Annotated in this window: 47 protein-coding genes, 1 tRNA gene and 1 pseudogene; 20 read left to right on the plus strand and 29 right to left on the minus strand. The window is 66.1% G+C overall.

The genetic code is table 11. The features are described from left to right. A partial coding sequence (locus tag A5773_RS26805) for a hypothetical protein (protein ID WP_156744920.1) occupies positions 1–219 on the minus strand: 219 nt, incomplete at its 3' end. A 51-nt stretch (positions 220–270) separates the two neighbouring features. Between A5773_RS26805 and A5773_RS21820 the strand changes: the two genes are divergently transcribed. The 5 genes from A5773_RS21820 (at position 271) to A5773_RS21840 (ending at position 4889) form a co-directional block, all read left to right on the plus strand. Next, positions 271–444: a CsbD family protein gene (locus A5773_RS21820; protein WP_066954818.1), complete on the plus strand. Its 174-nt coding sequence runs from the start codon at positions 271–273 to the stop codon at positions 442–444. 23 nt (positions 445–467) lie between these two features. Then, positions 468–1148, plus strand: a complete 681-nt coding sequence (locus A5773_RS21825; RefSeq protein WP_082948342.1) for a cutinase family protein — start codon at positions 468–470, stop codon at positions 1146–1148. Positions 1149–1175: 27 nt separating this feature from the next. Beyond that, the gene (locus A5773_RS21830) at positions 1176–2159 is read left to right on the plus strand and encodes an NAD-dependent epimerase/dehydratase family protein (RefSeq protein ID WP_066954819.1); all 984 of its coding nucleotides are present in this window, start codon (positions 1176–1178) and stop codon (positions 2157–2159) included. 150 nt (positions 2160–2309) lie between these two features. Then, a complete protein-coding gene (locus tag A5773_RS21835) occupies positions 2310–3713 on the plus strand; it encodes a wax ester/triacylglycerol synthase family O-acyltransferase (RefSeq protein ID WP_067792529.1) in 1404 nt (467 codons plus the stop codon). A gap of 12 nt (positions 3714–3725) precedes the next feature. Beyond that, the gene (locus A5773_RS21840; RefSeq protein WP_067792533.1) at positions 3726–4889 is read left to right on the plus strand and encodes a zinc-binding dehydrogenase; all 1164 of its coding nucleotides are present in this window, start codon (positions 3726–3728) and stop codon (positions 4887–4889) included. Here A5773_RS21840 and A5773_RS21845 read toward each other — a convergent pair. Next, entirely contained in the window at positions 4873–5259 is a 387-nt protein-coding gene (locus A5773_RS21845) for a PPOX class F420-dependent oxidoreductase (protein ID WP_066954828.1), read from the minus strand. The genes A5773_RS21840 and A5773_RS21845 overlap by 17 nt on opposite strands. Positions 5260–5413: 154 nt before the next feature. On the opposite strand from A5773_RS21845, the gene A5773_RS21850 reads away from it, so the two are divergent. Then, complete coding sequence (locus A5773_RS21850) at positions 5414–5950, plus strand: TetR/AcrR family transcriptional regulator (RefSeq protein WP_066954972.1); 537 nt, start codon at positions 5414–5416, stop codon at positions 5948–5950. Between the two features lie 6 nt (positions 5951–5956). Here A5773_RS21850 and A5773_RS21855 read toward each other — a convergent pair whose 3' ends face one another. Continuing rightward, complete coding sequence (locus A5773_RS21855; protein ID WP_067792536.1) at positions 5957–7159, minus strand: cytochrome P450; 1203 nt, start codon at positions 7157–7159, stop codon at positions 5957–5959. Between the two features lie 109 nt (positions 7160–7268). On the opposite strand from A5773_RS21855, the gene A5773_RS21860 reads away from it, so the two are divergent. From A5773_RS21860 to A5773_RS21870, 3 genes are all read left to right on the plus strand, one after another. Continuing rightward, positions 7269–7898 (plus strand): cysteine hydrolase family protein, encoded by a 630-nt coding sequence (locus A5773_RS21860; protein WP_066954833.1) that lies wholly within the window; start codon positions 7269–7271, stop codon positions 7896–7898. A 73-nt stretch (positions 7899–7971) separates the two neighbouring features. Further along, a complete protein-coding gene (locus A5773_RS21865) occupies positions 7972–9276 on the plus strand; it encodes a diaminopimelate decarboxylase (RefSeq protein ID WP_067792539.1) in 1305 nt (434 codons plus the stop codon). Beyond that, positions 9273–10031, plus strand: a complete 759-nt coding sequence (locus A5773_RS21870) for a rhomboid-like protein (protein WP_066954838.1) — start codon at positions 9273–9275, stop codon at positions 10029–10031. Before A5773_RS21865 ends, A5773_RS21870 begins: the two co-directional genes overlap by 4 nt. Here A5773_RS21870 and A5773_RS21875 read toward each other — a convergent pair. Together A5773_RS21875 and ligD are read right to left on the minus strand one after the other, a co-directional pair. After that, positions 10028–12070 carry a glycoside hydrolase family 172 protein gene (locus A5773_RS21875; protein WP_066954841.1) on the minus strand — a complete coding sequence of 681 codons (2043 nt, stop codon included), beginning with the start codon at positions 12068–12070 and terminating at the stop codon, positions 10028–10030. The two genes, A5773_RS21870 and A5773_RS21875, sit on opposite strands and share 4 nt — an antisense overlap. A 1580-nt stretch (positions 12071–13650) precedes the next feature. Beyond that, entirely contained in the window at positions 13651–14691 is a 1041-nt protein-coding gene (gene ligD / locus A5773_RS21880; protein ID WP_066954844.1) for a non-homologous end-joining DNA ligase, read from the minus strand. Positions 14692–14717: 26 nt separating this feature from the next. Here ligD and A5773_RS21885 point away from each other — a divergent pair, with 26 nt between their 5' ends. Beyond that, positions 14718–15788: an ATP-dependent DNA ligase gene (locus A5773_RS21885; RefSeq protein ID WP_066954847.1), complete on the plus strand. Its 1071-nt coding sequence runs from the start codon at positions 14718–14720 to the stop codon at positions 15786–15788. An 88-nt stretch (positions 15789–15876) separates the two neighbouring features. On the opposite strand, the gene usfY is transcribed toward A5773_RS21885, so the two are convergent. Next, positions 15877–16257: a protein UsfY gene (usfY, locus tag A5773_RS25730; protein ID WP_232001936.1), complete on the minus strand. Its 381-nt coding sequence runs from the start codon at positions 16255–16257 to the stop codon at positions 15877–15879. Between the two features lie 227 nt (positions 16258–16484). Here usfY and A5773_RS21890 point away from each other — a divergent pair, with 227 nt between their 5' ends. Continuing rightward, positions 16485–16853 carry a hypothetical protein gene (locus A5773_RS21890; protein ID WP_067792542.1) on the plus strand — a complete coding sequence of 123 codons (369 nt, stop codon included), beginning with the start codon at positions 16485–16487 and terminating at the stop codon, positions 16851–16853. A gap of 1 nt (position 16854) precedes the next feature. Here A5773_RS21890 and A5773_RS21895 read toward each other — a convergent pair whose 3' ends face one another. The 4 genes from A5773_RS21895 to A5773_RS21910 are packed head-to-tail and all read right to left on the minus strand — an operon-like array spanning position 16855 to position 20870. After that, entirely contained in the window at positions 16855–18081 is a 1227-nt protein-coding gene (locus A5773_RS21895; RefSeq protein ID WP_066954853.1) for a cytochrome P450, read from the minus strand. A 36-nt stretch (positions 18082–18117) separates the two neighbouring features. Further along, positions 18118–19023: a haloalkane dehalogenase gene (locus A5773_RS21900; protein WP_066954856.1), complete on the minus strand. Its 906-nt coding sequence runs from the start codon at positions 19021–19023 to the stop codon at positions 18118–18120. A 1-nt stretch (position 19024) separates the two neighbouring features. Beyond that, complete coding sequence (locus A5773_RS21905; protein WP_066954860.1) at positions 19025–19510, minus strand: NUDIX domain-containing protein; 486 nt, start codon at positions 19508–19510, stop codon at positions 19025–19027. 4 nt (positions 19511–19514) lie between these two features. Beyond that, on the minus strand, positions 19515–20870 hold the full coding sequence (locus A5773_RS21910; protein WP_067261695.1) for a wax ester/triacylglycerol synthase family O-acyltransferase: 1356 nt from the start codon (positions 20868–20870) through the stop codon (positions 19515–19517). 123 nt (positions 20871–20993) lie between these two features. Here A5773_RS21910 and A5773_RS21915 point away from each other — a divergent pair, with 123 nt between their 5' ends. Further along, complete coding sequence (locus A5773_RS21915) at positions 20994–21491, plus strand: adenosine-specific kinase (RefSeq protein WP_066954866.1); 498 nt, start codon at positions 20994–20996, stop codon at positions 21489–21491. Here the strand turns inward: A5773_RS21915 and A5773_RS21920 are convergent. After that, complete coding sequence (locus A5773_RS21920) at positions 21488–21877, minus strand: DUF1330 domain-containing protein (RefSeq protein WP_067792545.1); 390 nt, start codon at positions 21875–21877, stop codon at positions 21488–21490. The two genes, A5773_RS21915 and A5773_RS21920, sit on opposite strands and share 4 nt — an antisense overlap. 8 nt (positions 21878–21885) lie before the next feature. Next, positions 21886–22743, minus strand: a complete 858-nt coding sequence (locus A5773_RS21925) for an SDR family NAD(P)-dependent oxidoreductase (RefSeq protein WP_067792548.1) — start codon at positions 22741–22743, stop codon at positions 21886–21888. Between the two features lie 106 nt (positions 22744–22849). On the opposite strand from A5773_RS21925, the gene A5773_RS21930 reads away from it, so the two are divergent. The 4 genes from A5773_RS21930 to A5773_RS21945 are packed head-to-tail and all read left to right on the plus strand — an operon-like array spanning position 22850 to position 25807. Continuing rightward, on the plus strand, positions 22850–23929 hold the full coding sequence (locus A5773_RS21930; RefSeq protein ID WP_066954975.1) for a dihydrodipicolinate reductase: 1080 nt from the start codon (positions 22850–22852) through the stop codon (positions 23927–23929). Further along, positions 23926–24426: a VOC family protein gene (locus A5773_RS21935; RefSeq protein ID WP_066954875.1), complete on the plus strand. Its 501-nt coding sequence runs from the start codon at positions 23926–23928 to the stop codon at positions 24424–24426. The genes A5773_RS21930 and A5773_RS21935 overlap by 4 nt, the downstream gene beginning before the upstream one ends. Further along, the gene (locus tag A5773_RS21940) at positions 24423–25196 is read left to right on the plus strand and encodes an SDR family NAD(P)-dependent oxidoreductase (RefSeq protein ID WP_066954878.1); all 774 of its coding nucleotides are present in this window, start codon (positions 24423–24425) and stop codon (positions 25194–25196) included. Before A5773_RS21935 ends, A5773_RS21940 begins: the two co-directional genes overlap by 4 nt. Continuing rightward, complete coding sequence (locus A5773_RS21945; protein WP_066954880.1) at positions 25193–25807, plus strand: TetR family transcriptional regulator; 615 nt, start codon at positions 25193–25195, stop codon at positions 25805–25807. Before A5773_RS21940 ends, A5773_RS21945 begins: the two co-directional genes overlap by 4 nt. Here the strand turns inward: A5773_RS21945 and A5773_RS21950 are convergent, their stop codons facing one another. The 8 genes from A5773_RS21950 to A5773_RS21980 form a co-directional block, all read right to left on the minus strand. Beyond that, positions 25808–26806, minus strand: a complete 999-nt coding sequence (locus A5773_RS21950) for a D-2-hydroxyacid dehydrogenase family protein (RefSeq protein ID WP_066954883.1) — start codon at positions 26804–26806, stop codon at positions 25808–25810. A 42-nt stretch (positions 26807–26848) separates the two neighbouring features. Continuing rightward, positions 26849–26995 carry a hypothetical protein gene (locus tag A5773_RS26150; RefSeq protein ID WP_156659606.1) on the minus strand — a complete coding sequence of 49 codons (147 nt, stop codon included), beginning with the start codon at positions 26993–26995 and terminating at the stop codon, positions 26849–26851. Between the two features lie 221 nt (positions 26996–27216). Beyond that, a complete protein-coding gene (locus A5773_RS21955) occupies positions 27217–28188 on the minus strand; it encodes an LLM class flavin-dependent oxidoreductase (RefSeq protein ID WP_067792551.1) in 972 nt (323 codons plus the stop codon). A 1-nt stretch (position 28189) separates the two neighbouring features. Continuing rightward, on the minus strand, positions 28190–28669 hold the full coding sequence (locus A5773_RS21960; protein WP_067261710.1) for a VOC family protein: 480 nt from the start codon (positions 28667–28669) through the stop codon (positions 28190–28192). Positions 28670–28684: 15 nt separating this feature from the next. Beyond that, on the minus strand, positions 28685–29434 hold the full coding sequence (locus tag A5773_RS21965) for an SDR family NAD(P)-dependent oxidoreductase (protein WP_067792554.1): 750 nt from the start codon (positions 29432–29434) through the stop codon (positions 28685–28687). Then, positions 29431–30672 (minus strand): MBL fold metallo-hydrolase, encoded by a 1242-nt coding sequence (locus A5773_RS21970; protein WP_067792557.1) that lies wholly within the window; start codon positions 30670–30672, stop codon positions 29431–29433. The genes A5773_RS21965 and A5773_RS21970 overlap by 4 nt, the downstream gene beginning before the upstream one ends. 18 nt (positions 30673–30690) lie before the next feature. Then, positions 30691–31953 carry a sulfotransferase gene (locus A5773_RS21975; RefSeq protein WP_067261717.1) on the minus strand — a complete coding sequence of 421 codons (1263 nt, stop codon included), beginning with the start codon at positions 31951–31953 and terminating at the stop codon, positions 30691–30693. Positions 31954–32023: 70 nt separating this feature from the next. Continuing rightward, positions 32024–32410 (minus strand): DUF2237 family protein, encoded by a 387-nt coding sequence (locus tag A5773_RS21980; RefSeq protein ID WP_066954901.1) that lies wholly within the window; start codon positions 32408–32410, stop codon positions 32024–32026. Positions 32411–32610: 200 nt separating this feature from the next. Between A5773_RS21980 and A5773_RS21985 the strand changes: the two genes are divergently transcribed. The 3 genes from A5773_RS21985 to A5773_RS26810 all read left to right on the plus strand — a co-directional run bounded on the left by A5773_RS21985 (position 32611) and on the right by A5773_RS26810 (position 36023). Continuing rightward, entirely contained in the window at positions 32611–33744 is a 1134-nt protein-coding gene (locus A5773_RS21985; protein WP_067261719.1) for a 1,4-beta-xylanase, read from the plus strand. A gap of 80 nt (positions 33745–33824) precedes the next feature. Continuing rightward, positions 33825–35462, plus strand: a complete 1638-nt coding sequence (locus A5773_RS21990; RefSeq protein ID WP_067792560.1) for a DUF4185 domain-containing protein — start codon at positions 33825–33827, stop codon at positions 35460–35462. A gap of 33 nt (positions 35463–35495) precedes the next feature. Next, a complete protein-coding gene (locus A5773_RS26810; protein WP_369817389.1) occupies positions 35496–36023 on the plus strand; it encodes a hypothetical protein in 528 nt (175 codons plus the stop codon). 111 nt (positions 36024–36134) lie between these two features. Here the strand turns inward: A5773_RS26810 and A5773_RS21995 are convergent, their stop codons facing one another. The 4 genes from A5773_RS21995 to A5773_RS22010 all read right to left on the minus strand — a co-directional run bounded on the left by A5773_RS21995 (position 36135) and on the right by A5773_RS22010 (position 37887). Further along, positions 36135–36614: a CAP domain-containing protein gene (locus A5773_RS21995; protein WP_197505372.1), complete on the minus strand. Its 480-nt coding sequence runs from the start codon at positions 36612–36614 to the stop codon at positions 36135–36137. Between the two features lie 153 nt (positions 36615–36767). Next, positions 36768–36857 (minus strand) — tRNA-Ser (locus A5773_RS22000). Positions 36858–36886: 29 nt separating this feature from the next. Continuing rightward, positions 36887–37345, minus strand: coding sequence for a nucleoside deaminase (locus tag A5773_RS22005; RefSeq protein WP_066954981.1), 459 nt, complete (start codon positions 37343–37345; stop codon positions 36887–36889). Between the two features lie 20 nt (positions 37346–37365). Continuing rightward, a complete protein-coding gene (locus A5773_RS22010) occupies positions 37366–37887 on the minus strand; it encodes a tRNA adenosine deaminase-associated protein (protein ID WP_066954912.1) in 522 nt (173 codons plus the stop codon). A gap of 131 nt (positions 37888–38018) precedes the next feature. On the opposite strand from A5773_RS22010, the gene A5773_RS22015 reads away from it, so the two are divergent. Further along, positions 38019–38963: a prephenate dehydrogenase gene (locus A5773_RS22015; protein ID WP_082948341.1), complete on the plus strand. Its 945-nt coding sequence runs from the start codon at positions 38019–38021 to the stop codon at positions 38961–38963. Here A5773_RS22015 and A5773_RS22020 read toward each other — a convergent pair. From A5773_RS22020 to A5773_RS22040, 5 genes and pseudogenes are all read right to left on the minus strand, one after another. Continuing rightward, complete coding sequence (locus A5773_RS22020) at positions 38926–39522, minus strand: putative glycolipid-binding domain-containing protein (protein WP_156744924.1); 597 nt, start codon at positions 39520–39522, stop codon at positions 38926–38928. The genes A5773_RS22015 and A5773_RS22020 overlap by 38 nt on opposite strands. A gap of 4 nt (positions 39523–39526) precedes the next feature. Then, positions 39527–40236 (minus strand): annotated as a pseudogene (locus A5773_RS22025) (ABC transporter permease). After that, positions 40233–40919, minus strand: a complete 687-nt coding sequence (locus A5773_RS22030) for an ABC transporter permease (RefSeq protein WP_067792567.1) — start codon at positions 40917–40919, stop codon at positions 40233–40235. The pseudogene A5773_RS22025 and the gene A5773_RS22030 overlap by 4 nt, the downstream one beginning before the upstream one ends. Positions 40920–40933: 14 nt before the next feature. Next, positions 40934–42025 carry an ABC transporter ATP-binding protein gene (locus A5773_RS22035; protein ID WP_067792570.1) on the minus strand — a complete coding sequence of 364 codons (1092 nt, stop codon included), beginning with the start codon at positions 42023–42025 and terminating at the stop codon, positions 40934–40936. Next, positions 42022–42969, minus strand: a complete 948-nt coding sequence (locus A5773_RS22040) for an ABC transporter substrate-binding protein (RefSeq protein WP_067792573.1) — start codon at positions 42967–42969, stop codon at positions 42022–42024. Before A5773_RS22040 ends, A5773_RS22035 begins: the two co-directional genes overlap by 4 nt. Between the last annotated feature and the right edge of the window lie 172 nt (positions 42970–43141).

A 43141-nucleotide genomic window follows, 5' to 3' on the forward strand; every position in this document is an offset into this window, starting at 1 on the left:
CCCGGCGGGGGGGGGGGGGGGGGGGTAGACGCCCGCGGGGAGGTGGGGGGGGGGGGGGTGGGGGGGGGGGGGGGGGGGGTGTGGGGTGGGGGGGGGGGCCGTCGGCGAATCGTTCAGATACCTGCGCAGCCGAAGCAACTGGTTGACCACCATGCCGACGCCCAGCAGCATCAGCCCCACCACTATTGCGACCACGATTGCGGCGCTCACGCCCTCCATGATGGCAGGACGGGGTTTTAACCTCGCCCATTGCTGGGTAGCCACACCGGCATGAGTAACGAGGACAAGCTGAAGAACAAGATCGAAGACCTGGGCGGGCGGGCCAAAGAGGCCGTCGGCAAGGCGACCGGAGACCACGACACCAGGGACGAGGGCCGGGCCGACCAGGCGAAGTCCAGCCTCAAGGACGCGGGCGAGAAGGTGAAAGACGCGTTCAAGAAGTGAGCGGGCTTTCCGCGCTGCGCCGGCTGCCAGCGCTCGTTGGACTGGCGGCGCTGGTAGCCGGCGCCCTGGTGTCCAGCGCGCCCAGCCCATCGGCGTCCGCGGAACCGTGTCCCGATGTCGAGGTGGTGTTCGCCCGCGGGTCGGGCGAGCCGCCCGGCATCGGCGGCATCGGCGGGTCGTTCGTGGACGCGCTGCGCTCGCAGATCGGCTCGCGGTCGCTCGGGGTGTATGCAGTGAATTACCCCGCCAGCACGGACTTTTCGGCTCCCGACTTCCCGCAGACGGTGGTCGACGGCATCCGTGACGCCAGTTCGCACGTCGAAGCCACCGCCAAGAACTGCCCCAACACCCGCGAGGTGCTCGGCGGGTACTCGCAGGGCGCCGCCCTGGCCGGGTATGTCACCTCGGCGGCCGTGCCGCCGGGGGTGCCCGCGTCGGCCGTGCCCCCGCCCATGCCGACCGATGTCGCCAACCATGTCGCCGCGGTCACCCTATTCGGAACGCCGTCGGGCGACTTCCTGCAGAAGTACCACGCTCCGCCGCTGGCCATCGGCCCCCTGTATCAGCCGAAGACCATCCAGCTGTGCGCCCAGGGCGACCCGGTGTGCGGCAGCGGCAACGGCGACGACTTCGCCGCGCACACTTCCTACGGGATGAACGGCATGACTTGCCAGGCCGCCAACTTCGCCTCCAGTCACCTGTAGCCCGGAAGGCCCTGCAAAGATCGCAGCATGCGCGTTCTGATCACAGGCGGTACGGGATTCGTCGGCGGCTGGACGGCTAAAGCCATCGCGGACGCGGGGCACTCGATCCGATTTCTGGTGCGCAACCCCGGCAAGCTGGAGACTACGGTGGCCAAGCTGGGCGTCGACGTGTCCGACTTCGCCGTCGCCGACATCACCGATCGGATAGCGGTGCGCAAGGCGCTGGACGGTTGTGAAGCCGTCGTGCACAGCGCCGCCCTGGTCGCCACCGACCCGCGCCAGACGACGGAAATGCTCACCACCAACATGCAGGGCGCCCAGAACGTCCTCGGCCAGTCGGTCGAGCTGGGCCTGGACCCGATCGTCCACGTGTCCAGTTTCAGCGCGCTCTTTCACGCCGGCCTCGAAGAGCTGTCGGCGGACCTGCCGGTCGTCGGCGGGGCGGACGGCTACGGGACTTCCAAGGCGCAGGTCGAGATCTATGCCCGCGGTCTGCAGGATGCCGGCGCGCCGGTGGACATCACCTACCCGGGCATGGTCATCGGTCCGCCGGTGGGTGACCAGTTCGGCGAGGCCGGCGAAGGCGTCAAGGCCGCCCTGCAGATGCATGTGATCCCGGGGCGGAGCGGGGCCTGGTTGATCGTCGATGTGCGCGATTTGGCCGCGTTGCATGCGGCCCTGCTGGAGCCCGGCCGCGGGCCGCGCCGGTACATGGCTGGCGGCCACCGCGTTCCGGCGGCGGAGTTGGCAAAGATGCTCGGCGAGGTGTCCGGGTCTGCGATGGTCTCGGTTCCGATTCCCGACACCGCGCTGCGCGTCGCTGGGGCGGTAATGGATCGCGCCAGCCGGTTCGTACCCTTCGATACGCCCTTCACATGGGCCGGGATGCAATACTACACGCAGATGCCGGCGTCCGATGATTCCCCCAGCGAGCGCGAACTCGGCATCACCTACCGCGATCCGCAAGAGACTCTGGCTGACACGTTCGAAGCCCTTCGCGCCGTGAGCTGAGCGGGGCGCGGCGCTCAGCTGAAGGACTAACGACTGCCGTAAACGGGGTCCTAATGCCCTCGCCGGCCGTGGTCGGCGGAGAGACCATCGCCGTATCGATTCGAGTCATGCGCGCCCGGGCAGGGTCGGACTGCGGATTGGAGGTACGGCATGACCAAACCCATTCCACCCCTGGATCTTTCATGGCTGTTGATCGAGTCGCCAGCCGGTACTACGCACGTCGGCGCCATGCTGTTGTTCAAGAAGCCGGCCGGCCGCGCGCCGATAGTGCGCGAGATCGTGAAGGCGTATCGAGCGTACGCGCCGGCACCGCCCTTCAACTACGTTCCGGAGTTGCTCGGTCGGGGTGCGCCCCATTTCCGAGAGGTGACGCAGTGGGACCCCAACTACCACGTCGGACACCTGGCCCTGCCCGCACGCTCCTCCTACGACGATCTGCTGCGGCTCGTCGCGGATCTGCACGAGCCACAACTCGACCGTAACCGGCCGCTATTTCGGTGCTGGGTGATCGATGGAGTGCCGGACGGTATGTTCGCGATCTACACGAAGACCCATCACTCGATCATCGACGGCGAATCCGGCCTCAAGCTGCTTTACGCCGGGCTGAGCACGACCGGGGAGCGCACCGTCCCGACGCCCGCCTTCGCGCTGGGCGCGCCGGAACCCACACCACACCCTCCGACACCCCTCACGTCGCGGATCGCCGATTCGATTCGCGCTACCCTCACGCAGGTCGAGGCGCTCAGCCAGATTTCGGTCGGCGCGCTGCGCAAGCTCTTCGCGACTATGGTCCGATCACATCTGGAGGGCAGTCTGCCGTTCGGGGCGCAACACGCCCCGACCAACGCCCCGCTGCAGATTGGGCGAAGCTTCGCGACGCTTTCCTTGCCGCTCGAAGAGATGCATGAGGTCGGGCGGCGCCTCGGGGCGACCCTGAATGACGTGGCTGTCACGGTCATCGATGCCGGACTGCACGCCTACCTACGCGAGACGGGCCAAGCCTTCGCGCACCCTTTCATTGCGATGTGTCCGGTGTCGTTGCGCGGCGGCCGGGACACGACGATCGGAACGCGAGTATCGGCCGTGTTTCCGCGACTCGGAGAGCCCGGAGCGAGCATGCCGGAACGGATCCACCAAGTGGTGGACTCGGTCGCCGCGTGCAAAAAGGAGCTCAGCCGCATGTCCAGCGAGGCGGCACTCACCTATGCGGCCGGGCTCGTGGCGCTCGCCGGCCTGGGTTCATCCACGCACCTGGACCGGGTCGCGCACCCGGCGTGCAACCTCGTAATTTCCAACGTGGCGGGCGCAGCGGAGATCAAATACCTCAACGGTGCGCGCCTCCTCGGCATCTACCCGGTTTCCGCCCTCGCGGCCTCGATCGGACTCAACGCCACCTTCGCGTCCTACCACGACAGCATGGACTTCGGTTTCATCGCCAACGCCGCGGCGCTCGGTGACCTACCGCGCCTCGCCCGGTGCACCCGACGGGCCTACGGAGAGCTGAAAGAGGCGGCGGGACTGCAACCGGAGGGTTCCAAGTCGGCCACCGTGTAGGAGGATCGACGGATGAAGAGCGTCACGTGCACCAACGCAAAACTCGAAGTGGTGGACCTGCCCGCACCGACACCGGGCAAAGGCCAGTTGCTGATCGACGTCCTCCGATGTGGCATCTGCGGATCGGACCTGCACGCGCGCCGGCACTGCGACGAACTCGCCGACGTGATGGCCGAGTCGGGATATGACGCGTTCATGCGATCGGATCAGCAGGTGGTGTTCGGTCATGAATTCTGCGGCGAGGTAATCGATTACGGTCCCGGCACCCGCAAGGCCCCGCGGCCCGGCACCCCGGTCGTCGCCCTGCCGCTGCTGCGGCGCGGCAAGGAGGTGCACGGGATCGGGTTGTCGACCATGGCGCCGGGCGCCTACGCCGAGCAGCTTCTGGTCGAGCAGTCGCTGACGTTCGCCGTTCCGAACGGACTGTCCCCCGACGTCGCCGCGTTGACCGAGCCGATGGCCGTCGGGTGGCACGCCGTTCGGCGCGGCGAGGTGGGCAAGGGGGACGTCGCCATCGTCATCGGCTGCGGGCCAATCGGTCTCGCGATTATTTGCATGCTCAAGGCGCATGGGGTGCGCACCGTCGTCGCGAGCGACTTCTGGGCGGGCCGCGGGGCGCGCGCGACGGCCTGCGGTGCCGATATCGTCGTCGACCCCGCACAGGACTCGCCCTACGAGACCGAGGCCGGCCGTAAGCATCTGCAAGGCATCCTCGAGGCGTTCGACCTCGCGGTCGGCACGATCGAGAAGCTACAAAGGCTGCGGCTGCCGTGGTGGCACGTGTGGCGCGCCGCGGAAGCGGCCGGCGCGGCCACCCCCAAGCATCCCGTCATCTTCGAATGCGTCGGCGTCCCGGGCATCATCGACGACATCATCTCCAGCGCGCCGCTGTTCTCGCGCGTCGTCGTCGTCGGAGTCTGCATGGGTGCCGACCGCATTCGGCCGGCCATGGCGATCAACAAAGAAATCGACCTGCGGTTCGTGCTCGGCTACACGCCACTGGAGTTCCGCGACACCCTGCATATGCTCGCCGACGGCAAGGTCGACGTCGCACCGCTGATCACCGGGACGGTCGGGTTGTCCGGCGTTGACGCCGCTTTCGAGGCACTCGGTCACCCCGAGGCGCACGCGAAGATCCTGATCGACCCGAAGAGCGACGCTAAGCGGCCGGCGTGATCTCTAGCCCCACGTGCACCTTGTCGACGCCGCCGCGCACGATCGAGTGCGCATAAAACCACCACGCGTGGTACCAGTATCGCTTGAGCACGGCGTTGTACACCCGCCGCGTCTCCGACTTCGGCAGGACCCGCGCGATCGCTTCGACCGGCTCGCTCTTCGGCTTGCCCAGGGATCCGCTCCTCGCGATCGTCACCCGCGGCGTGTTGTTGATCCGCCTGACCTTCCACGACCCGTCGTCGGTGATGACCAGGAGCTTCTCCCCCTCGGGCACACCCCAGATCGCCGTCGGTTTCGGGCGACCGTCCCTGGTAAAGGTGGTCAGCAGCAGGTATTTGGATGCGATGACGTCTTTGAAGCTTGGAGCCACGATTTTTCCTTCACTTTTTGAACTGTCCGGATGACAATTCCCCGGCCGCCGATTCCCTAATCATGGACTTGGCCTGCGCTCGCCCGCCGTGTTGATTTTTGGCGATCGCCCAAATTAGGGTCCGTTGATGGCCAGGGACTCCACGACGCGCGACATGTTGATCGACGCGACGGTCCGGATCATGGTCGACGAGGGTTACGCCGCGGCGACGTCGCGCCGGGTGGCGGCCGAAGCCGGCGTCAAACCCGCCCTGGTGCACTACTACTTCCCGACCATGGACGATCTCTACCTCAACGTCTTCCGGCGCGGCGCTGCCGCCTATCTGGAACGCCAACGGCGGGCGCTGGCATCCGACCGCCCCCTGCATGCCTTCTGGGACACGCTCATCGAGCCGAAGGACACCCGCCTGCTGCTGGAGTTCATGGGTCTCGCCAACCACCGCAAGGAAATCAGGGCCGAGATCGCGGCCTGGTTCCAGCGCTGGCGCGAGATGCAGACCACCGCCCTGAATTTCATCGTCCGCGAACACGGCCTGGACACAGGCGATTTCCCGCCCGCCGGCCTCGCGGTAATCATCGCCGCGGTCGGCCGCATGCTCATCCTGGAGCAGGCGCTGGGCGCCACGACCGGCCACTCGGAGGCCGTCGCGCTGGTGAGCCGGATCGTCGACCGGTTCGAAATGCCGAGTTAATCCGTTTCAGGGCAATGTGACCCGCAGCCGCTCCCAGCCACGCACGGTCGATGTCGAGGCCAGTTGCGCCGTGTCGTAGTCGATGCCCCATTCCGGCCAGCGGTTGAGAATCTCGTCCAGCGCAACGCGACCCTCAAGGCGGGCCAGGTTGGCGCCAAGGCAGTAGTGCACACCCTTCCCGAACGTGATGTGCGAGATGTTGTCGCGGCGGACGTTGTAGGTGTCGGGATCGGTGTAGCGGCGGTGGTCGCGGTTGGCGGCGCCGAACAGCAGCAGCATGGCGCTGCCGGCGGGAACCGTCGTGCCGTAACACTCGAAATCCCTTGCCATCCAACGCGCGACGTGCGGCCCCGTCGGCTCGAATCGCAATGTCTCGTCGACGGTACGGGTCAACAGTGACCGATTGTCATAGACGACGCGCCGCTGTTCGGGATGCTCGGCGAGCACCTTGGCCAGCCAGCCGATCAGCCGGCCGGTCGTCTCATTGCCCGCCCCGGCCACCACCTGCGTGTAGTGCAGCACCTCCTTGCGCGTCAGCTTTCGGTGCACCCCGTGCTCATCGTCGAACTCGACGTTGAGCAGCGTCGTCATCAGGTCATCGGAAGGGTTCTTGGACCGCCATTCCACGTAGTCGGCGTAGATCCGGCCGTCGGCGATCGAATCGGCGTCGGCAACCTTCAGCGGTGCGCCCGGCTTGGTGCGCAGGTTGGCGTCATTGGCGTCGCGCACCGAGACTTGTTCGGATTCAGGGATTCCCAACAGCATCCCGATCACCCGCATCGGCATCATCGAGGCCAGCTCCGCGATGATGTCGAAGCCTTGCGAGCCGACGAGCGGGTCCAGGCACCGCACGCAGTATTGCCGAATCTGGTCCTCGAGGGCGGCCATCCGGCGCGGCGTGAACACGCGCGCCATCAGGCCGCGCAGCCTGGTGTGCTCGGGCGGATCCTGGAACATCATGACGCCGCCGGGCATGTCGAATTTCGACTGGATGAGCTCCAAAATGTCACTGCGCTTGTTGGAGAACGTCTCCCAGTTGGCCAGCGCCCGCTCGACGTCGGAATGCCGGGACAGCGCCCAGAAGTCATAGCGCTCGTTGTAGTAGATCGGTGCCTCGTCGCGCAGCCGCGCGTAGGTCGGATACGGGTCGGCGTTGATGTCCACGTCGTAGGGGTCGTAGTAGACGTCCGTGTCGCTGGCGACGGTCATCGATGCTTCACCTCCACACCGTTTGGGCGATCGCCCAAATTTGCGGCGAACCCATGTCTAGCAGCAGGTAGACCGGGCAGTCAAGACGCCGGAGAGGGATGATGTCCGCGTGACATTTGGCCAGGACACCACCGGGCTGGTGGTGATCGATCCGTACAACGACTTCATCTCCCCCGGCGGCAAGGTGTGGGACCGCCTGAAGAACGTCATCGAGAGCAACGACTGCGTCACGCACATGAGGCAGGTGCTCGACGCCGCGCGGACCGCGAACATCCGCGTGTTCTACGCGCTGCATCGCCGATACCGCCCCGGCGACTACGAGACGTGGAAATACATCGCCCCCGTCCAGAAGGCGGCGTGGTCGCGCAGGACCTTCGAGTTCGGCACCTGGGGTGGTGAGCTTCGCGACGGGTTCGAACCGCAACCCGGCGATATCGTCGCCCATGAGCATTGGTGTTCAAGTGGTTTCGCCAATACCGATTTGGACCTGCAGCTCAAACGGCACGGCATTCATCGGCTCATCGTCATGGGGCTGATCGCCCACACCTGCCTCGAGGCCACGGTGCGGTACGGCGCGGAGCTTGGTTACGAGGTCACCGTGGTGCGCGACGCAACCGCGGACTATTCGGACGTCGAGATGCGCGCCGCGCTCGAGGTGAACATCCCGAACTACGCGACCGCGATCCTGCCGGCGAGCGAGGTGATCGCCTCGATCACGGCCAGTGTTCCGGATCTGTGAAGATTTACCGCCCGGGTGTGAAGGCTTCGTTAAGAAGGCGGCACGCCCGCGGCCGGACCGGCACCGTGGATGTATGACGCTCTTCGAGCTGCTTCCGTCGGTGAGGCACGGGCTGAACCCGCACCTCGACCGCGCGGTCTGGCCGCTCAGCGCGTACGTCGACGACCTGGGCCGATTGTGCGTCGGGGACGTCTCCGCCGACGATATCGCCGCCGAGTACGGCACCCCCACCTACGTGGTGGACGAGGAGGATTTTCGCGCCCGCATCCGCTGCTATCGCGCGACGCTCCCCGATGCCGAGCTGATTTACGGCGGCAAGGCGCTGTTGAGCGTGGACGTGGCCCGCTGGGCCGCCGACGAAGGGGCCGGCGTGAAGGTGTGCTCGGCCGCCGAGCTGGCCACCGCGCTGGCTGCCGACGTCCCGCCCTCGCGGATCGTGCTGGCCGGCGCGAAGACCGCGACTGAACTCGGTGACGCGATCGCGGCCGGCGTCGGGCGGATCGTGATCGACTCACCCAGCGAGATCTCGCTGCTCGCCTGCCGGGCGCGGCACCGTCAGCGCGTCCTGGTGCGGGTCATTCCCGACGTCGGGACGCCCGACCAAAAATTCGGCTTCGCCCTGGCGGGGGGCCAGGCTGCGCTCAGGCGTGTCGTGGACCAGCCGTCGCTCGACTTGGTGGGGCTGCACTGCCAACTCGGGGCGCACATCACCGACGCCTCGCTGTACGGTGCGGCTATCCGGCAGACGATCGGCGTGATGGCCGCGGTCCGCGAGCACCATCAGGTCGTCCTCACTGAGCTCAATCTCGGCGGCGGTCACGCGATCCCATACCGTTCGGGCGACCCGGAACTCAACCTGCGGTCACTCGGGGCCACCGTGGATGCCGCGTTGGAATCCGCTTGCGCGGAGCACGGATTCCCGCGGCCGAAGATCGCGATCGAGCCCGGCCGGGCGATCGCCGCACGCGCCGGGGTGACCCTGTGCCGGGTCACCGCTGTGAAGCGGCAGCCGGGCGGGCATACCTTCATCGCGGTGGACGACGGCCCGGCCGACAACCCGCGGAGTTTGGGCCTGAAATACACGGTGGCACTGGCGAACCGCCACCGCCCGACCGCCAGCGCACCCGTCACCGTGGTGGGCCGGAATGGACACGGTGACGAGATCGCCCGCGACGTCGAGCTGCCCGCGGACATCCACCCCGGCGATCTGCTGGCGGTGGCCTGCACCGGCGCCTATCAGCACTCGACGGTATCGAGCCCCAGTCTGGTGGGCCGGCCGCCGCTGGTCGCGGTCTCCGGCGGCCGCTCTCGCGAGCTGGTGCGCCGGGAGACCGTGGCCGACCTGCTGGCCCGCGACCGCGGTTGGAACGGCCAATGACGTCGCCCGGCACGAACGTTCGCGCACGCGCCGACCGCTTGCGTGTCACGGTGGCGTACGCCGTCCTGTTGCTCGCGGTCTCCGTCACCCTGACGGCCATGGGTGCGCGCACCCGCGCCTCGGTCGTGAGCGAAATGAGCACCAACCTGCACAACCTGGCGCACGGCCACCTGGCCGCCCTGGTCGGTAGCGCATTCGTCAGCGACGGGGGCGACGTCTATCTCTGGTTGCCGGGGCTGGTGTGCCTCCTGGCGCTGGGCGAACTCATCTGGCGCGGTCGGGGCTTGCTGATCACCTTTGCCGTCGGCCACATCGGCGCCACCTTGATCCTCGCGGTAGGGCTGGTCGCCGCGGTGGAGACGGGATGGTTGCCGTTCTCGGTCGCGCGAGCCACCGATGTCGGGATCAGCTACGGCGCGGTGTGCGTGCTGGGCGCCCTGACCGCATCGATACCGTTGCGCTGGCGTCCGGCCTGGATCGGTTGGTGGCTCGGCATCGGGTTGGTGGCCACGTTTAATGCGGACTTCACCGCGTTCGGTCACGTTCTGGCGCTACTCCTTGGCATGGGCTTGTCGTTCCGGTTGCCGTCGATGGCGCGCTGGACGCCCGTGCACGCGGCCTTGCTGACCGTCGGCGCCGCGTTCGGGTTCTTCGTGCTGTCGGGATGCTCGTCGTTGATGGCTCCCGTCGGCGGGTTGACGGGTGTCGTGATGGCCCTGCTCGCCAACCGGGTGGTGCGGTCGGCCGCGGTCTAATCGGTTGAGCCGGTCAGCGTCTCGATCTGATAGCGGCTGGCCGTCCACGGCGGGGAGTCTTGTGTGGGCGTGAGGGTGATCGCCAGCTGCGCTTTGCCCGCGGTTATCGATTGCGGCAAGAGGTACGTGTCGTCGAGCCAGCGATGAAAGCCGTTGCTGCGCGGCTGCAGCCAATTCCCGACGGGAACGCCATCGATGGTGACGTCCGCCGACTGGAAGCCGTCCGCCTGATCCGACGTGCGGCGCAGCGCGATGCCGCGGTTGTCCGGGTCGGTCTCGAGGTGGAACGTGACCGCGGCGTTGGTGGCGCGGACCGACCCGATCACCGGATGGGTGTCGTCGGCCCCTTCATATTCGCTGACCAGCAGCTGATCGGCGCCGTCAATGTCGGCGTAGCCGTGCAGGAGTCGACTGACCGGGTCGCCCGGGCGAACGTCGTCGCCAGGCGTAAGAGTGTCATTCGGCTGCGTGTAGAGGAAAGCTGTTGAGCTGTAGTCGGGTTGAACCATGTTCCGTTTACCGTGCTCGATGCCGAAGCGGATCGCGGAATGGTAATCGATGGCGTCGGCGAGCATGAGTCGATAAACGGCGACACAGTAGTCGGCGCAGCCGGCGGTGGCCGTGCGCCGGTCGGGTTGCCCGGTGAGCGGGTCGCTGAAGCGGGTGCCATCCTTGAAATACCAACCGCCCTCGTAGAGGTCCTCGGTACCGGTGCCATACCACTGGGGCGACCCGGCGCCGTCCGTGTAGACGCGCTCGGCCCCTTCGAGAAAGTAAGGGGCGGCGTCACTGAACGCGGTCCTGATTCGAGAACCGCGGATGGTGTGGCTGACGCCGACGAATTTCCCGTGGCCCTGCTCGTCGGCGAACAACCAGTCCTGACCGACGACCGTCGGCCCGGAATGCGAGCGAGCGGTGAAGTAGCCGGCGCGACCGCTGGCCAGCGCGGCCGCCCATTGGGCATCGGGGGCGGTGGTCACGTCGCTGTCGATTCCGGCTACCGGGTGGTCGGTGGTGTTCACAATCGTGATGCGGGCCGCGTGGGCGAAAGGCATGGGCCACCATGCGGACAACGACAGCGGTCCCCCGGGCTGCTGGACCACCGCGAACATCAGGGACCGCACGGTGTTGGCACCGAGCCCGGCGCCGAAGAACTCCCCGAGCGGCGAGTCGACCAGGGTGCGGCCGTCGAAGTCCATTCGCAGCCGCAAGCCGCTCAGCAGTTGGTCCGCCGGTTCGGGCAGTTGCAGCCGTAACGCCGAGATGGTGCCCGCGCCGGCCGATTCCGCGATGGTCATCTCGGCCCCGGCCGGGACCTCGACGACCCGGTTGTCGTGAACCGCCGCAGCCGCAGACGGTTTGGGGTCGACGGCGCCCGCGGCGCGCAGCATCGCGAGCACGTCGAGCGCGGGGTCGGAGGGCGAGAAAGTCGACACGCCCATGGCGCTCGAGAATTGTCGATAGTCGACGTGGTAGTACTCGAGATTCGACGCGACGCTGATCCGCATCGACTGTCGGTAGGGCATCGGCACCTTGATGTACACACCACCCGGCGACTGCGCCGCATTCGCAACGAGCGGCCACTCGAACGGCGCACCCAACGCACCGTCGACCACCGATTGCAGGGGAGCGTCGATCACCGTTCGTCCGTCCAGTTCGACGCGGATGTTCCCGAGCCGGGTCACCTTGCCGCCGTCGCGGGTGAGCCAGATCGAATCCACCTCGCCGGCACCGCGATCCTCCGCGATGACGCAGCCGGCACCGCCCGAGGTCAAACATCCTCCGGTGCCGTTGCGATTACCGGTGGAGAGGTCGAAATCACCGCCGCTGCGGTCGAAACTGGAAAGCTGCAGGGCCTGCGTGTCGGTGCGCAGATACGGCAACCGGTCGAGCCGTCGATAGGTGTCCCAGCCGACCAGCCGGTCGCCGGCGTCATTACCGATCGGCGTCGCGAGCGCCGCGCCCGCAGCGGTAATACTGACCGGCACCGAGAGCGCAAAAGCTAGCGTTGCGCACCACGCACGAAGAGCCACCGGCATAGCGAAGAAGCCTACTTTTCTCGGTCGGGTTGACCGGATTTGGAATCTAATCAGGCCGGTGCCGTGGGACACGAAAGATCACTCTGGCATGAAATGCATTCACCGTGTTGGCACTTGAGAGAAGAGCGGACCGAGATTGGCGCGAGCGTATACACCGGCGCGGTGTGGTCGTCCAGACAGCCTACCGAGTTGGTCGGCAGGATTGCAATGGGCACAGCGAATGCGGGGATCGCCGACAATCGGCAGCGCTGCAGGGGACCCCAGAGTCCGTATCTCGGTTCCCCCGAGCATGTTTCGCATCGCCCTGCATTGTTGGAAATGTAGGTCGGATCGCGCGCTATTCCCTATCTTATGCCGCGCCCCGCCCCTGCGGAAGATTTTGGAAAATGAATGCAAATCAGGCTCGCAGTCGCCATCATGGACGCATCCGCCGGCCGCGTTGCCGACGACTATGCCGCGCTTTCAATCAGTTGAAGTAGGCCGCCGCAAATTTAGTAAATCCCATAGCATTCCGCATTGCACTCACGTAACATAACTCCCCTCGGGCGTACATCTCTCCTCTAACGGATGGAGTGGTTCATGTCTCGTATGAAGTACAAGGTTGTCCTCGGGCTGATTCTGGCCGCCACCGCGTTAACATCCTCGGGTTGCACGGTGCCGCTTGTGATCGACTGCAGCACTGCAGCCACTGGAGTTACCTGCACGCCATAGGGGCCGTTCGGCCTTCGAGGGGTGCGCTGCTGGCACGCTTTCCTTGGTAAGACCCACTTTTGGGTCCACCGAGTGCTCGGCGTGCCAGTTAGCGCACCGGCTCTCGTCGTAGTGCTCGAGATGAGACTGCCTGCACGCCAAGCACTTATCTGAGCAGCGAGTCGCACGCTTCGTTCGCGCGCGCCGGTGACGAAAGTGCATCGCGCGATCCGGGCGGTCGTTGTGCGCTTCAATGCACGTCGGCACAGCCGCGTCGAATCCGTTGCCGCCGAATGCCTGATACTCCTGGTGCGCTGCCCTATGTGGCCGCCCCACTAACCAGTGCGGACATCACGGTGACCCGGATCCTTAAGTCGTTGCGGCACAGGGACCTTCGATACCGGAATCGATGGCCGTGGTCTTACAACCTATCGACCGCTAGGGGACCAGGAATTCGCAAATTCGTTTAATCCCATAGTATTCCGGATTGTACTCACGTAATATAACTCGTCTCGGGCGTAACATTTCTCCTCGGATGGATGGAGTGGTTCATGTCTCGTATGAAGTACAAGGTTGTCCTCGGCTTGGTCCTCGCCTTCACCGCATTGACGAGCTCCGGCTGCACGGTGCCTACCTTCTCGTGCAGCGGTGGAGCGACCGGAATCACCTGTACGCCATAGGCCGTCGGGGTTGCGCTACTGGCACGCTCTACTTTGCAGGTCCGCCTTCGGCCATAGGGCGTGCCAGTCAGCGCACCGACGTCCGTCAGGGTTCCTTTAGCGTGCCCGTCGACTAGGCGCCGCGCCGGCGTCACTGTGACAAATCGCCGCACGCCCTGTGGCACAACGAAATCGCGGCTGCGCAGTGCTCGGCGCCCGTGGGCCGAAGCTCTATTGCTTCCCTTTGCCGTTCTTCTTCAAGTCCGTATCCCGGCTGGGCTGAACGCGTTTCGGTTCTCCGGGCATTTTCGGGTAGTTCGGCGGATACGGCATATCGCCGAGGCCGCGTTCTTCGTCGGCGTCAGCGATCGCCAGTAGGGGCGCGATCGACTGCGCCACGTCATTCATTGCGGCCCAGGGGTCTTGGCGGCCCTTCACTAGATCGGGAACCGTTGTGATGGTGTAGTCGTCTGGTTCCGCGCCGGCCAGTTGGTCCCATGTCAGCGGCGTCGACACTGTCGCGATCGGGGTGGGGCGTACCGAGTACGCGGATGCCATGGTGCGATCCCGGGCGTTCTGATTGAAGTCGATGAAAATACGCTCACCGCGTTGTTCTTTCCACCACGCAGTGGTGACGGCCTCAGGCGCGCGTCGCTCTACTTCACGGGCCAGCGCGATGCCGGCTCGGCGTACCTCGATGAAATCCCAGTCGGTGGCGATCCGAAGGAAGACGTGGATCCCGCGCCCGCCGGATGTCTTGGGATATCCCACCAGACCGAGCTCGTCGAGCAGTGGTCGCAACACGTCAACCGCGACCTCGCGCGCCTGCTCGAAGGCGACGCCCGGCTGCGGATCCAGGTCGATGCGCAACTCGTCGGGATGGTCGGTATCCGGGCAGCGCACCTGCCACGGGTGCAAGGTGATGGTGCCCATCTGTGCCGCCCAGACGATGGCGGAGGGGTGCGTCACCTTCAGCGCGTCGGCGGTGCGTCCAGACGGGAACGTCACCCGGCAGGTCTGCAGATAGTCGGGGTGATGCTGCGGGACCCGCTTCTGGTAAATCTCCTCACCGTCGATGCCATCCGGGAAGCGCTGCAGATGAGTGGGCCGGTCACGGAGCGCGTCGAGCATCGGACCACCAGCCACGGCGAGGTAATACTCGACCAGCCGCCGCTTGGTGCCTTTCGAGCCCAACTTGGGGAAATAAACTTTGTCCGGATTGGTCAGGCGAACCGCAATACCGTCGACGTCGAGCTCTTCTGCAGCGGCCATACCAAAGATTCCAGCACAATCGGCGTATGGACTTACCCGTCATGCCCCCGGTGTCGCCGATGCTTGCCAAATCGGTGCGGTCGATCCCGCCCGATGCGTCATACGAACCGAAATGGGACGGATTCAGGTCCATCTGCTTCCGTGACCGCGACGAAGTGGAGCTGGGCAGCCGCAACGAACGGCCCATGACGCGCTATTTCCCCGAGCTGGTGGCCGCGGTCCGCGCGGAGCTGCCCGAGCGTTGCGTGATCGACGGGGAGATCGTCATCGCAACCGACCACGGCCTGGACTTCGAGGCACTACAACAGCGCATCCACCCAGCAGATTCGCGGGTGCGGATGCTCGCCGAGGCGACACCGGCGTCCTTCATCGCATTCGACTTGCTCGCCCTGGGCGACGAAGACTACCTGCGGCGACCATTCAGCGAGCGGCGCGCCGCCCTCGTCGATGCCGTGGCGGACTCGGGGCCTTCGATCCATGTCACTCCGGCCACCACCGATGTTGAGGTTGCGCGGCGCTGGTTCGACGAATTCGAGGGGGCCGGCCTCGACGGTGTGATCGCCAAGCCGCTGACCGTCACCTATCAGCCCGACAAGCGCGTCATGTTCAAGATCAAGCACGAGCGGACCGCCGACTGCGTGGTCGCCGGCTACCGCGTGCACAAGTCCGGCGGAGACGCCATCGGCTCGCTGCTGCTCGGGCTCTACCAAGAGGATGGTCAGCTCGCGTCCGTCGGGGTGATCGGCGCCTTTCCAATGGCCGAACGACGGCGCCTGTTCACCGAGCTGCAGCCGCTCGTCACCGGTTTCGAGGACCACCCGTGGAATTGGGCTGCCCATGAGGCCGGCGAACGGACGCCGCGCAAGAACGAATTCTCGCGCTGGAACGCCGGAAAGGATCTTTCGTTCGTGCCGCTGCGTCCGGAGCGCGTTGTCGAGGTTCGCTACGACCACATGGAAGGCCGGCGCTTTCGTCACACCGCGCAGTTCAACCGGTGGCGCCCGGACCGCGAGCCGCGCTCGTGTACATACGAACAACTCGAACAGCCGGTCACCTTCAGCCTCGGCGACATCGTGCCCGGTTTGGGATCGAGCTAGAAAGGCGGCGGCTGGTTAGGCAGGAAAAGACGACCGCGCCGTCAGCTGGACTTCGCTGATCGCTTTTATGAGCGCGATGCACCCGCGATCAGCACTTTCGCTGCACGCCTGATGCATCCAATTCGCTTAATTCCCTTGCCAATTCGCCGATCATTTCTGAGCCGTCGGCGCGCTGGCGTCGCGGGCGTCGCCGCAGTCGATGTACCTGCTCGTCGATCCGAGCCACACGGCGACGCTCTACAACGCACCACAGCGCTCCGGCGATGGTTCCCAGTCCGGCGACCAATCCCGTCGTGGCGATCCATTCGTAATGTCCGTAGGCCGCGACCGCCGCAGTGCTTATCATCCCGGATACCCCGATAGCTAGCAGGATGAGCCCCGGCCATAAGAGGTTGTCCTTCATCGTCATGCCGGCGTGCGGTTGCGTGGTCCGGAAATGATCAGTTGGATCGTGATGCCTGTCTCCCATCATCCTCTCCCTCGGTCGTCGGACGAGTGGCGGCATTCGTTACTTATAAAGACGATTACCGTCGGGGGTAGGTTCGGCGGATCTGGCGAAAACTTGGGCGCCCCCTGCTTTCGCGCAGCTCAGAGACAGGGAAACTCCACGCATCGTGGAGGCCGTGCGCGAAAAGGCAGCCGCCATTCGACGGCCCCGGCGTTTAGCGCCCGCCGCGGGCGGGCACGCGGACGTACATGTCAGTGACAGCGTTTCAGGACCTGCCGTTGGCCGATCGCGACCGCAAGTGGGACGGTGACGCCGCCGAGAAGCGCGTCCGCAAATGGGCCGAGGCGCAGGACGCACCGAACCAGAAGTACCGCGACGCCCACGTCTGGTACGACAACGCCAAGAAGGACAACTTCACGGCGTACAAACTGTTGATCGCCGATGTCGTCGGCGGCGACCTCAAGGCTGTGCCGCGTGGTGTGATGGCGGCCGGCGCCATCATGGACGGCGCCCGTGGCGGCATCGACCTGCCGAAGGCGGACGTCGACCGTGTAAAGAGCCACTTGGCGAAGTACTACAAGAAGATGGGCGAGAGCCCGCCCTGGGAGCGCGGGTGATCTAGACCGCGACGGACAGCCGCGACAGTCCGCGCAGCGTGACGTTGGCCTTGTACTGCGGCTCGCTGTCCAGCCGCGCGTTTGGGAAGCGCGCGGTTACCGCCGCCAGCGCGACACTTGCTTCCAGCCGGGCCAGCGGCGCGCCCAGACAGTAGTGCGCTCCCCGACCAAAACCCAGATGTCGCAATCCTTTCCGCTCCGGGTCGAAGAGATCGGGCCGGTCGAATTCCGCAGGGTCACGGTGGGCGGCGGCGAGGACCAACATCATGACATCGCCCGCTGGTACCTCGACTCCACCAATCATCATGTCGGCGAGAGCAATTCGCCCGACCAGCTGTACGGGTGGGTCGAACCGCAGGGTCTCTTCCACGATGGCCGACGCTCGTCCGGAGTCGGCGCCCAACCGGCTCCACTGGCCGCGATCGCGCAACATCGCCAACATCGCATTCCCGATCAGGTTCACCGTCGTCTCGTGTCCGGCGATCAAGAGCAGATTGCAGGTGGAGACAATCTCCTCTTCGGTCAGTTGATCTCCGGACTCCTCCACCGCGATCAGCCCCGACAGCAGGTCGTCACCGGGTGTCGAACGGCGGCGGTCGACCAGGCCGTGAAAGTACTCGCGCAGCCACGTTCCGGCCTGCTGTCGCTCATTCGCGACCTCGGGCGGCACTCCGGTAATCGTCGAGAACGGATCCAGCGCCTGGGCGAGCAGGGCGGATGCACGGCTGAATTGGGGCTCGTCGTCGAGCGGCACGCCGAGCAGCCGGCAGATCACCGCGACCGGCAGCGGATAGGCGAAATCCTCGACGACGTCGAAGTGGCCCTTTTCGGCGACCCGATCGAGCATTCCGTCGACCAGCGAACGAATATCGGGTTCCAGCGCGTTCACCACCTTCGGCGCGAATGCCTTACTGACCAGCCTGCGCAGCCTGGTGTGATCGGGTGGATCGAGAAACAAAAAGCCCGGCGGGCCCTGCCTGCGCGGCGCCGTGCCGGTCTCGGCCTGCCGCTTGGCGACCGTCGAGTTGACGTTGTCGCTGCTTGACGATGGGTGCCGCAACACCTCGTCGCAGTCTCGGTAGCTTGAGAAGACGGTCAGGTTGGCGCCGGGCAATTGCAGCGCGCCGCCGTCGCGAAACTGCGCACACAGTGGATACGGGTCGGGCCGGTTGGCCGGGTCCAGCAGCTGCAGCAGCAACCCCTGGGAATCGGTCGGCGCGGTCGTCATGCGGCCATTCTGCCCCTAGGCGGACCGCACGTAGTTTCAGCGACGGAGGAACTCGACGATGTGGCCCGCCAGCTCCTCGCCCGCATCCTCTTGCAGGAAGTGTCCGGCGCCGCGGATCAGGGGATGATCGATTCCCTGCGCGCCGCGCATCTCGCGTTGGAAGATGGCGCCCATCGGGCCGGTGATCGGGTCGCTGTCGCTGAAGGCGACCAGCATTGGAGTGGGGCTCGCCGAGAGTTTGGCCCACGCCGCTTTGTTGGCCGCCGCCGCGGGATCGTCCGGCGAGGTCGGCACCAAGCCCGGCATGGCCCGCGGACCCGCACAGTACTCGTCGCCGGGGAACGGCGCGTCATAGCTCGCGCGCACGTCGTCGCTCATCGGTTGCCGACAGCCGCCCTGCACGAACGCGCCGACGTGTAGCTCCGGCGCGGTGGTGATCGCCTCGCGAAAACGCCACCAGACGTCGGGCATCGGCTGCTCCCCGGTCGGCAGGCCGGTGTTGGCCACGACCAGCTGGGCGAATCGATCGGGGTGTTCGGCGGCGAGGCGCAAACCGATCAGCCCGCCCCAGTCCTGGCCGACCAGGGTCACGTTTCGAAGGTCGAGGACGTCGAAGGCCACCGCGCGCATCCATTCGACGTGGCGCGCGTAGCTGTGATCCTCGCGGCGGGTTGGTTTGTCCGAGCGACCGAACCCGACCAGATCGGGGCAGATGACCCGGTGTCCGGCGCCGACAAGTACCGGAATCATCTTGCGGTACAGGAAAGACCACGACGGTTCGCCGTGCAGCATGAGGATCGGGTCGGCGCGCTCGGGGCCGTCTTGCACCCAGGCGACCCGCAGCGTCCCGCCTTCGCCGTCCGATATTTCGCAATACCTGGGCGCATACGGAAAGTCGGGCACGCGGTCGAACGACTCGTCGGGTGTGCGTAACGTCTGCATGTCAGGTCCCTTCGTGTAACCCCGCCAAATCGGGATACGCCATCAATCGGTCTAAGAATTCGAGTTGCCCTTTCAGGAGCTTGACGCGGGCCTGCGCCACCGAAAACCAGCCCACCCGATCGACTTCCGGGAACTCGCGAAACTTGCCCGAACCCTTCGGCCATTCCAATTCGAAGGTGTTGCTGCGCGCGTCGGTCACGTCCAAGTCGCCGCAAACGGCGAAGGCGGTGACCAGCTTGCCGCCGGACTGTTTGAGTTGGCCGAGATCCAGCCGGGCCCCGGCCGGGGCCGAAAGCCCGAGTTCTTCTAAGAACTCGCGTTGCGCGGCCGCCCACGGATCTTCGCTCTCGGCGTACTCCCCTTTTGGAATCGACCACGCCCCGTCGTCTTTTCGCGCCCAGAACGGGCCCCCCGGATGGGCGATCAGGACCTCGACGACGCCGTCGCGGGTCCGGTACAACAGCACACCCGCACTGAGCTTCGGCATTCGCTCAGGACCCGACCGAGCGTTCCAGGTCCTTGAGCGACGACTCGAGGTGCGCGAGCAGACGCTGCAGGTGCGGCACGCTGCGACGGCATCCCACCAAGCCGAAGTCGAGGTTTCCGGCGTTGTTGGCCAGCGTGATGTTCAGCGCCTGTCCGTCCAGCGCGATCGACAGCGGATAGTTTCCGTCGAGCCGGGCGCCCCCGTAGTAGATCGGCTGGGTAGGCCCCGGCACGTTGGAAATGATGATGTTGAACGGCGGCGACGTCGACGCCACCCAGCCGGGGACCGCCGCCAACGCGAGCGCTGACGTATTGGCTGCGGACAGCGCCAGCGCCTGGAAACGAGGCAACTGCGAAAACACCTCCTTGTTGCTCCGCATCGAATCGCTGATCGTCTGCAGTCGCTGCGCGGGATCGTCGGTGTCGGTGGCGAGATTGCACAGGATGGCTCCGACGAGGTTGCCCCCGGCGTCGGCCTCGTCTTCGGTGCGGAGGCTGACGGGGACCATCGCGATCAGCGGTGTGTCCGGTAGCGCGTTCTGCTCGAGCAGGTAGTAGCGCAGGGCGCCTGAACACATCGCCAGGACGACATCGTTGACCGTCACGCCGGCGGCTTTCTTGACACTCTTGATGCGGTCCAACGACCATGACTGCGCGGCGCAGCGGCGCGCGCCGCCGATCTTGACGTTCAGCATGGTGCGCGGGGCTCCGAACGGCAGCGTCAGCTGCTGTTCGAACAGCGCCGCTCGGGCCAGCAAAAGCGTCGACGGGGCGAGCGCCGCAAGGGATCCCGCCGCCCGCAGCGCCGAAGTCAGCGGGCTTACCGGGTTGCTCTTGCGCTTGCTTTTGGGCAGGCTCCATGGCGCGCGGATCTCACGATTGTCGGGATCGGTCGACAACGCGCGCTGCATCAGCTTCTGCGCGGAGACGCCGTCGATCAGTGCGTGGTGGATCTTCGTGTAGATGGCGAACCGGCCGTCCTTGAGACCCTCGATGATGTGCGTTTCCCACAGCGGACGATGACGATCGAGCAGGCTGCTGTGCCACCGCGAGGTCAGCTCGAGCAGTTCACGGATCCGGCCGGGCGACGGCACCGCCGAGCGCCTGACGTGGTAGTCGATGTCGACGTCTTTGTCGTAAGACCAGCCCAGGTTCGCGATTCCACCGACGAACGTCGCCGGATGCTTGCGGAATGTGGGCTGGAAATCATCCTGCGCGACCAAGCGGTCGTAGAGGTCACGGACGAAGCCGCGGCCGGCGCCCTCCGGCAGCTCGAACAACTGCAGACCGCCGACGTGCATGGGGTGTTCCCGCGACTCTCCCAGCAAAAATATCGCGTCGGTGGGCATCATCAGTTCCATCCATCAATTAGACCTCGACGGACGCCGGGCCGAAGGCGCTCTTCGAACATCGCGGTCTTTCGACCCGACCGAAAGGACAAAAGGCCGTACCGTAGGCCCGCAGCCGGGTGGCAGCATGGGTTCGTGACGACACCATCGTTGACCTGGGATGTGGTGGCCGTTGACAAGCCAGAGGATGTCAACGTGATCATCGGTCAGGCGCATTTCGTCAAAACGGTCGAAGACCTGCACGAGGCCCTGGTCGGCGTGAGCCCATCGCTGCGGTTCGGCGTGGCCTTCTGCGAAGCGTCCGGACCGCGGTTGGTTCGCCACAGCGGCAACGACGCGGACTTGGTCGACCTGGCAACTCGCGCCGCGCTGGCCATCGCGGCCGGACATAGCTTTGTGATCTTCTTGCGGGAGGGCTTTCCGGTCAATGTCCTCAACCCCGTGAAAGCGGTGCCCGAAGTCTGCGGGATCTACTGCGCCACAGCCAATTCCGTTGAAGTCATTGTCGCGGAGTCCCCGCGCGGTCGCGGCATCGTGGGTGTCATCGACGGTCAGACTCCCGTCGGAGTGGAAGGCGACCGCGACGCGGCCGAGCGCCACGATCTGCTGCGCGCTATCGGTTACAAGCTCTAAGTGTCAGCGCCCGCGAGTGACCATACCGACGTGGCGATCAGATCACCCCGATCGAGCCCTGCGGCGCGGTGTTGGTGCACTTCGGCGTACTCGGCAGTGGTCACCATGTCGATGAACGCCTGCGGCGTCGGGTATTCGACGATGAGAATGGCGTCCCACCATGGCTTTTCGCCGTCACCGATGACGAAGGCCGGCGCGGTTCCCGCGTAACGGACGGTGGCACCCACCCGCTGCAGGTGCGGTGCGACCTCCTGCCCGTAGCGCAGGTAGGACCCCAGGCCATCCGGGGTCTTGAACTTCAACAGGTTGACCATCACCACGGGTGCGTCGGCAGGCCGCGCGGCCAGGGCCGCGAACTGTTCGGCGGTGGGCTCCAAGTTGCTCATGGTGACGATTAGAGCAGATCGGTGATGGTCTTCAGGCCTGCCTCGTACAGCACGCCGGGCAGCATGCCACCGTCGTGCTCGATGGTGGTGCCGTTGACGAAGTCGGCCTCCCCGCCGGCCAGGAACACGCAGACCCTGCCCACCTCCGCGGGGTCGCCCGCGCGCCGTAGCGGAATCGCGGCGAAATACTCTGCGCCCGTTGGGTCGTCCTTGGGCAACACGAACGACCGGAAGTTCTCGGTCATCGTCGGCCCCAGCGCGATGCAATTGACCCGCACCTTGGGCCCCCACTCCTCGGCCAGCGAGCGGGTGAGATGGTTGAGCCCGCTCTTGGCCGCGCCATAGGAAACCAACGTCGGCGACCCGGCCGGATGGCCGGCCCCGCTGGAGATGTTGATGATGCAGCCAACACCGTCTTGGGTACGCATCTGCCGGTAGACGCGGATAGCGAACCAGAGCGGGCTGATGAGGTTCATCTGCACCGCGTACGCGTGGAACAGCGCGGTGCGCTCATATTCGTCGTCGCTGGCGGGCGCCCCCTGAATGCGTTGCACCAGCTCGGGAATGCTGTCGGCGTGCGGCGCCGGAACGGTACCGCCGGCGTTGTTCACCAGGATGTCGATCCGGCCGTGCTCGGCGACGACGTCGGCGACGAAGGAATCGATCGCGCGGTAGTCCCCTTGGTCACACACTTTCTGGTAGGCCCTGGCGGCCCAGTCGGTTTCGCAACCGGGGATGGCGTCCAGCGGCGAACGCGAACAGCCGACGACGGTGGCACCGGCGCGGAGCAGTTCGTGGGCGATGCCGACGCCCACACCGCGGCTCGTGCCGGTGACGATCGCGACCTTGCCGTCAAGGATGCTCATGACAGGCCTTCCCACTCGCAGTCGATGTTGACAGTCACTGTCAGCGGGTCATACTGTGCCAGTCCGGTCGTGGGCGTGTAAAGGCATGCAATTCGGAGGTCAGCAGATGAGTAGTCCGTCCAAGCTTCGTGTCATCCAGTGGGCGACCGGAGGCGTCGGCAAGGCGGCCATCGCGTGCGTCCTGAACCATCCGCAGCTGGAGCTGGCGGGCTGCTGGGTGCACAGCGCCGACAAGAACGGGGTCGACGTCGGGCGAATCCTCGGAACTGAGGACCTCGGTGTCACCGCCACTTCCAGCATCGACGAGATCCTGGCGCTGGACGCCGACTGCGTCATGTACAGCCCGCTGATACCCAACGACGACGAGGTGATCGCGATCCTGCGATCCGGCAAGAACGTTGTCACGCCCGTCGGCTGGGTGTATCCCGATCCGGGTAACCGCCGGCACCAGGCCGTCGCCGACGCGGCGGTGGAAGGCAAGGTGACCCTGCACGGTTCGGGGATCCACCCCGGGGGCATCACCGAACGATTCCCGCTGATGCTTTCGTCGTTGTCGTCGGCAGTCACCCACATCCGCGCCGAGGAATTTTCCGACATCCGCACCTACAACGCCCCGGACGTCGTGCGCCACATCATGGGCTTCGGCGGCACCCCCGAGGAAGCCATGCAAGGGCCCATGGCCGGGCTGCTCGATGCCGGATTCAAGCAGTCGGTGCGAATGATCGCAGATCACATGGGATTTCGCATCGAACCGAACATCAGGACCATCCAGGATGTCGCCGTCGCGACCGCCGACATCGACTACGCACCGTTCCCGATCACCACCGGAACCGTGGCCGCGCGCCGGTTCCGCTGGCAGGCCCTGGTAGACGGCGAGCCGGTCATCACGGCCGCGGTCAACTGGCTGATGGGTGAGGAAAACCTGGAGCCGGCGTGGAATTTCGGCGGCCGGGGCGAACGCTTCGAGGTGGAGATCACCGGTGATCCCACCGTGAGCCTCACCTTCAAGGGTCTGCAGCCCGAGACGATCGCCGAAGGGCTGGTGAAGAACCCCGGCGTGGTGGCCACGGCCAATCACTGCGTCAACGCGATCCCCGACGTCTGCGCCGCCGGACCCGGCATCAAGACTTACCTGGACCTGCCCATGTTCGCGGGCCGCCCGGCACCCCAACTCGCCTCGTCATGACCGGCGCCCTCGGCGACGTATCGTTCTGTCACCTCGTCGTCGGTGTGACCGACATGGACCGTGCCCTGACGTTCTACCGCGACCTGCTCGGCATGGAGATCGTGTTCGAAACCCTCATCTCCGGTGAGCCTTTCGACGCGGTGCTGCACGCCACCCGCAAACAGGAGGGCCGGGTGGTGGGCGGGCTGCTCGGCGGGCTGATGGTTGAACTGCTCTCACTGGGTGCGAGCCCTGCCGATCAGCGGCCCGCGCGTCGCGGTATCACCGGGATTCACAACGTCTCCCTGTCGGTGCCCGATCTCGACGACACCCACCGCCGTGTTAGCGCGGCCGGCTACCCGCCCGACCAGAAACCCTTCGAAATCGGCGGGGTGCGAATGTTTTTCGTCAAGGACCCGGACGGAACCCCGGTCGAGTTCATCCAGCTGCCCGACGGAGCGCGCAGCACCTACGAGATGCATCGTGGGACCCCGCTGCGGATGGGACCGGTCACATGACCTACAGCCATCCCTCCTCGATGCGCGAGCACGTCGCAATCGTCACCGGCGCCGCCCAAGGCGTGGGCAAGGGCACCGCCGCCGCACTGCTGGAACGCGGAGCGGCGGTGCTGCTGGTCGACATCCAGGACGAGTTGCTGGGCAAGACGGCCGCCGAACTGTCGGCGTTGGGACGCGTCGAGAAGCTGACGGCTGACCTGCGCGACCCGGACAGCGCCCAACGAATTGTGACGGCCGCGGTCGACGCTTTCGGCACGGTGCACGGCCTGGTCAACAATGCGATCGCCACCAACGAGCCCAAGGCGTTCGTCGATATCACCACCGAGGACTTCGCGCTCGGTCACGACGTCGGCCCGCGGGCGACCTTCCTGCTCATGCAGGCCGTGCACCCCGTGATGGTCGAGGCGGGCGGCGGCTCGATCGTCAATCTCGGCTCCGGGACGGGCACCGGCGGCGAGCCGAAATGGGGCGGATACGCCGCCGCCAAGGAGGCCATCCGGGGCCTGTCGAAGGTCGCCGCTTTGGAGTGGGGGCGCGACAACATCCGGGTCAACGTCATCTGCCCGTTCGCCGAATCGGACGGTGTGAAGTTCTGGAAGTCGTTCGCCCCCGGAGAGTACGAGAAGGCCGTGCGGCGCGTGCCGATGAAACGGATAGGGGATGTCCGCACCGACGTGGGCGCGCTGGTGGCCTTCCTGCTGGGCAGCGACGCGACGTTCATCACCGGCCAGACCATTCACGTCGACGGTGGAATCGGCTGCTTCCGGTGACCCTTCCCACCAGAGGAGAATCGCTGCGGGACCGGCAGCGCGCCCAGATCCGGGCCGACATCAGGCGCGCGGCGTTCCGGCTCTTCGTCGAGCGCGGATACGACGCCGTGACGACCGAGGAAATCGCCTCTGCCGCAGGAGTTTCGCCGCGAACATTTTTCCGGTACGTGCCAACGAAGGAAGAGCTGCTGCTCGCACCCGTTCGCCATGGCGGCGCAGCGATCGTCAACCTGCTCGAGCAGCGGCCCGCGAGTGAGCCACCCGATGTCGCACTGATCAACGCCATCATCACGCGGACCCGATCGTTCGACCAGGCGGATACCGACGAGTGGCGAGAAGCGCTGCTGGTAGCCCCCGACCTGCTGCGTAAGGTGACCGTTCACACGCCCGCCGACAAGGAGCGGGCGGCCAAGCTGATCGCCGAGCGCATGGGCGTGAACTCCGACGCCGACCTCCGTCCCGGCTTGCTGGTCCAACTCGCTTTCGCAGCAGCCGATTTCGGTTTCCAGCAATGGGTACGTCAGTCGGGTCGCCCCTGGCCACTGGACCGCTACGTCACCGAAGCACTCGAAGCGGTCAAGAGCCAGCACTGGAAACGGAAGCGCACCTGATCAACCCCGCAACGCCTCGGGGTTCGCGATCCGGATCGGGGCCCCGTCCAGCCACGCGGTCACCGCCTCCACAGTGTCGGAGTAGAAGGCGGCGAGCATCTCACGGGTGACGTAACCCAGGTGGGGCGACAGCGTCACATTCGGAAGCTGCCTTAACCGGTGATCCGACGGCAGCGGTTCGACGTCATAGACGTCCAGCCCCGCACCGGCAATGCGCCCGGTCTCGAGAGCCACGATCATCGCGGCCTCGTCGACGATCGGGCCCCGCGACGTGTTGATCAAGTATGCCTGCGGCTTCATCAGGGCCAGCTCGGGCTCACCCACCAGACCGCGGGTGCGTTCAGACAAAACGACGTGGATGGAGACCACGTCGGACTCCTCGAAGAGCGTCGCCTTCTCGACCCGGCGCGCGCCGGCCGCCGCGGCGGCGTCCGCGGTGAGGTTCTGGCTCCACGCGATGACGTCCATGCCAAAGACTTTCGCGTATTCGGCCATCCGCTTGCCCACCCGGCCCAGGCCGAGCAACCCGAGCGTCTTGCCGGACAACGTGAGACCCGTCGTCACCTGCCAGCCGCCGCCTCGCATGCGCCGGTGTTCTTCCGCCAGGTTGCGTACCGTGGCGATGAGTAACCCCCAGGCGAATTCGGGGGTGGCGTCGTGCACGGATCGGAATCGCGGATGGGCGAAGTCGGTGTGGGCGACGATGACGCCGAGCTCGGTTGCCGCATCCAGGTCCAGATTGGGCAGGCTTCTTCCGACGATCGTGATCAGTTTCAAGTTCGGCAGCCGCGCGAGCAGCGTTCGCGGTAGCGCCATCCGCTCGCGCAGGGTGCAGATCACATCGAATGGCCGCAGCTCTTCCGCCGCTTCGTCCTCGGAGAGGTGGCGATCGAAAACGGTTACGCGGGAACGGTTTTGCACCGATGACCAGTCGGCAAGCCGCAGGGCCGCTTTGGCATAGTCGTCCAAAATCGCCACTTGGGGCGCGGGGTCACCCATCTCACCATTCAAGCACCGACGCTTGGTCTGGTGATGCGGCGGCTAGCCCTGGTTGTGGTCGCGGCGATATGGGTCGTTGGGCCGGGCCCGGCGATAGGTCGCCAGCTCGCGTCTAACCGCCCCCACCGGCGCCTCCGCCAGCACCCCCAGCGGCGCCGCCACCCGTGCCTGTGCTCCCGCTGCCCCCATAGGCCCCACCGGGAACGGGCGGTGGGGCCGGACTGGACGACGTGGGCGTCGGCGGCGCCTCGGGCGCCTTGCTCGCCGACGTGCCTGCGCCCGTACCACCACTTAGGGCGACCGCCAAACCGAGTGCGGCGGCGCCGCCGACGAGCGTCAGGGTCCTTGCTCCAGATTTCATGGCTGGCCGCATACCCGCTTATTCCGGGGCGCAATCTGCGGTTGGCCCGTTAGTTCAGCGCGGGCAGGACCTTGTCGGTGAGCAATTGGACCGACTTCCACGCTTCGTCGACGGGCATGCCACCGACCAGTGGGTGCATCACGAGCGGTCCGTAGTCGTCGGCGTCGCGCACCTCGGCGATCAGCTCGTCGGGAGTCAGGAAGCGGTACCGGCCCGACGCACGGACCTCGTCCAGCGTTTGCACGCCGGGCAAATGCATCAGGGACCGTTGGTCGGTCGACCATCCGCCGTAAGTGACCGCCTCCCAAAGGATGTGGTCGCCGAGTTCGGCCCATGCCCGGTCCGGGTCCTCGTGCAGGAAGATCATTCCGCGGTTAACCGGTCCCGGCATGAGGATGAGCGGCGTCATGCCGGCGTCGGCACACAGCTGGCGGTAGTAGGCGGCGATGTCGGGCAGGTGGTCGGCGAGGCTGAGGGGTAGCCGGAATCGTGCCGCACGTCGCGCCGTGGCACGGGCGCCGCCGCCGACGTACAGGGGCGGATGCGGCCGGGTCCAGGTGCCGGTGCAGATTCCCGCTTCGGCCTCGGCGCCGGACCATACCGACAGCATCCGCTCGAGCAGGCTGTCCATCAGAGCGCCCCGGCGCGCGAAATCGACGCCCATTGCGCCATATTCGATGGTGCGGTACCCGAGGCCGACCGTGGTGTGCAACCGGCCGCGGCTCATATTGTCGACGAGAGCGATGTCCTCGGCGAGCCGGACCGGATTCCAGAGCGGGCCGAGCGCACAATCCACGCTGGCGATCAGCCTCGACGTTCGGGCCAAGAACATTGCCGCGGCCATGATCGGATTGCAGCTCCAGCCGTGGCCGGTCGCGTGGTGCTCGTCGACACTGATGGAGGTGATGCCGTGCGATTCGCCCCACTGCGCAAGTTCGAGGGCGGCCGACAACAACCCGCTCTGGGTGCGTGGTTCGCCTTGCGGCGAGGCGAAGTTGAAGCGCAGCACAGTCAGCAACACGTCATGCCCCCTCGGACCCCGCCATAGACCGTAGGAACGCGGGAAAGTCGGGAAACAGCGCGCGGTCGACGATCTCGATGCGGGCGCCGAAAGCGTCCGTGTAGTAGGCGAATAGCCCGAGGTCGGAGCCGGGGACGTCCGCCGTCATCTCGAGCGTGAAGCCGTTGGCCTCCAGCGCACGCGCACTCTGGGACAGGTCGTCGCTGAAGTAGCCCAGGTGGTGGACCGCGTTGCCCGGCGCTGCCGTCCACGGGCTCCCCGGCACCTCCTGCACGAGTTCGAGGTGCGGACTCTGCAAGGAGTAGACGATCGTCGAGGTCAATTCGCGGACACCCGCCGGGGTGCGGAACGGCAGGGTGTAGCTCATCGGGTTGATCCACCGGTAGCCGGCCAGCGCGCTCAGTCGGCCCATGGCCGCATCGAGGTCGGGCACGATGATGCCGGTGTGGTAGAAGTCCTCGGGCCGCAACGCAATTGACATGTCTTCCCTCGTGTCTCAGACGCAGTCCGACGCGGCGTCGACGACGAACACCGCGCCGCTGGTGTAGCTACTCTGCTCGGTGCACAGGAAGGCGATGGTCGGGGCGATCTCCCCGACCGAACCGAAACGGCGCAGCGGGATGTGCGCCAGTTCGGACTCCACCAATTCGGCCGAGCCGTGCATGGGCGCGGTCATCGGGGTGTCGATCGCGCCCGGCGCCACCGCGTTCACCCGGATTCCCTTACTGGCCCATTTGACCGCTAGGTTCCTTGTGATGCAGACGATCCCCGCCTTCGCCGCCCCGTATCCGGGCACCAGGGGAACGGCCCGCAGCGCAGACATCGACGCCAGGTTCACCACGCTGGCGCCGCCCGCGGCGGTCGACGCCTTCAGGGCGCGGTAGAGCCCGACCGTCAACCGGTACGGCCCGGTGAGGTTCAGCGCGACCGAGGCCTCGAACCCATCGGGCCTGGATTCGTCAAGGCCGCCAGGGAAATTGGCGCCGGCGTTGTTGACCAGTACGTCGAGCCGGGTGAACTTGTCCGCCAGCGCGTCCACCGAATCCGGGTCGCTGATCTGGAGCTGGTGATAATCCATGCCGGACAGGTCAACTTCGTAGTCGTCCGCCGCCGGTTTGGTTCCGGTGATGGCGACGCGGGCGCCGGCGTCGCGGAACAACATGGCGGTCGCGTGCCCGATCCCGCTGGTGGCGCCGGTGATCAGGGCCGTGGTCCCGGTGAAGTCGAAGCTGACGCGTGCCGTCATGAGTTCCTCGCTATCTGGTTTCTCAGCCAGGCGGTTTCCCAGAAGTTCGTGCTGCCGGCGAGAAGTTCTTCGTGGGCGTCCCGAAGCACGTCCCGGGCCCCGGCATGGTCCGACGGAAGAAGCTCGGCGAGGTGGATGGCCTGCAGCGGGCGACCGTCGGCGAGGTGTGCCCGCGCCCGGTTCACCAATGCGTCGGCCCCGGCCAGCTCGACCACGTCGGCCGCGACGGCGTCGAACCCGACCGGATAGAGCTCGGTGGTTGACTCGTGGTGAAACCAGCCGGAGTAGTTCTCCCAGATGGCCCGCACGTCCCAGGCCACCTTTCCATAGCCCTGTCCTACTTCGTATTCCGCGGGCAAGGCGATCTCGCGCATCAGGGTCCGGACATCCTTGCCGGCGTTCATCCCCTCGACGGTCTGATCGTGGACGTACCGGATCGCGTCGCGCAGCCGGGTCAGTTCGGCGTAAATCAGCTCGGCCCCGGCTATCGGTTCGAAATGACCGGTCACCAGGAGGTCGGCCCGCAGGTCGCGCACCCGCTCCACGGACGCGCTGGCCGTCAGCGCGTCGCGGTACCGGTCGCCACGGATGGTGACCAGGTTGGGAATGTGCCCAAAGAGCGGGCCGAAGACGTTACCGCACAAACATATACGCTCATCCGGCAGCCACACCACCAGTGAGTCGGTGGTCTCGCCGCCGGGCACCGAGATCAGCTCCATCCGCCGACCGGCGACCCCCAGGGTCAAGGTGTCCTCGAAATCGAGGTCGACGACGGGAACGCTTTGGCCGGCCAGCCGGCTACTCCCCAGCCGCCGCTGAACGGCTTGGACACCGGTCGCCAGGGTGTCCTTGAACGAGAAGGCGCTACGGCTGGCGCGATACGGAATGAGGCGCTCGTTGTCGTCGCGCCACAGCGTCCAGTTGGCCTGCGCGACGACGGTGGTGTCGGGGTCGCGCACGCTGTCCAAACCACCGACGTGGTCGACATGGCCCTGCGTGAAGATGATGTAGCGCACGGGCGAGGGGTCGACGGCGTCGAAGTTCGCCCGATGCACCGGGCCCTCGAAACCCATGCCGGTGTTGACGATCACCCGTCCCTCACGGGTGGTGAGTAGGTAGGAATTCGACAGCCCCGGTGAGACCCACAGACCGGGCGCGATCTCCTCGGCCCGTTCGGCGGCCGCGGGGCGCATGGCGTCGGCCCCGGGCCTGTTGCGGTAGACCGGTTCGAAATTCATCGATGTGTCGCCTTCCGGTTAGCTCTCGGCAAGGACGTCGAACCTGTCGAAGTAGAAGTCGAATCGTCGGCGCAGCTCGTCGGCCGTGACGCCGAAGTGTTTTTGCAGGTCGTAGTGGATGCGGCCGTGTTTGCCGCGCGGATTGCCGCCCAGGTATTTCTGGAAGCGCGTCCGCACCTTCGGCGGCAGGTCGACGCCACCGCATTCGTAAAGCCTTTCAAGCAGCTGCATTTCGTTGCCGTTCAGCTGGTGGAAGCTGACGTCGATGCTGCGTTCGGCCGGGACGAGATCGCGGTCGCGCACGCAAGCGCTGAGCAACCGGTGCACCCGGTCGCTCCAATAGTCCAGCAGCCAGTCGGGCTCGATGCTTGTGCGCCGCAGCCGATCGGAGTAGGCCATCATCGTGATCGCCGACTGGATAACCGCGACGGGATCGCGGTGCGTGAAAGCCACGGTAGCGTCCGGAAACGTCGCCATGAGCGGGCCGAGCTGCTCGCAATGCTGCGGGCTTTTCAGGACCCAGGTCCGCGGACCGCGCAGGAAGGTCAGCGCCTGCAGAACCTTTCTCAGGTATGCGTAGTGCCGGGTTTGATCCAGGCTCAGGTAGTAGTCGCGCCAATCCGGCACGCGCGCATGCCATTCCAGGACATAGGCGGCCACGTCGAGGTCGAGCAGTTCGACTTCTTCCTCGATCGCCTCGGGGAACCGGTCGTGCATGGCGGCGACCACCGGAGCGCTGGCCATCAACGCGTCGTGCTCGGATTTGGCTCGCGCATAACGGGGGTCGACCCCGGGGATGTCCGGCCCCTGACCGCGCGCCGGAATCGGCTCCTGGCTCTCCCAATACGGCAGGGCCCGCCGGCGCGGGTCGGCGGCAATGAGATTCACCAGATGAGTGGTGCCCGAACGCGGCATCCCGACGACGATGAACGGACGCTCGATCGGGATGGCTTCGATCTCGGGGTACCGCTTGAGGAGCTCGGTCAGGGACAACCGGTTGCGCAGCAACCGTACGACGCGTTGTCGCAACGACGAGCGCGTGAGCTGGCGCAGACCCTCATCGGCTTCGATCGCGGCGATGTGCGCGGCGAGCCGATCACCGAAGCCGTCGACATCGTCAAGGTCGTCGACTCCGGCCTGCTCGACGGCCTCCGCGAGCATCCGGTCGATGTCGAAGTCGACATGTTTGGCCTCGGTGAATTCCAGGATCTGGCGTTGGACGTCGGTCAGCCTGGGCGCGGTCAGGTCGTCGAAGTCGATCTCGTCAACGGCAGAGCCCACCGGATCCTCTTTTCGACGTGTCGTCGAAGAGAAATATGACACAGACGTCAGGTGTCGATCTGCTGTGGTCCTACAGGTTCGCCAAGTCGTCGGGCACGTCGACCTTGTGCTCCTCCAGCGCCTCGAGGGGCACCACCTCGAGGGTGCGCTCGTGCGTGGAGGCCAGCACCACGGGTGCCGCGCAGCCATCCTGGTGCGCCCGCAGCCAGTTCAGCGCCGTGACGCACCAGCGATCGCCGGGCAACAGGCCCGGGAACCGGTATTCGGGAACCGGTGTCTGAAGGTCATTGCCGATGGAACGCTGGTGCTCGAGGAACTCCGTGGTCATGACCGCACAGATCGTGTGCCGGCCGAGATCCTCGGGGCCGGTCGAGCAACAGCCGTCACGGTAGTACCCGGTCACGGGTTCTGTGCCGCACGGTTCCAGCGGGCCGCCTAACACGTTTCGATCGGGCACGGGTTCAGTATTGCGCTCCCGGGGGTGAAGTTTGAAGTAACTTTGCCGTCTCCGCCGGGGCAAATTTGTCCGGCTGCGGTGCGGGTGGGGCGGCGTGAGTGCGGGCGCCAGTGACGAACCGATAACAATTCCCACGTCAAGCTGGCGCGACGCGCTGAGCAAATCCCGGGGAAATCGCCGGGAAAATTTATCGTCACATCGTGCAACGAAGAACGGCCCTCAAGCTGCCACTTCTGCTGGCAGCCGGCACCGCGCTGGCGCGAGCGCCACGCGCCTCCGCGGAGGAACCGGGTCGGTGGCCCGCCGACCGCGCCAACCGGTGGTATCAGGCGCAAGGTTTCCTCGTCGGATCGAATTACATCACCTCCAACGCCATCAACCAGCTGGAGATGTTTCAGGCCGACACCTACGACCCGCGGCGCATCGACGCCGAGCTCGGCTGGGCCAGGTTCTACGGGCACAACACCGCCCGGGTGTTCCTCCACGATCAGCTGTGGGCGCAGGACCAGCGCGGCTTCCAGACGCGCCTTGCGCAGTTCGTCGACATCGCCGCGCGCCATCGCATCAAACCGCTGTTCGTCTTCTTCGATTCGTGCTGGGACCCGGCACCCAAGGCCGGTCGACAACGCGCGCCGCGGCCGGGCGTGCACAACTCCGGCTGGGTGCAGAGCCCGGGAGCCGAAAGGCTCGGCGACCCCCGCTACGCCGGCGTCATGCGCGACTACGTCACCGCGGTGTTGACCCAATTCCGCAGCGACGACCGCATTCTGGGCTGGGACTTGTGGAACGAGCCGGACAACCCCGCGCGGCAGTACAGGAGCACCGAGCGCAGTGATAAGGATCAGCTGGTCGCCAACCTGCTTCCCCAAGTGTTCCGCTGGGCGCGCGCGGTTGATCCCAGTCAGCCGCTCACGAGCGGCGTGTGGCGTGGCGACTGGGGACAACCCCAGGGCCGCAGCGCAATCAGCGACATCCAGCTCGCCAACGCCGATGTCATCACGTTCCATTCCTACGCCGAGCCCGCGGGCTTCGAGTCCCGGATCGGCGAGCTTGCCCCCCTGGGGCGGCCGATCCTCTGCACGGAGTACATGGCCCGGCCCCGGGGCAGCACCGTGGAGGGAATCCTCCCGGTGGCCAAGCGCCACAACGTCGGCGCCATCAACTGGGGTCTGGTCGCCGGAAAGACCCAGACCTACTTTCCCTGGGAATCGTGGGACCACCCGTACACCGCGATCCCCAAAGTCTGGTTCCACGACCTGCTCCGGCCCGACGGCCGGCCCTTCCAGGACACCGAAGCGCTGACGACCCGAAAACTGGCCGGCAGCCAAGCCTGAGCGGGGCTGTTCGGTTAGCCGAATTTGCCGTTGACCGCCCTTTTTGCGGTAGTAGGGTTGAGCCGCAGAAGGGGGCGGCGGTGACTCTGACTCATCTGAGCGAACCAGAGCTGATCGCCTCGGGCGGGGGCGACCCGTGGGCGATCAACCAGAGCCTGCAGGCGGGTAGCCCGTTTCAAATCTCACGCCTGGCCGAGGCGTTTCATGCCGCGGGCCGACACACCGCCGAAGCCGACCATGCCTTCCAGATAGCCCAGAAGCGCTTCGCCGAGTCGTGGAACCACCAGAACGGTGACAACCCGATCAACGACTCCGCCGAAGTTCAGCGAGTGACGAAATCCCTTGGCGCGCAATCGGAGCAGTTGCCCAAAATCGGCGCTGACTTAGAGAACATCGCGGCCGCGTTGGCCGACGCACAGAAGCAGGGTGCCGCCGAGATTGCCACCTTGGACCATCAGCTGCAGTTTCTCGACAAGCTTTATGGCGCCGCGCAAGCGGATCTGCGGGATCCGAGCCTTCCGCCGAAGGAGGTAGCAAAGCTGCACATGATCATGGACGCAGCCCACGCCGACGCTGTGGATGACGTCCGTGACGCGGTGAAGCAGATGAATTCGATCCGCAACGCCTACTCCGACACGCTGCATAAAGCGCTGGGCTCGTTGCACACCGAGGGTTACGATCCGCCCGCGAACATCGACGACACGCTCGAACAGCCGTTACGGGGCGAGGTTAGAGATCTCGGACCCGTCGCCGGCACTGGTGCCGTTCCTGGCATCCCGGGAATCGGCGCGGCAGATCTTGGTGAGATCGTCGAGGTGCCCGGACAGCCGGGGAAATTCCTTGCGATCTTCGGTGATTCGTTTTCCGGCAACAAAGTTGGCGAAGGTGATCATTATCGATCAGTGGCCGTCCCGGTGACCTTCGACGCCGACGGACGCCCGCACTTCGGCGCGCCGTTGACCGGAGCGAAGGATAGCGGCCATGAGCTATTTCCTATCCCAAACGAGGCGGCGGGCGTCACTGACACCCTGCCTGCAGGGACTATAACTGCAGGCGGAAAAACATACATGATGGTGACGGGTACTAAGGGGGATCTCCAACCGGTCGCTTCATGGTTGGTGGAAGTCAATGGCGACCCGGGCAAGGGGTGGACCATGGTGCCGAATTCATTGCGTGCGGCGGGTGACGCCCCCAGTCAGGTCAGCGGTTACAAGGGGTCCGACGGCAAGGTCTACATCGCGGCAGATTCCTTCGACCGCAGCCGAGGCGTCACCATGTACCGCGCAGATCCTGACAAAGTGTGGGACCGCGGCAGTTGGCAACCTTGGACTGGCAAAGATTGGGGAACTCCGGTGGACCGTCCCGTACAAGTAACTAACGATCGCTACGGTGAGCTCAGCTTGCGCGAGATCGGCGGCAAACCTGTCCTGTCTGGTTTCAATGTGGATGCGCATGGTGGAAGTGTTGAGGTACGTATCGGTTCGAGCCCGACTGGTATCTTCAGTCCAGACGTAAACCCGACCATGGTTGTCCAAAACGGCGACAGGACCGCTGCAAACTACATGCACCAGCCGTACGGGGGATATATATTGCCTGGCTCGACGCTTGATAACCTCAGGATGTTTGTCAGTGAATGGAACACATCCAAGGGACCCGATCACCAGCCGGTCGGTGCTCCATACGATACCCGCGAATTCCAATTGAATCTCCACCAGTGATCCATAACTTCCTTCGTTGCGGACTTCGATAGGATGAAGACGGTGCTATTAAATCTGTTCCGGGTCACCGGTTTAGCGGGCGCCGCTTTATTAGCAGCTTGCGCGGCGCATGCCGACGGACCCAAGTTTCCCGACCTGAGTAAATATGCTGTCGCAGCACCCGCCGACTACACGATCGACGTTCCTAATCCAGGACGGCCACCGCTAGCGACAGTTTACTTCCTCACACCTGACGGTATAGTTTGCAATTTTTTGCCCGACCAAGCGCAGTGCAGTGGAAATAATTTCCCGGCGATACCTCCCGCCACTGGCAACACCAATGCCAGTCGCGCTGCGGTGAATTGGATAGGAACTACGACAGGGTTGAAGCAAACCAACGAGGGGGAGCCGTCTCGTGTGATCGATGACCAACCCATCAAAACGCTTCCTCCGTTTCATTCCCTTTCCGTGAATGGGTTCACGTGCGGAGTCGACAACTCCGGAATGACCGCCTGCAAGGACCCGCAAGGCCGTGGGTTTGTGCTGTCGCCGCACGGCTCGGGTTGGCTGCCCCATGTGTAGACGCCGCCTAAGCGGCATCTCACTGGATACATCGCAATGCGGCACGACGATCCTTCGAAGCATTAGACAGCATCCCGTTACCGTCACCAACCGAGATTGAATAGCAAGGACCTAGGAGGCCGCGAAGTCTCCCACCGCAGTCATTTTGTTGCCGTCAGAGGCGGTGGCGAATCCGGCCGCGGTGAAAGCACAGTTGACGATGATCCCCCGGTGTGGAGGACTCTGCATCCATGAGTCGACGGCCTGGGCGGGAGTCCCGGCCGATCCGGTGCCCCAAAATACGATCTCGCCGGTGGCAGGGGCCCTGGTGTAGCCGGCATCAGCGATACGCGTCCGCGGCGATGAGCCGTCGGAACCGATATGGCCGCTTAAACCGGTGCGCAGCATGTCTTCGGCGTGCCGCTGCGCTGCCGCCCTCAACCGGGGATCATCTGCCAGTGGCCCACACGGCTGACGAAGCCCGTTGACGCCGCTATACAGCACCGCACCGGAATCGTCTGCGCGCGCGACGAATTCACCAACCGTGCCCGGCATCGTAGTGAGGACGCAACAGCAGGAGAGGATGGCGACGATCTCTACTTTCTTCGTCATGTGGCCTCTTGCCGCGCGCATCGAATTTGTCCGTGAATAAATGCTAGCCACCATCGACCGAGATTGGCCGAAAATCGTCTTTGCTAAACCGACACGCGGGATCCGCGTGAGAACGCAGGGGCGGCCCCCACCCGCGATAGCAGGTGAAGGTGTTGGCGGTGGCGGAGGGATTTGAACCCTCGGACGGTGTTAGCCGTCACACGCTTTCGAGGCGTGCTCCTTAGGCCGCTCGGACACGCCACCGCCGAGCAGCTTACCGAACCCTGAGCCCCTCACCCCAATCGCTGGCGGGCGAAGAAGGCCTCCAGCGGTGCGGCGCACTCTTCGGCGAGCACGCCGCCGCGCACTTCCGGGCGATGGTTGAGCCGCCGGTCGCGGACCACGTCCCACAGCGATCCCACCGCTCCCGTCTTCGGTTCCCACGCGCCGAACACCAGCCGGCCGACGCGGGCCAGGACCAGCGCGCCGGCACACATGGTGCACGGTTCGACGGTGACCGCCAGCGTGGCGCCCTCCAGGCGCCATCCGTCGCCGAGCACGCCGGCCGCGGCCCGCAGCGCCAGGATCTCGGCGTGCGCAGTGGGATCGCCCAGGGCTTCGCGGGCATTGACCGCACGGGCGAGCTCAGTTCCGTCGGCCGCGACGACGACCGCGCCGATGGGCACGTCGCGGGGACCCGCCGTCGCGGCGACCGACAACGCGGTACGGATCAGATCTTCGTCAGCGATCACCGACCGGCCAGCGCTTGCGATCACCGACCGATGCGGTCGATCACCGCCGACAGCTGGTCGGCGAAGCCCATCTCCCGGGCGATGCGGCCGAGCTGCTCGTCCGCGTACAGGTCGGCCTCGTCGAGGATGACGCCCAGCACCGCCTCGGGCAGCCCGATATCGGAGAGCAATCCCAGGTCACCCTCTTCGAACGGGTCGGAATCCTCCAGGTCCTCGGGGTCGATGTCGGCGTCCAGCTTGTCCAGCACTTCGGCGGCGATGTCGTAGTCCAGCGCGGCGGTGGCGTCCGAGAGCAGGAGCCGGGTCCCCGACGGCGCGGGGCGCACGATCACGAAAAACTCGTCATCGACGTCGAGCAGCCCGAACACGGCGCCGGCGCTGCGCAATTCCCGCAGCTCCGTCTCGGCGGCCTTGAGGCTCAGCAGCGATTTGCGGGCCATCGGGGAACACCGCCACTGGCCCTCTTCGCGCACGACAGCTACGCCGAAACCGTCCGGCGTATCGGCGGACAGGCCTTGGGCTGGGGCCCGTTGTGCTCCCATGGCCGCTTACGGTAGTCGCAGACCAGGCCCCCTGACCAGATGGAGCGAAACCGCGGCGACATCTTGACGCACCGCCGCCGCCAGATTGTGCCAACCTTAGGTCTGTGGCTCGCCCTGTTTCTCAAACCCCGGTGTGCGTGCTCGGGCTGGGGCTGATCGGGGGTTCGATAATGCGGGCCGCCACGGCGGCAGGCCGCGAAGTGTTCGGCTACAACCGGTCGGTGGAGGGCGCAAAAGAAGCCGCCGCCGACGGCTTCGACGCGACCACCGACCTGACGGCGACGCTCACCCGCGCCGCCGACACCGGCGCGCTGATCGTCCTGGCCGTCCCCATGCCGGCGCTGGCCGGCATGCTCGCCCACATCGCCGAACTGGCCCCGGCCTGCCCGTTGACCGACGTCACCAGCGTCAAACGGGCCGTGCTCGACGAGGTTGTCGCGGCCGGCCTGCAGGAACGATTCGTCGGCGGTCACCCGATGGCGGGCACCGCCCATTCGGGCTGGGCCGCCGGCCACCCGGGCCTGTTCACCAGGGCGCCGTGGGTGATCAGCGTGGACGATCACGTCGACCCGGTGGTGTGGTCGATGGTCATGACGCTGGCCCTGGACTGCGGCGCGGTGCTGGTCCCGGCCAAGTCCGACGATCACGACGCGGCGGCGGCCGCGATCTCGCACCTGCCGCACCTGCTCGCCGAGGCGCTGGCGGTCATCGCCGGGGACGTCCCGCTGGCGTTCGCGCTGGCCGCCGGATCGTTCCGCGACGGGACGCGGGTGGCCGGCACCGCCCCGGACCTGGTGCGGGCGATGTGTGAGGGCAACTCCGACCAGCTGGTGCCGGCCGTCGACCGGGTGATCGAGTTGCTGAGCCGGGCCCGCGAGTCGCTGGTCGCGAACAACTCGGTGGCCGAGCTCGTCGAGGCCGGCCACGCCGCCCGCACCCGCTACGACAGCTTTCCGCGTTCCGACGTCTTCCACGTCATCATCGGCGGTGAGAACTGGCGCGAGGAGTTGGCCGCCGCGGGTCGGGCGGGCCGCGTGATCAGATCCGCTCTGCCAAGCCTGGATAGTCGACGATGAAGCCCTCGTCGTCGACGCTCACGACGGTGTCGGCGACCGGGGAGTGCAGCTTGATGCCGTCGTGGCCGCCCGTGCTGGTGTAGCTCACGAGGTCCGCGGTAATCGCCATGTCGGGCAGGTTGATGTAGACCACCGGCAGTGTGACCGAGTCCGGCCGCTCGTGCAGGCCGAGCCGCCGAATGGGCAACGCGTTGAAGAACGGGCTGAAGACCACATCGCAGTCCAGCGCGCCGTTGTACGACGCTCGGCGCTCGCCCTGATGGTCGGTGACCAGCCACATGTTCTCTTCGTCACGGGCGATGGACAGCACGCGCTCCCGTTCGGCGAGGGTGACCGTCATCCCCAGCCGCTTGGTGGCGCCGGTCTCATCGGTTTGCAGGTCGTAGTACGCACCGAATGCCGGGTTGGTGGCGGTGGCGGCAGCGACGATCCGGCCGTTCGCCTTGATCCTCTTGCCGGACACCTGGATTCGTACCGATTCCATCCGGGAGACGTCCTGGGCGCGCCAGGTCAACATTGCCTGCCACACGCGCCGAGGATCAGAGGGGTCTGCGTTCACTCACCTACCGTAAGACGTGCGGGCGAACCGCGGCAGGCCTGTCGAGTAAGTGTGGCGAAGTCGTCCGGTGCCCGGCACCGACGCCCACACCACCAATGCGAGCAGCCCGTCCAGCGCCAGCGCCAACGCGGCCACCATCAAGGCACCGACCAGGGCGAGGTGGAACTCTCGCTCCTTGATTCCGTCGATCAGGTATCGGCCCAGCCCGCCGAGGCTGGCATAGGCCGCAACCGTGGCGGTGGCGACCACCTGAAGCGTCGCGCTGCGCAACCCGCCCAGGATCAACGGCAGCGCGTTGCGCGCCTCCACCCACAACACCTGCGCCTCGGTCATGCCCATCGCCCTGGCCGCGTCGACCACGGTCGGCTCCACGTTGGCGATTCCCGCGTAGGTGCCGGCCAGCAGCGCCGGGACGCCCAGCAGCATCAGGGCGACCAGCGGCGGCCCCATCCCCAACCCGAACAGCAACGTCCCGAGCAACAGCACGCCCAGCGTCGGCAGCGCGCGCAACCCGTTGACCATGCCGACCACCAGCACCGTGCCGCGGCCGGTGTGCCCGATGATGAGCCCGGCCGGGACCGCGATCAGGGCCGAGGCGCCCACCGCGACCGCCGTGTACTCGAGATGCTCCAGGACGCGCGCCGCAAGCCCGACCGGGCCGGTCCAGTTGCCGGCGGTCATTAGGTACGAGATGGCGCCCTGCACGAAGTTCATCGCGCGCCACCCACTATCGGGGCCACCACCGACCGTCGACGCGGCGAGCGCCCGGCGCGCTCCCACGGCGTGGCCAGGCGGCCGGCCACCACGATCAACGCGTCGATGACGACGGCCAGCACGAAGAGCGCGATGATGCCGGCAAGGATCTGATCGCTCTTGTTCGTCTGGTACCCCTCGGTGAACCAGGTGCCCAGGCCGCCGATGCCGATCACCGAACCCACCGAGACCATCGCGATATTGGTGACGACCACCACGCGCAACCCGGCGACCAGGACCGGAACAGAAAGCGGCAGTTCGACTTTCAGCATGCGGGTGATCGGCGGGTAGCCGACGGCGGTGGCGGCGTCGCGCACCTGGGCCGGCACCGCGTCCAGCGCCTCGAGCACCGCCCGTACCAGCAGGGCCGCGGTGTAGGCCGTCAGCGCGACCATGACGTTCGCCTCATCGAGGATGCGGGTCCCGATGACCATCGGCAAGACCACGAACAGCGCCAGCGACGGAATGGTGAACACGACACTCGCGGTCGCCGTCGTGAGCCGGCGGGCAACCGGTACGCGTTGCACCGCCGCGCCCAGCGGGACGGCGAGGGCCAACCCGATCAGCACCGGCACCAACGACAACCGCAAATGGACGATGGTCAGCGCCCAGGCGTCGTCGAGATGGGTGAGCAGGTAGTGCATATCTGTTCCCCCGGTCACGTCTTTCTTCGGGTTTCCGCGGCGGCCAGCACGTCGTCGGCCAGCACACCGCCGATGACTTTGCCGCCTTCGTCGACCGCGAGGCCCACGCCCGACGGCGACGACAGCGCCGCGTCCAGCGCGTGGCTGAGGTTCCCGCGGGGACGGAACAACGAGCCGACGCCACTCATGCTGTCCGACAACGACGCACCCGCGCGATGCCGGCGCAGGCCTTCGGAATCGATCCAACCCATCGGCGCGCCCGCGCCATCCACCACCACCGCCCAGCCGTCCGCGAGGGCGGTGGTGGCGAGGTCGTCCGCCGGGATGCGTTGCACATCATGTACCGGCAAGCCGGCCGCGTCGATGAGTTGCAACCATCGATATCCGCGGCCGAGACCGATGAACCTCGAGACGAAATCGTTGGCAGGGCGCGACAGCAACCGCGTGGGTTCGTCGTACTGCTGCAACGTGCCGGCCCGAAAGACCGCGACTTTGTCCGCGAGCTTGAGTGCCTCGTCGATGTCGTGGGTGACGAACACGATGGTCTTGTGCAATTCGCTTTGCAGACGCAGGATCTCGTTCTGCAGGTCAAGCCGGACCACCGGGTCGACGGCCGAGAAGGGCTCGTCCATCAACAAGACGGGGGGATCGGCGGCCAGCGCACGCGCCACGCCGACGCGTTGTTGCTCACCACCGGACAACTGCGCCGGGTAGCGGGTGGCCAGCTTCGTGTCCAGCCCGACGCGTTCGAGCACCTCGTAGGCGGCGGCCCGAGCCGCCCGGCGGGACTGCCCCTTCAGCACCGGAACCGTTGCGACGTTGTCGATCACCCGCAGGTGCGGCATCAGCCCGGCATGCTGGATGACATAGCCGATCCCGAGGCGCAGCCGCACCGGGTCCAGGCTGGACACGTCCACACCGTCGACGGTGATGGTGCCGGACGTGGGCTCGATCATGCGGTTGACCATGCGCAGCGCCGTGGTCTTGCCGCTGCCCGACGAACCGACGAAGACGGTCAACTTCCCGTTCGGGATCACCAGGCTCAACCGGTCCACCGCGGTGGTCCCGTCGGCGAAGGACTTGCTGACTTCATCGAAGACGATCATCGGCCGACCGGATGATCGAAGCCGTTGTTCCGCAACCAGTCCCGGGCGGCCTGGTCGGGATCGACACCGGAGTTTCCCGCCACCGCGGCGTTGAGCCCGGCCACGCCGGGAGTGGTCAGCTTCGCCGACACGGCGTCCAGCACCTCCTTGAGCCGGTCCGACTTCTTCTGCGAATTGACCAGCGGCACAATGTTGCCGGCCAGGAAGTTGTGCTCCGGGTCTTCGAGCACCACCAAATGGTTCTGCGGGATTGCGGGCGAGGTGGTGAAAACGTTGGCGGCGTTGACCCTTCCCTCCACCAGGGCGCGCACCGTCACCGCGCCGCCGCCGTCGTTGATGGCGACGAAGTTGCCCGGCCTGATGTCGAGTCCGTACTTCTGCCGCAACCCGGGCAGGCCGGAGGGCCGGTTCGCGAAGGCCGACGGCGCCCCGAACCTCACGTCCGCCGAATGCGCCGCCAGGTCCGCGATTGTCGTCAGATTCCACGAATTAGCGGTCCCGCCTGTCACCGTCACGGTGTCGGTGTCGGTGGCCGGCGAGGGCGTCAGGACGGCCAGGTCGCCGGGCAGCCTGCGGTCGAGCTCCAATTCGACGGCGTCGAGCATGGTCGCCGTCGACTCGGGCGCGAAATAGAGCAGCAGGTTGCCGATGTACTCCGGCACCAGATCGATGGAATGGTCCTTCAGCGCCGGGATATACGTCTCCCGACTGCCGATCCCCATCCGCCGGCCGACCTCGAATCCGTTGGCCTGCAACGCTTGTGCATATATCTCGGCGATGATCTGCGATTCCGGGAAGTCGCCGGACCCCACGACGATGGATTTGGGGCTGCGGACCTGGGCACCCAGCGGGTCCGAACTGCTGCACGCCGCGAGAACGCAGATCGCCGTGAGCCACACGGCCGCTTGGATGATCGCGCGGCGCGCGCGCGACGGCATCCCCATACCGCCGACACTAACCTCAGAGTCGCCCGCGCGCCGGGACCCAGCGGGCCGGTTGCCGGGTTTGGTTTCATTCTGTGCCGGATGGGACAAAGATGACCCTATGAGCAGCCATCCCCCTGCCTCGCCCAGCCAGCCGCCGATCAGGGACGACCACAGCGCGCCGGCGCGGGTG

Source organism: Mycobacterium sp. 852014-52450_SCH5900713, from assembly GCF_001667075.1.
In the GTDB taxonomy this organism is placed as follows: domain Bacteria; phylum Actinomycetota; class Actinomycetes; order Mycobacteriales; family Mycobacteriaceae; genus Mycobacterium.

What these genes read in the sequence shown, in the direction of transcription:
- A5773_RS21820 (WP_066954818.1), top strand. Translation starts at nt 271, where the DNA reads ATGAGTAACGAGGACAAGCTGAAGAACAAGATCGAAGACCTGGGCGGG.
- A5773_RS21830 (WP_066954819.1), top strand. Translation starts at nt 1,176, where the DNA reads ATGCGCGTTCTGATCACAGGCGGTACGGGATTCGTCGGCGGCTGGACG.
- A5773_RS21835 (WP_067792529.1), top strand. Translation starts at nt 2,310, where the DNA reads ATGACCAAACCCATTCCACCCCTGGATCTTTCATGGCTGTTGATCGAG.
- A5773_RS21840 (WP_067792533.1), top strand. Translation starts at nt 3,726, where the DNA reads ATGAAGAGCGTCACGTGCACCAACGCAAAACTCGAAGTGGTGGACCTG.
- A5773_RS21850 (WP_066954972.1), top strand. Translation starts at nt 5,414, where the DNA reads ATGTTGATCGACGCGACGGTCCGGATCATGGTCGACGAGGGTTACGCC.
- A5773_RS21855 (WP_067792536.1), bottom strand. Translation starts at nt 7,159, where the DNA reads ATGACCGTCGCCAGCGACACGGACGTCTACTACGACCCCTACGACGTG.
- A5773_RS21865 (WP_067792539.1), top strand. Translation starts at nt 7,972, where the DNA reads ATGACGCTCTTCGAGCTGCTTCCGTCGGTGAGGCACGGGCTGAACCCG.
- A5773_RS21870 (WP_066954838.1), top strand. Translation starts at nt 9,273, where the DNA reads ATGACGTCGCCCGGCACGAACGTTCGCGCACGCGCCGACCGCTTGCGT.
- A5773_RS21875 (WP_066954841.1), bottom strand. Translation starts at nt 12,070, where the DNA reads ATGCCGGTGGCTCTTCGTGCGTGGTGCGCAACGCTAGCTTTTGCGCTC.
- ligD (WP_066954844.1), bottom strand. Translation starts at nt 14,691, where the DNA reads ATGGCCGCTGCAGAAGAGCTCGACGTCGACGGTATTGCGGTTCGCCTG.
- A5773_RS21885 (WP_066954847.1), top strand. Translation starts at nt 14,718, where the DNA reads ATGGACTTACCCGTCATGCCCCCGGTGTCGCCGATGCTTGCCAAATCG.
- usfY (WP_232001936.1), bottom strand. Translation starts at nt 16,257, where the DNA reads ATGGGAGACAGGCATCACGATCCAACTGATCATTTCCGGACCACGCAA.
- A5773_RS21890 (WP_067792542.1), top strand. Translation starts at nt 16,485, where the DNA reads ATGTCAGTGACAGCGTTTCAGGACCTGCCGTTGGCCGATCGCGACCGC.
- A5773_RS21895 (WP_066954853.1), bottom strand. Translation starts at nt 18,081, where the DNA reads ATGACGACCGCGCCGACCGATTCCCAGGGGTTGCTGCTGCAGCTGCTG.
- A5773_RS21900 (WP_066954856.1), bottom strand. Translation starts at nt 19,023, where the DNA reads ATGCAGACGTTACGCACACCCGACGAGTCGTTCGACCGCGTGCCCGAC.
- A5773_RS21905 (WP_066954860.1), bottom strand. Translation starts at nt 19,510, where the DNA reads ATGCCGAAGCTCAGTGCGGGTGTGCTGTTGTACCGGACCCGCGACGGC.
- A5773_RS21910 (WP_067261695.1), bottom strand. Translation starts at nt 20,870, where the DNA reads ATGGAACTGATGATGCCCACCGACGCGATATTTTTGCTGGGAGAGTCG.
- A5773_RS21920 (WP_067792545.1), bottom strand. Translation starts at nt 21,877, where the DNA reads ATGAGCAACTTGGAGCCCACCGCCGAACAGTTCGCGGCCCTGGCCGCG.
- A5773_RS21925 (WP_067792548.1), bottom strand. Translation starts at nt 22,743, where the DNA reads ATGAGCATCCTTGACGGCAAGGTCGCGATCGTCACCGGCACGAGCCGC.
- A5773_RS21930 (WP_066954975.1), top strand. Translation starts at nt 22,850, where the DNA reads ATGAGTAGTCCGTCCAAGCTTCGTGTCATCCAGTGGGCGACCGGAGGC.
- A5773_RS21935 (WP_066954875.1), top strand. Translation starts at nt 23,926, where the DNA reads ATGACCGGCGCCCTCGGCGACGTATCGTTCTGTCACCTCGTCGTCGGT.
- A5773_RS21940 (WP_066954878.1), top strand. Translation starts at nt 24,423, where the DNA reads ATGACCTACAGCCATCCCTCCTCGATGCGCGAGCACGTCGCAATCGTC.
- A5773_RS21950 (WP_066954883.1), bottom strand. Translation starts at nt 26,806, where the DNA reads ATGGGTGACCCCGCGCCCCAAGTGGCGATTTTGGACGACTATGCCAAA.
- A5773_RS26150 (WP_156659606.1), bottom strand. Translation starts at nt 26,995, where the DNA reads ATGGGGGCAGCGGGAGCACAGGCACGGGTGGCGGCGCCGCTGGGGGTG.
- A5773_RS21960 (WP_067261710.1), bottom strand. Translation starts at nt 28,669, where the DNA reads ATGTCAATTGCGTTGCGGCCCGAGGACTTCTACCACACCGGCATCATC.
- A5773_RS21965 (WP_067792554.1), bottom strand. Translation starts at nt 29,434, where the DNA reads ATGACGGCACGCGTCAGCTTCGACTTCACCGGGACCACGGCCCTGATC.
- A5773_RS21970 (WP_067792557.1), bottom strand. Translation starts at nt 30,672, where the DNA reads ATGAATTTCGAACCGGTCTACCGCAACAGGCCCGGGGCCGACGCCATG.
- A5773_RS26810 (WP_369817389.1), top strand. Translation starts at nt 35,496, where the DNA reads ATGAAGACGGTGCTATTAAATCTGTTCCGGGTCACCGGTTTAGCGGGC.
- A5773_RS21995 (WP_197505372.1), bottom strand. Translation starts at nt 36,614, where the DNA reads ATGACGAAGAAAGTAGAGATCGTCGCCATCCTCTCCTGCTGTTGCGTC.
- A5773_RS22010 (WP_066954912.1), bottom strand. Translation starts at nt 37,887, where the DNA reads ATGGGAGCACAACGGGCCCCAGCCCAAGGCCTGTCCGCCGATACGCCG.
- A5773_RS22030 (WP_067792567.1), bottom strand. Translation starts at nt 40,919, where the DNA reads ATGCACTACCTGCTCACCCATCTCGACGACGCCTGGGCGCTGACCATC.
- A5773_RS22035 (WP_067792570.1), bottom strand. Translation starts at nt 42,025, where the DNA reads ATGATCGTCTTCGATGAAGTCAGCAAGTCCTTCGCCGACGGGACCACC.
- A5773_RS22040 (WP_067792573.1), bottom strand. Translation starts at nt 42,969, where the DNA reads ATGGGGATGCCGTCGCGCGCGCGCCGCGCGATCATCCAAGCGGCCGTG.